This is a genomic window from Nocardia neocaledoniensis (assembly GCF_003182135.1).
In the GTDB taxonomy this organism is placed as follows: domain Bacteria; phylum Actinomycetota; class Actinomycetes; order Mycobacteriales; family Mycobacteriaceae; genus Nocardia; species Nocardia neocaledoniensis.
Genome location: NZ_QGTL01000001.1, coordinates 1 through 56,203, shown reverse-complemented (window position 1 = coordinate 56,203; position 56,203 = coordinate 1). Strand labels below are relative to the sequence as shown.

At 72.0% G+C, this 56,203-nt stretch carries 51 protein-coding genes and 1 pseudogene (1 of these 52 cut by a window edge); 23 read left to right on the top strand and 29 right to left on the bottom strand.

The features are described from left to right. The 5 genes in view from DFR69_RS00260 to DFR69_RS00240 are tightly spaced (at most 39 nt apart) and all read right to left on the bottom strand, a layout consistent with a single transcriptional unit that may run on beyond the window. A protein-coding gene (locus DFR69_RS00260) for an SAM-dependent methyltransferase (RefSeq protein WP_110035368.1) crosses the window boundary here: on the bottom strand, window positions 1-286 show its start. The gene continues 548 nt to the left of window position 1, outside the view; the window shows 286 of its 834 coding nt (coding positions 1-286); the start codon lies at window positions 284-286; the stop codon falls past the left edge of the window. Beyond that, a complete protein-coding gene (locus DFR69_RS00255; protein ID WP_110035367.1) occupies window positions 283-546 on the bottom strand; it encodes an acyl carrier protein in 264 nt (87 codons plus the stop codon). The genes DFR69_RS00260 and DFR69_RS00255 overlap by 4 nt, the downstream gene beginning before the upstream one ends. Beyond that, window positions 543-1,088, bottom strand: coding sequence for a PaaI family thioesterase (locus tag DFR69_RS00250; RefSeq protein WP_110035366.1), 546 nt, complete (start codon window positions 1,086-1,088; stop codon window positions 543-545). The genes DFR69_RS00255 and DFR69_RS00250 overlap by 4 nt, the downstream gene beginning before the upstream one ends. Beyond that, window positions 1,088-1,876 carry a ferritin-like domain-containing protein gene (locus DFR69_RS00245; RefSeq protein WP_110035365.1) on the bottom strand — a complete coding sequence of 263 codons (789 nt, stop codon included), beginning with the start codon at window positions 1,874-1,876 and terminating at the stop codon, window positions 1,088-1,090. The genes DFR69_RS00250 and DFR69_RS00245 overlap by 1 nt, the downstream gene beginning before the upstream one ends. 39 nt (window positions 1,877-1,915) lie before the next feature. Further along, the gene (locus DFR69_RS00240; RefSeq protein ID WP_110035364.1) at window positions 1,916-3,568 is read right to left on the bottom strand and encodes an AMP-binding protein; all 1,653 of its coding nucleotides are present in this window, start codon (window positions 3,566-3,568) and stop codon (window positions 1,916-1,918) included. A gap of 214 nt (window positions 3,569-3,782) precedes the next feature. Between DFR69_RS00240 and DFR69_RS00235 the strand changes: the two genes are divergently transcribed. Genes DFR69_RS00235 through DFR69_RS00220 form a run of 4 tightly spaced genes read left to right on the top strand, consistent with a single transcriptional unit; the run spans window position 3,783 to window position 8,803 of the window. Continuing rightward, window positions 3,783-5,021, top strand: coding sequence for a cytochrome P450 (locus DFR69_RS00235; RefSeq protein WP_110035363.1), 1,239 nt, complete (start codon window positions 3,783-3,785; stop codon window positions 5,019-5,021). Continuing rightward, entirely contained in the window at window positions 5,018-6,241 is a 1,224-nt protein-coding gene (locus DFR69_RS00230; protein ID WP_110035362.1) for a cytochrome P450, read from the top strand. The genes DFR69_RS00235 and DFR69_RS00230 overlap by 4 nt, the downstream gene beginning before the upstream one ends. After that, on the top strand, window positions 6,238-7,530 hold the full coding sequence (locus tag DFR69_RS00225) for an NAD(P)/FAD-dependent oxidoreductase (protein ID WP_110035361.1): 1,293 nt from the start codon (window positions 6,238-6,240) through the stop codon (window positions 7,528-7,530). The genes DFR69_RS00230 and DFR69_RS00225 overlap by 4 nt, the downstream gene beginning before the upstream one ends. 25 nt (window positions 7,531-7,555) lie before the next feature. Continuing rightward, window positions 7,556-8,803 carry a cytochrome P450 gene (locus DFR69_RS00220; protein WP_110035360.1) on the top strand — a complete coding sequence of 416 codons (1,248 nt, stop codon included), beginning with the start codon at window positions 7,556-7,558 and terminating at the stop codon, window positions 8,801-8,803. Between the two features lie 41 nt (window positions 8,804-8,844). Here the strand turns inward: DFR69_RS00220 and DFR69_RS00215 are convergent, their stop codons facing one another. Next, entirely contained in the window at window positions 8,845-9,726 is an 882-nt protein-coding gene (locus DFR69_RS00215) for a LysR family transcriptional regulator (protein ID WP_110036039.1), read from the bottom strand. A 79-nt stretch (window positions 9,727-9,805) separates the two neighbouring features. Between DFR69_RS00215 and DFR69_RS00210 the strand changes: the two genes are divergently transcribed. After that, complete coding sequence (locus DFR69_RS00210) at window positions 9,806-10,741, top strand: SMP-30/gluconolactonase/LRE family protein (protein WP_110035359.1); 936 nt, start codon at window positions 9,806-9,808, stop codon at window positions 10,739-10,741. Between the two features lie 9 nt (window positions 10,742-10,750). Here the strand turns inward: DFR69_RS00210 and DFR69_RS00205 are convergent, their stop codons facing one another. The 3 genes from DFR69_RS00205 to DFR69_RS00195 form a co-directional block, all read right to left on the bottom strand. Continuing rightward, complete coding sequence (locus DFR69_RS00205; protein WP_110035358.1) at window positions 10,751-11,188, bottom strand: PaaI family thioesterase; 438 nt, start codon at window positions 11,186-11,188, stop codon at window positions 10,751-10,753. A 110-nt stretch (window positions 11,189-11,298) separates the two neighbouring features. Then, window positions 11,299-12,285 (bottom strand): zinc-binding dehydrogenase, encoded by a 987-nt coding sequence (locus DFR69_RS00200; RefSeq protein ID WP_110035357.1) that lies wholly within the window; start codon window positions 12,283-12,285, stop codon window positions 11,299-11,301. 69 nt (window positions 12,286-12,354) lie between these two features. Beyond that, entirely contained in the window at window positions 12,355-12,744 is a 390-nt protein-coding gene (locus DFR69_RS00195) for a hypothetical protein (protein ID WP_110035356.1), read from the bottom strand. Between the two features lie 129 nt (window positions 12,745-12,873). Here DFR69_RS00195 and DFR69_RS00190 point away from each other — a divergent pair, with 129 nt between their 5' ends. Beyond that, the gene (locus tag DFR69_RS00190; RefSeq protein ID WP_110035355.1) at window positions 12,874-14,088 is read left to right on the top strand and encodes a DUF418 domain-containing protein; all 1,215 of its coding nucleotides are present in this window, start codon (window positions 12,874-12,876) and stop codon (window positions 14,086-14,088) included. Window positions 14,089-14,098: 10 nt separating this feature from the next. Here the strand turns inward: DFR69_RS00190 and DFR69_RS00185 are convergent, their stop codons facing one another. From DFR69_RS00185 to DFR69_RS00165, 5 genes are all read right to left on the bottom strand, one after another. After that, window positions 14,099-14,860 carry a hypothetical protein gene (locus tag DFR69_RS00185; RefSeq protein WP_110035354.1) on the bottom strand — a complete coding sequence of 254 codons (762 nt, stop codon included), beginning with the start codon at window positions 14,858-14,860 and terminating at the stop codon, window positions 14,099-14,101. Beyond that, the gene (locus tag DFR69_RS00180) at window positions 14,844-16,052 is read right to left on the bottom strand and encodes a hypothetical protein (RefSeq protein WP_110035353.1); all 1,209 of its coding nucleotides are present in this window, start codon (window positions 16,050-16,052) and stop codon (window positions 14,844-14,846) included. Before DFR69_RS00180 ends, DFR69_RS00185 begins: the two co-directional genes overlap by 17 nt. 84 nt (window positions 16,053-16,136) lie before the next feature. Then, complete coding sequence (locus DFR69_RS00175) at window positions 16,137-16,802, bottom strand: class I SAM-dependent methyltransferase (RefSeq protein WP_110035352.1); 666 nt, start codon at window positions 16,800-16,802, stop codon at window positions 16,137-16,139. Between the two features lie 35 nt (window positions 16,803-16,837). Then, window positions 16,838-17,818 (bottom strand): zinc-binding dehydrogenase, encoded by a 981-nt coding sequence (locus tag DFR69_RS00170; RefSeq protein ID WP_110036038.1) that lies wholly within the window; start codon window positions 17,816-17,818, stop codon window positions 16,838-16,840. A 46-nt stretch (window positions 17,819-17,864) separates the two neighbouring features. After that, window positions 17,865-18,551 (bottom strand): TetR/AcrR family transcriptional regulator, encoded by a 687-nt coding sequence (locus DFR69_RS00165; RefSeq protein WP_110035351.1) that lies wholly within the window; start codon window positions 18,549-18,551, stop codon window positions 17,865-17,867. Between the two features lie 91 nt (window positions 18,552-18,642). On the opposite strand from DFR69_RS00165, the gene DFR69_RS00160 reads away from it, so the two are divergent. Genes DFR69_RS00160 through DFR69_RS00145 form a run of 4 tightly spaced genes read left to right on the top strand, consistent with a single transcriptional unit; the run spans window position 18,643 to window position 22,267 of the window. After that, window positions 18,643-20,148 (top strand): MFS transporter, encoded by a 1,506-nt coding sequence (locus tag DFR69_RS00160; RefSeq protein ID WP_110035350.1) that lies wholly within the window; start codon window positions 18,643-18,645, stop codon window positions 20,146-20,148. A gap of 47 nt (window positions 20,149-20,195) precedes the next feature. Then, window positions 20,196-20,843, top strand: coding sequence for an urease accessory protein UreF (locus DFR69_RS00155; protein ID WP_110035349.1), 648 nt, complete (start codon window positions 20,196-20,198; stop codon window positions 20,841-20,843). A gap of 37 nt (window positions 20,844-20,880) precedes the next feature. Next, on the top strand, window positions 20,881-21,588 hold the full coding sequence (gene ureG / locus DFR69_RS00150) for an urease accessory protein UreG (RefSeq protein WP_110035348.1): 708 nt from the start codon (window positions 20,881-20,883) through the stop codon (window positions 21,586-21,588). After that, on the top strand, window positions 21,578-22,267 hold the full coding sequence (locus tag DFR69_RS00145; RefSeq protein WP_110035347.1) for an urease accessory protein UreD: 690 nt from the start codon (window positions 21,578-21,580) through the stop codon (window positions 22,265-22,267). The genes ureG and DFR69_RS00145 overlap by 11 nt, the downstream gene beginning before the upstream one ends. Window positions 22,268-22,326: 59 nt before the next feature. On the opposite strand, the gene DFR69_RS00140 is transcribed toward DFR69_RS00145, so the two are convergent. From DFR69_RS00140 to DFR69_RS00125, 4 genes are all read right to left on the bottom strand, one after another. Beyond that, window positions 22,327-23,136: a hypothetical protein gene (locus DFR69_RS00140; protein ID WP_244198008.1), complete on the bottom strand. Its 810-nt coding sequence runs from the start codon at window positions 23,134-23,136 to the stop codon at window positions 22,327-22,329. A 166-nt stretch (window positions 23,137-23,302) separates the two neighbouring features. After that, window positions 23,303-24,727, bottom strand: coding sequence for an NAD(P)/FAD-dependent oxidoreductase (locus DFR69_RS00135; RefSeq protein ID WP_110035345.1), 1,425 nt, complete (start codon window positions 24,725-24,727; stop codon window positions 23,303-23,305). A 132-nt stretch (window positions 24,728-24,859) separates the two neighbouring features. Then, window positions 24,860-25,576, bottom strand: a complete 717-nt coding sequence (locus tag DFR69_RS00130) for a serine hydrolase (RefSeq protein WP_110036037.1) — start codon at window positions 25,574-25,576, stop codon at window positions 24,860-24,862. A gap of 251 nt (window positions 25,577-25,827) precedes the next feature. After that, complete coding sequence (locus DFR69_RS00125; protein ID WP_110035344.1) at window positions 25,828-26,034, bottom strand: hypothetical protein; 207 nt, start codon at window positions 26,032-26,034, stop codon at window positions 25,828-25,830. Between the two features lie 190 nt (window positions 26,035-26,224). On the opposite strand from DFR69_RS00125, the gene recC reads away from it, so the two are divergent. The 3 genes from recC to DFR69_RS00110 are packed head-to-tail and all read left to right on the top strand — an operon-like array spanning window position 26,225 to window position 35,198. Continuing rightward, window positions 26,225-29,827 (top strand): exodeoxyribonuclease V subunit gamma, encoded by a 3,603-nt coding sequence (gene recC / locus DFR69_RS00120; RefSeq protein ID WP_110035343.1) that lies wholly within the window; start codon window positions 26,225-26,227, stop codon window positions 29,825-29,827. After that, window positions 29,824-33,189: a UvrD-helicase domain-containing protein gene (locus tag DFR69_RS00115; RefSeq protein ID WP_186817548.1), complete on the top strand. Its 3,366-nt coding sequence runs from the start codon at window positions 29,824-29,826 to the stop codon at window positions 33,187-33,189. The genes recC and DFR69_RS00115 overlap by 4 nt, the downstream gene beginning before the upstream one ends. Then, window positions 33,186-35,198, top strand: coding sequence for an AAA family ATPase (locus DFR69_RS00110; RefSeq protein WP_110035341.1), 2,013 nt, complete (start codon window positions 33,186-33,188; stop codon window positions 35,196-35,198). Before DFR69_RS00115 ends, DFR69_RS00110 begins: the two co-directional genes overlap by 4 nt. Window position 35,199: 1 nt before the next feature. On the opposite strand, the gene DFR69_RS34930 is transcribed toward DFR69_RS00110, so the two are convergent. The 3 genes from DFR69_RS34930 to DFR69_RS00095 all read right to left on the bottom strand — a co-directional run bounded on the left by DFR69_RS34930 (window position 35,200) and on the right by DFR69_RS00095 (window position 39,507). Continuing rightward, window positions 35,200-37,335, bottom strand: coding sequence for a DUF4153 domain-containing protein (locus tag DFR69_RS34930; protein WP_244198006.1), 2,136 nt, complete (start codon window positions 37,333-37,335; stop codon window positions 35,200-35,202). A 457-nt stretch (window positions 37,336-37,792) separates the two neighbouring features. Continuing rightward, window positions 37,793-38,812, bottom strand: a complete 1,020-nt coding sequence (locus DFR69_RS00100; protein WP_110035340.1) for a HAMP domain-containing sensor histidine kinase — start codon at window positions 38,810-38,812, stop codon at window positions 37,793-37,795. After that, window positions 38,809-39,507 carry a response regulator transcription factor gene (locus DFR69_RS00095; RefSeq protein ID WP_110035339.1) on the bottom strand — a complete coding sequence of 233 codons (699 nt, stop codon included), beginning with the start codon at window positions 39,505-39,507 and terminating at the stop codon, window positions 38,809-38,811. Before DFR69_RS00095 ends, DFR69_RS00100 begins: the two co-directional genes overlap by 4 nt. Window positions 39,508-39,769: 262 nt before the next feature. Here DFR69_RS00095 and DFR69_RS00090 point away from each other — a divergent pair, with 262 nt between their 5' ends. Both DFR69_RS00090 and DFR69_RS00085 read left to right on the top strand, forming a co-directional pair. Further along, on the top strand, window positions 39,770-40,699 hold the full coding sequence (locus DFR69_RS00090; RefSeq protein ID WP_110035338.1) for an EamA family transporter: 930 nt from the start codon (window positions 39,770-39,772) through the stop codon (window positions 40,697-40,699). Continuing rightward, window positions 40,696-40,980: a hypothetical protein gene (locus tag DFR69_RS00085; protein WP_146229170.1), complete on the top strand. Its 285-nt coding sequence runs from the start codon at window positions 40,696-40,698 to the stop codon at window positions 40,978-40,980. The genes DFR69_RS00090 and DFR69_RS00085 overlap by 4 nt, the downstream gene beginning before the upstream one ends. 4 nt (window positions 40,981-40,984) lie before the next feature. Here the strand turns inward: DFR69_RS00085 and DFR69_RS00080 are convergent, their stop codons facing one another. Then, the gene (locus DFR69_RS00080; protein WP_110035336.1) at window positions 40,985-41,665 is read right to left on the bottom strand and encodes a TetR/AcrR family transcriptional regulator; all 681 of its coding nucleotides are present in this window, start codon (window positions 41,663-41,665) and stop codon (window positions 40,985-40,987) included. Between the two features lie 135 nt (window positions 41,666-41,800). Here DFR69_RS00080 and DFR69_RS00075 point away from each other — a divergent pair, with 135 nt between their 5' ends. After that, window positions 41,801-43,375: a succinic semialdehyde dehydrogenase gene (locus tag DFR69_RS00075; RefSeq protein WP_110035335.1), complete on the top strand. Its 1,575-nt coding sequence runs from the start codon at window positions 41,801-41,803 to the stop codon at window positions 43,373-43,375. A gap of 34 nt (window positions 43,376-43,409) precedes the next feature. Next, window positions 43,410-44,237, top strand: coding sequence for an SDR family NAD(P)-dependent oxidoreductase (locus DFR69_RS00070; protein ID WP_110035334.1), 828 nt, complete (start codon window positions 43,410-43,412; stop codon window positions 44,235-44,237). Window positions 44,238-44,334: 97 nt separating this feature from the next. Here DFR69_RS00070 and DFR69_RS00065 read toward each other — a convergent pair whose 3' ends face one another. Continuing rightward, window positions 44,335-45,141: a putative protein N(5)-glutamine methyltransferase gene (locus DFR69_RS00065; protein ID WP_110035333.1), complete on the bottom strand. Its 807-nt coding sequence runs from the start codon at window positions 45,139-45,141 to the stop codon at window positions 44,335-44,337. A gap of 33 nt (window positions 45,142-45,174) precedes the next feature. Then, the gene (locus DFR69_RS00060; RefSeq protein WP_110035332.1) at window positions 45,175-46,047 is read right to left on the bottom strand and encodes a YdcF family protein; all 873 of its coding nucleotides are present in this window, start codon (window positions 46,045-46,047) and stop codon (window positions 45,175-45,177) included. Between the two features lie 169 nt (window positions 46,048-46,216). Between DFR69_RS00060 and DFR69_RS00055 the strand changes: the two genes are divergently transcribed. Continuing rightward, a complete protein-coding gene (locus DFR69_RS00055) occupies window positions 46,217-47,068 on the top strand; it encodes a bifunctional 5,10-methylenetetrahydrofolate dehydrogenase/5,10-methenyltetrahydrofolate cyclohydrolase (RefSeq protein WP_110035331.1) in 852 nt (283 codons plus the stop codon). Between the two features lie 25 nt (window positions 47,069-47,093). Here DFR69_RS00055 and DFR69_RS00050 read toward each other — a convergent pair whose 3' ends face one another. The 3 genes and pseudogenes from DFR69_RS00050 to DFR69_RS00040 form a co-directional block, all read right to left on the bottom strand. Beyond that, window positions 47,094-48,080 carry a DUF8176 domain-containing protein gene (locus DFR69_RS00050; protein ID WP_110035330.1) on the bottom strand — a complete coding sequence of 329 codons (987 nt, stop codon included), beginning with the start codon at window positions 48,078-48,080 and terminating at the stop codon, window positions 47,094-47,096. 236 nt (window positions 48,081-48,316) lie between these two features. Next, window positions 48,317-48,688, bottom strand: a pseudogene (locus tag DFR69_RS00045) (L,D-transpeptidase); the annotation flags it as partial. Between the two features lie 302 nt (window positions 48,689-48,990). Beyond that, window positions 48,991-49,650 carry a cyclodeaminase/cyclohydrolase family protein gene (locus tag DFR69_RS00040; protein ID WP_110035328.1) on the bottom strand — a complete coding sequence of 220 codons (660 nt, stop codon included), beginning with the start codon at window positions 49,648-49,650 and terminating at the stop codon, window positions 48,991-48,993. A 150-nt stretch (window positions 49,651-49,800) separates the two neighbouring features. On the opposite strand from DFR69_RS00040, the gene DFR69_RS00035 reads away from it, so the two are divergent. Further along, entirely contained in the window at window positions 49,801-50,838 is a 1,038-nt protein-coding gene (locus tag DFR69_RS00035; RefSeq protein WP_110036035.1) for an LLM class F420-dependent oxidoreductase, read from the top strand. Between the two features lie 64 nt (window positions 50,839-50,902). Here the strand turns inward: DFR69_RS00035 and DFR69_RS00030 are convergent, their stop codons facing one another. Continuing rightward, window positions 50,903-51,238 (bottom strand): STAS domain-containing protein, encoded by a 336-nt coding sequence (locus DFR69_RS00030; RefSeq protein ID WP_110036034.1) that lies wholly within the window; start codon window positions 51,236-51,238, stop codon window positions 50,903-50,905. Between the two features lie 188 nt (window positions 51,239-51,426). Here DFR69_RS00030 and DFR69_RS00025 point away from each other — a divergent pair, with 188 nt between their 5' ends. Next, window positions 51,427-51,951: a pyridoxamine 5'-phosphate oxidase family protein gene (locus tag DFR69_RS00025; protein ID WP_110035327.1), complete on the top strand. Its 525-nt coding sequence runs from the start codon at window positions 51,427-51,429 to the stop codon at window positions 51,949-51,951. Here the strand turns inward: DFR69_RS00025 and DFR69_RS00020 are convergent. Beyond that, window positions 51,948-53,558, bottom strand: a complete 1,611-nt coding sequence (locus tag DFR69_RS00020) for an ABC-F family ATP-binding cassette domain-containing protein (RefSeq protein WP_167456117.1) — start codon at window positions 53,556-53,558, stop codon at window positions 51,948-51,950. The genes DFR69_RS00025 and DFR69_RS00020 overlap by 4 nt on opposite strands. Before the next feature lie 267 nt (window positions 53,559-53,825). Between DFR69_RS00020 and DFR69_RS00015 the strand changes: the two genes are divergently transcribed. The 3 genes from DFR69_RS00015 (at window position 53,826) to DFR69_RS00005 (ending at window position 56,056) form a co-directional block, all read left to right on the top strand. Further along, the gene (locus DFR69_RS00015) at window positions 53,826-54,305 is read left to right on the top strand and encodes a cation:proton antiporter regulatory subunit (RefSeq protein WP_167456116.1); all 480 of its coding nucleotides are present in this window, start codon (window positions 53,826-53,828) and stop codon (window positions 54,303-54,305) included. 64 nt (window positions 54,306-54,369) lie between these two features. After that, window positions 54,370-54,852: a cation:proton antiporter regulatory subunit gene (locus DFR69_RS00010; RefSeq protein ID WP_110035325.1), complete on the top strand. Its 483-nt coding sequence runs from the start codon at window positions 54,370-54,372 to the stop codon at window positions 54,850-54,852. 10 nt (window positions 54,853-54,862) lie between these two features. Next, window positions 54,863-56,056, top strand: a complete 1,194-nt coding sequence (locus DFR69_RS00005; protein ID WP_167456142.1) for a cation:proton antiporter — start codon at window positions 54,863-54,865, stop codon at window positions 56,054-56,056. Window positions 56,057-56,203 lie beyond the last annotated feature (147 nt).

Here is a 56,203-nt window from a genome sequence, read left to right as displayed (position 1 = left end):
CGTGCTGCCGCGGCGCCGGGCTGATACCCAGTGTCCGGCAACCCAGTTCGCTCGCCATGTAAAGGATCAGCGAACCCCAGCCGCAGCCCACGTCGAGCAGCTCTTCCCCGCCGCGCAGCCCGAGCCGCTCGGCGACGAAACGCAGCTTGTTGCGCTGTGCCGTCTCCAGGGTGTCGTCGGCGGATTCGTACAGTGCCGCACTGTATTTGCGCAGTGGATCGAGGAACTCGCCGAAGATGTCGGGATCGAGATCGTAGTGCTGATTGGTATCGGCGACGACCGTCATGCGGACGCTCCGCCCACCGAACGCTCCACCACGGCGGTGACCTCGGCCAGGGTGGACATGCCGAAGACGTCTTCGTCCTCGAGTTCGATGTCGAAGGTGCGCTCGATGCGGGCGATCATCCGCAGCACCCGTACCGAGTCGACCCCGGCCATGGCGCGCAGGTCGGCGTCGGGGGTCAGGTCGGCGGCGGGCAGGCCGGTCTCGGTGACCGCGATCTCGGTGACCGTGCGCAGGATGGTGTCGGCGGAAGTGGTGGTCATGGCCGGGCTCCGTTCGGGGAGAAGGTGTTCGCCGTGGACAGGGCGTGGTCGAGCAGGGCGACTTCGTCGTCGTCGAGGGTGAGCTGGTCGCGGACGGCGTGCAGATCGAAGGGCTGGTAGGTGGCCGTCGACGACGCGCACACCGCGCCGTCGGCGTCGAGGATCTCCGCGTGCGCGGAGATCGGGCCCGCCCCGCGCTCGGGCGGAAGCATGGCCACGCAGCGGTATTCGCGATCGATCAGCAGGGGCGTGAGGAACCGGGTGCGCTGGGAGACGGTGAAGGCGGGCACATGGCGCGCGAGCACGATGAGATTGCCCATCACCTCGTCGCACACCACGCCGATCAGGCCGCCGTGCACGACACCGGGATAGGACTCGAAGGCCCGGCCCAGCCGGAACGCGGCCACCAGGGCCCCGTCGGGGCGCGGGGTGAAGCTCAGGCGCAGCCCGGCGGCGTTGTGCGGGGAGCAGCCGAAGCAGTGGTAGTCGGGGATCACCGACCACGGCACCGTGACGGCCGTGGCCTGTTCGGCGGCCGTCATCAGGCGATGGCGTCGGCCAGCGCGCGACGCACCTTCGCGTTGCTGGACAGGTCGAGCCCGGTGATCGAGGCGAAGGTGCGGCGTACCTTGTCGTGCAGCACCTCGAGTTCGCCCTCGGCGGCGACCTGCTCGAGGAACAGCTCGAAGCCGGTGTCGATGGTCTCGTGGTCGCCGAGTTCGGCGATGCCGGCCTTGAAGGTGCTCACCGGATGCTTGATCTTGGCCTCGGAGCTGTAGACGTAGAGGGTCTCGAGCACCGAGGGCAGTTCCTCGGGGCGCTTCTTCAGCCGCTCGTTGGTGTAGTGGATGAACTCGCGCGCGTGCCCGGCCTCGTCGCGACTGGCGTTGAGCAGCAACTCCTTCAGCACGGGCTCGGCCACCCAGCTCGCCACCGCGCGGTACACGTGGTTGACGGTGAGCTCGGAGATGATGTTGGTGGCCAGCGTCGCCGAGGGCGTGCTGCCCGGCGCGTACGGCTCGCGCATGGCGTCGACGGCGCGGTCCTCGACGTCCTCGCCGAGCGCGCCGAGCCAGGAGCGGAACGCGTAGTGGTGCTGCACCTCCTGGTGGCCCCACACCACCGCGAAGGTGGAGAAGTCGTAGTCGTCGACGAATTCGTTGAGGAAGCCGTGCACCGCGGCGATCACATTGGACTCGCCCATCGCCGCGCTCTTGGCCAGGGTGATGTATTCGGGGCGGACCAGCGTCGGGTCGACGGCGGGCAGGTCCAGATCGCTCAGTTTCCAGTGCAGGCGTTCGTAGTGGCGGAACACGTCAAAGCTGTGCACGAGGCACTCCGTTCGATCGAGGGGGAGCCGGGCGCGGCGTCATCGCCGGCCGATCAGATCGCGGGCGGCGAGGCGTTGGAGCTTGCCGCTGCTGGTGCGGGGGATGCTGCGCGGGGCGACGAGGTGCACCTGGACCGCGCCGAGCCCGAGGTCGGCGGTGACGGCGGCTCGGATGGCGTCGGCGAGCGCGGCGGCCGCGGCGCCGGTGCGTTCGGTCTCGGCGATCAGGGCGATCACGTCCTCGCCGTCGGGATCGACGGCGGCGGTGCAGCGGCCCTTGTGGATGCCGTCGAGGTCACGGACGGCGGCCTCGACGTCCTGGGCGTAGTAGTTCACGCCGCGCACGGTGATCATGTCCTTGCAGCGACCGGTGACGAACAGTTCGGCGCCGCGCCGGTAGCCGAGGTCGCCGGTGCGCAACCACCCGTCGACGAACCGGTCGGCCACGGCCTCGGGGTCGGCGGTGAGATAGCCGTCGGTCACCGAGGCGCCCTGGATCAGGATCTCGCCGACCCGGCCGTCGGGCAGGTCGGCGCCGGTGTCGGTGTGCACGATCCGGAGCGCGATCCCGTCGACGGGCCGCCCGACCGAGGCCACCGCCCGCGCCCCTGCGGTGTCACGCGGCACCTCGTCGGCCACGGCGGCGTCCGAGAGCAGGGCGCGGTCGACCCACTCGAACACCGGCTCACGCAGCAGCGGCGGGAATGCGACGGCGAGGGTGGCCTCGGCCATGCCGTACACGCCGAACATCGTCGACGGCGCGAAGCCCGCGGGGGCGAATCGCTCGCGGAACGCGGTGACCACCGATTCGGCGATCGGTTCGGCGCCGTTGAACGCGATCCGCCAGTGACTCAGGTCGTACTCGCCGACCCGCTCCGGCGGGATGGCGCCCAGCAGCGCCTCGTAGCCGAAGTTGGGCATCGCGGTGATGGTGGTCTTCGTCGCGGCGAACTCTCCCAGCCAGCGCGCCGGATCCTTCACGAACGCGAGCGGCGACCACACGTGCGACGGGATGCCGCGCAGCACCGCCGACAGGGTGCCGAACAGTCCCATGTCGTGGAACAGCGGCAACCAGAATCCGCCCTGATCCTCGAGTCCGAGATCGATGCCGGTGCGGATGGCGGCCAGTCCGCTCACCACATTCGCGTGGGTGAGGCGCACGCCCTTGGGCAGCGCGGTGCTGCCGGAGGTGAATTGCACGATGGCCAGATCGTCGGGGCCGGTCGTCGGCAGGATGTCGACATCGGCGGTGATGTCGTCGACGAGTGCGCCGGTGTCGACGAATTCCACGCCGATGTCGCCGATCAGCGGGATCATCGAGGCGAAGCGGGGCGAGACGAGGATCGTCCGCATGCCCGCCGCCGCGGTGATCGCCGCCAGCTTGGCCGGGTAGGCGGCCGTCGCCCTGGCGCCGGCGGGCAGCGGCAGGGGAGTGGCGGCGCCGCCCGCCGCGGCGATGCCGAACAGCGAGGTCAGGAACTCCGGCGCGTTGGGGCTGAGCACGCCGACGGGTTCGCCGTGGCCGATCCCGCGGCGCACCAGCGCGGTCGCCGTCGTCCGGGCGCGGGCCAGTATCTCGGCGTTGTCCAGCTGCTCCGATACCGACCAGAATGTCGCGGGCACGTGCGGCCGTTCGGCGGCGACCGCGGCCAGCAGCGTGGTGAGCGTGTCGCTCGAACGCGAGGAATTCATGCCGGAAACGACAACAGCGGCATATGACATCGCGCTGAACGAACAACGAAATACGCGCGCCGATAATCACCGTCGATCGGCCAATTGCACTGCCTGATAAAGATATTCGGCTATCGCCCGATCGGAGCAGGCGATACTGTGCGAATTCGCGGCCTCGGCGCGACGACGATGAGCGGCGAAATCCCCGCACCGAAATCGCCCCTAGGAGCTGCCGGTGACTACCGATCATGTCGCGGTCGAGGACCCGACCCCGGTGCAGATCGCGGTGCTGGAGAGCGTCGCGCCGCACTGCCGCCACGACCCGTATCCCAGCTACGAAACCCTGCGCGCGGCCGGCCCGTTCGTGCCGGGCCCGCGCGAGACCCACCTGGTGCCGCGGCACGCGCAGGCCCAGGCCATCCTGAGTGATCCGCGCTGGAGCCACGCCGAGGAACCGGAGCTGCTGCACGGCGACAGCGATGTGGAGCTGCCCGGCTCGTTCCTGTGGATGGAGCCGCCGGACCACACCCGCCTGCGCGGTCTGGTGGGCAAGGCGTTCACCGCCCGCACCGTCGCCGGGCTGCACGAACGCGCCGACCGGCTCGTCGGCGGGCTGCTCACCGCCATGCTGGCCGACGGCGAGACGAACGTACTCGAGGCACTGGCCTACCCGGTGCCGCTGACGCTGATCTGCGAACTGCTCGGCGTCCCCGCCGAAGCCCACGCCCACGTGCGCGAGATCTCCGCGCACATCGCGCGTGGCCTCGACCCCGACACCCTGCTGAGCCCGGCCGAACTGGCGGCGCGCTCCACGGCCGTGCACGCGTTCGACGAGTTCTTCGGCGATCTGGTCGCCCAGCGGCGTGCCGACCCGCGCGACGACCTGATCACCGCGCTGGTGCACGCCGAGGAGGCCGGTGTCCGGCTGACCCGCACCGAACTGATCGGCACCCTGCTGATCCTCGTCGTGGCCGGGCACGAGACCACGGTCAACCTCATCGGCAACGGACTGCTGGCGCTGATCCGGCATCCCGACCAGTTCCAGCGGCTGCGCGAGGACCCCGCGCTGTGCGGTCCCGCCGTCGACGAGGTGCTGCGCTACGACCCGCCCGTGCACCTGACCACCCGCACCGCCCGCCATGAGATCGAGCTGGCCGGAAAGACGTTTGTCCCCGGCGACGCGGTGATCGTGCTGATCGGCTCGGCCGCCCGCGACCCGGAGGCCTTCCCCGAGGCCGACCGCTTCGACATCGGCCGCTATCTGCCGGGCCGGCGCCCCGAACGGCACCTGTCGTTCGGCCTCGGCCTGCACTACTGCCTGGGCGCGCCGCTGGCCCGCCTCGAGATGCAGGCGGTGCTGCGCGCCGTCGCCACCCGGGTCGAGCGGATGCAGCTGCTCGCCGAGCCGCCGTATCGCCCGAACGTGGTCGTGCGCGGCATGTCCGAACTGCGAATCAGCCTGGAGGGCCGATGAGTACCGCTGTCCCCGCCGACCTCACCTTCGACGCCTTCGCGCCCGAGCACCGCGCCGACCCGTATCCCGCCTACGCCCGGGTACGCACCGCCACCCCGCTGTTCCCGTACTCGCTCGACGATGTGCCGGTGCGGCTGGTGACCCGCTACGAGGAGTGCGCCGCGGTGCTCACCGGCGCCGACTGGGGTCACGGCTACGCGGCGGGCATCAGCCCCTTCCGCGACACCAGCGCGGCCATCCCCGGCTCGTTCGTCCGCATGGACCCGCCCGAGCACGGTCGCTACCGCAAGCTGGTGGCGAAAGCGTTCACCCCCAGGATGATCGGCGAGATGGCGCCGGTGGCGGGCACGGTGGTCGACGGCCTGGTCGACGCGGCGCTCGAGCGCGGCGAACTCGACGTGCTCGAGGATCTCGCGGTCCCGCTGGCCGTGGCCATGGTCGCGGTGCGGCTGCTCGGCGCCGACGCCGCCGACGGCCCGAGCTTCCGTGCCTGGCAGCTGGCCATCGCGCGCGGCAGCGACCCCGACTCGCTGCTCGGGCCCGACGACATCAGCGCCCGCACCGACGCGGCCATCGCCTGCATGGGCCACTTCGCCCGGCTCATCGCCGAGAAGAAGCAGCGGCCCGGCACCGACCTGCTCAGTGAACTCGTCGCGGCCAGTGTGGACGGTGACTTCCTCACCGAGCCCGAGGTGATCGGGATGTCGCTGCTGCTGCTCGTGGCGGGCATGGAGACCTCGATCAACCTGATCGGCAACGGGATGCTCGCCCTGCTGCGCCATCCCGGCCAGCTCGCGCTGTTGCGCGCGCGGCCGGAGCTGATCGGGCCCGCCATCGACGAGATGCTGCGCTACGACGCGCCCACCCAGTTCACGATCCGGGTGGCGCTGGCCGACACCCGGGTCGGCGAGCACAGCTTCCGCCGCGGCGACGGCGTCGTCGTGCTCACCGGCTCGGCCAATCGCGACGAGCGGGTCTATCACGACCCCGACACCTTCGACATCACCCGCTTCACCGGAAACCGTCCGCCGCGTAAGCATCTCGGCTTCAGTTTGGGCATCCACTACTGCGTCGGCGCGCCGCTGGCCCGCATCGAGGCAGAGGCCGCGATCCGCACCCTGCTCGACCGGGCGCCCGAGCTGGCCCTGGCCGAGCAGCCGGTCGAGTACCGGCCCAGCCTGATCCACCGTGGCATCCGGCATCTCCCGGTGACCCTGTGACCGCGCCGCGCCGGCACGCGCTCGTCCTCGGCGCCGGGGTCGCCGGGCTGCTGGCGGCGCGGGTGCTCGCCGAGCGGTTCGACCGGGTCACCCTGGTGGAACGCGACGAGCTGGACGCGAAAGAGACCGTGCGCCGCGGTGTTCCGCAGGCCTGGCACCTGCACGGACTGCTCGACCGGGGCCGCCGGATCATGGAGGAGCTGTATCCGGGCTTCACCGAGGAGGCGGTCTCCGACGGCGCGACCGTGGCCGAGGTGCTCGTCGGCACCCGCTGGTACGTCGGCGGGTCCCGGCTGGCGGCGGGCGCGACCGGACTCACCTCGCTGATCGCGACCCGCTCACTGCTCGAAACCGTCCTCCGTAGACGCACTCTGCGGACGCGGGGCATCGAACTGCTGACCAGGACGACCGCGCAGGGCCTGGTCGGTGACGCCGAGCGGGTCCGCGCCGTCCGGGTCACCGGGCCGGCGGGCGAGCAGACCCTGGCCGCCGATCTGATCGTCGATGCCAGCGGCCGCGGGTCACGAATCACCCAGTGGCTCGACGAGATCGGCGCGGAGGTGCCCGAGGAGGAACGCCTCGACGTGGATCTGGGCTACGCGTCGCGGTTCTTCCGGCACCGGCCCGGCCAGCTGGGTGGGCAGGCGTCGGTGATCGTGTCGACCGGCGCCGACGGGCGCGGCGGCGGCGCGGTGCGGGTGGAGGGCGACCGCTGGCACGTCACCCTCGCCGGGATGCTCGGCGACCATCCACCGACCGACGATCAGGGCTTCCGCGACTACGCCGCGTCGCTGTCGGCGCCCGACATCCACACCATCGTCGTCGGCTCCGACGCCCTGGGCGAGCCGGTCCCGTACCGCTTCCGCACCGCCGTGCGCAGGCGCTTCGATCGCCAGAGCGCCCCACCCGCGGGGCTCGTGGTGCTCGGCGACGCCCAGTGCGCGTTCAATCCGCTCTACGCCCAGGGCATGACCGTGGCCGCCCTGCAAGCCGCCGCCCTGCGCGACAGTCTCGACGCCGACGACCTCCCCGCGCGCTTCTACGCGACCGCGGCCGACGCGGTGGCGGTGGCCTGGCAACTGGCCGCGGGCTCGGATCTGCGCCATCCCGGCGTCGAGGGCAGGCGCACCCTGCGCACCCGGCTCACCGATGTCTTCGTGACCAGGGTGCAGCGCGTGGCCCACCACGATCCGCGCGTAGCCAGGACCTTCCTGCGGGTCGCCCACCTGGTCGACCCGCCCACCGCGCTCACCGCGCCGGGCACGCTGCGCCGCATCCTCCTGTCCTGACCACCCTTCGCGAGGAGACCCACCCATGACCTCCACGATCGACACCGACGCCGTCCAGACCGCCCTGGTCCAGCTGTTCGGGCCCGACGGGCGCGCCGACCCCTACACGCCCGCCCGCGTGCTGCGCGAGGCGGGCCCCATCCACCAGACCCCGCTCGGCCACCACGTGCTCACCCGTTACGAGGACTGCGCGGCGGTGCTGTCCACCACCGCGTGGAGCCACGCCGAGGAAGCGGCGATGATGCACCCGACGGTCTCGCCGGAGAACGCCCCCGAGGAACTGCCCACCTCGTTCCTGTGGATGGAGCCGCCGGATCACACCCGCCTGCGCAACCTCGTCACCAAGGGCTTCACCCCGCGCATGGTGACCCGGCTGCGCCCGCGGATCGAGCAACTGTGCGAGCAGCTCGTCGACGACGCCGTGGCCGCGGGCGAGTTCGACCTCGTCGAGCTGATCGCCTACCCGCTGCCGCTGATCATCGCCTGCGAGCTGATCGGCGTGCCGAAGGAGGCCTACGACCAGGTGCACCGCTGGTCGCAGGACCTTGCCCGCGGCTTCGACCACGACTACACGCTGCCCGAGGAATGCCTGCGGGCGCGCAGCGCGGCCTCGCGCGGATTCATGGGCTACTTCCGTGAGCTGCTCAACGAACGCCGCGTCAACCCGCGCGACGATCTGCTCAGCGCGCTGTCGCAGGTCGAGGACCGCGGCGACGTGCTCACCGAGCAGGAGCTGCTCGCCACCTGCATCACCACCTTCGTGGCCGGGCACGAGACCACCGCCAATCTCATCGGCACCGGCATGTTGCGCCTGCTGCGCAACCCCGACCAGGTCCGGGTGCTGCGCGAGCGTCCCGAGATGCTCGCGCACACCCCCGACGAACTGTTGCGCCTCGACCCGTCGGTGCAGATCACCACGCGGGCCGCGACCCGGCCGATCACCGTGGCCGGGCACCGGTTCGAGCAGGGCGAAGGCGTGGTGGTGCTGATCAATTCGAGCAATCACGATCCGGCCGCCTTCCCCGACCCGGAGCGGGTGGACGTGACCCGCTACTCCGATCCGAAGAACCCGGCCAAGAAGCACCTGGGCTTCAGCCTCGGCATCCACTACTGCCTCGGCGCCCCGCTGGCGCTGCTGGAGATGGAGATCCTGCTCGACGTGCTGTTGCGCAAGGTCGGCTCGCTGGAGCTGCGGAGTGAGAATCCGCCGTTCAAGCCGAATGTCGTCATCCGCGGTCTGGAGTCGCTGCCGGTGGCGGTCACGCCGGCCTGAGTGGTGCGCTGTGCCCGGCCCCGTCGACGTCGGCGGGGCCGTCAGTGCTTCTCGGTCGGGATGTCGAGGGCGGCGAGCAGTGCCGTGGCGGCGGGACTGCGACCCGTCCGGCTCCAGACGGCGTACTCCACCCGGGTGGGCGCGTCGGTGATCTCGATCGCGCGCACGCCGACGAGTTGTGGCGCATGGGCTTTCGGCAGCATGGCCACACAGAGGTCCGCGGCGACCAGGCGCGCGATGTAGTCCGCGGTCGTGACCTCGAAGGCGACATCGCGGGTCAGTCCAGCCGCGGTGAAGGCGAGATCGGATTGGACGCGGCCCGCCGTGCCCGCCGGGAGATCGACGAAGACCTCATCGGCCAGCGTGCGCAGGTCGACCTCGCCGGCGGCGGCGAGCCGATGCCCCGGTGCGACCACCGCGACGAGCCGGTCGCGCGCGAGTTCGTGGACGGCGACCCCGCGTGGGCGCACGGTGGTCGGCATGCCGAGGAACGCCACGTCCAGGGCGCCCTGCTCGACCTGCTCGGCCAGGTCCTCGCTCGCCCCGACCCGCAGACTGATCCGCACCGCCGGGTGACGGGCACGGAACGCGCCGAGCGCCACGGGCAGATCCACCGCGGCGACGGTCGGGATCAGGCCGACCGCGAGCCTGCCGCGCACCTCGCCGATCGCGGCCGCGACCTCCGCGCCCGCGCGTTCGGCGGCCTCGAGGCATTGCCGGGCGGCAGGGAGGAACGCCGCGCCGGCCGGGGTCAGCCGCACCCGACGGCTGGTCCGCTCGAACAGCGGGGCGCCCAGTTCGCGTTCCAGCTTGGCGATCTGGTGGCTCAGCGCGGACTGCACCACCAGGCAACGCTCGGCGGCCCTGGTGAAGCTGTTCGTCTCGGCCACGGCCAGGACATAACGCAGCTGCTGCAACTCCATCCAATCATCGTGAATCACGATCGCTTCGGTGACAAACATGTGTTGGATTCATTGATCGCGAAGGTCTTCGATAAAGGACATGAACATCGCGCTACGCCTCCTCGGATCGGTCGCCGTCGCCGCGGCCGTCCTGCTCCCCGTCGACCACGCGGTCGCGCAGGGACCGTTGTTTCCCACCACGATCGGGCTGCCCGACGGGTTCCAGGCCGAGGGGATCGCCATCGGGACGCTGCCGGTGGCCTATTTCGGTTCCATGGCCGACGGGTCGATCTATCGCGCCGACCTCGTCACCGGGCAGGGGCAGTTGCTCAGCCGAGGGCCGGGGACACCCGCGCTCGGCTTGCAGCTCGACGATCGCGGCAGGCTCTTCGTGGCGGGCGGCACCGGCGGTGACTTCCGGGTGCTCGACGCCGGGACCGGCGCGGTGCTGGCCACCTACCGATTCGCCACCGGCCCAGACACTTTCGTCAACGACATCGTGCTGACCGCCGACGGCGCCTGGGTCACCGACTCGACCGCCCCGGTCCTCTATCACCTCCCCATCGGCCCGGACGGCGCCTTGCCGCCCGCCGAGTCGGTGCGCCGGATCCCGCTGAGCGGTGACATCGCCTATGTCCCTCAGGCCTTCAACGCCAACGGGATCGTCCGGACTCCGGACGGGAGCGCGCTGCTGATCGCGCAATCGGTGACCGGTGAGCTGTTCCGCGTCGACCCGGCGACCGGCGTCACCACGCGCGTCGACCTGCACGGCGAATCGCTGCCGGACGTGGACGGGCTGCTGTTGCAGGGCACTACGCTGTTCGCCGTCCAGAACCGCCGCAACGCCGTCGCAGTCCTCGCCCTCGACAGCGCTGGAACGCAGGGGCACGTCGAGCGCCGCATCACCGACCCGCGCTTCGACGTCCCCGCCACCGTCGCCGCGTTCGGTGACCGCCTCTACCTGCCGAACGCGCGCTTCGACACCCCGCCCACCCCGTCGACGCCGTACGCCGCGGTGGCCGTCGACCGGCGCTGAGGCAGGCGGTCAGCCCGCCGTGTTCACATTGCGGAGAGTGACCAGCGCGGTGGCACACAGGGTTTCGGTCCCGTCCTCGACGGAGAACAGCTCGGCCGCCGCGACGGTCAGTGTGGCGCCCGGCTTGACCACCCGGCCCTTGGCGAGGATCTCGGCGCCCTTGGCCGGGGCGAGGATCTTCACGGTGTAGTCGATGGTCATGTTGACCCAGCCGACCGGGAGCAGGGTGCCCGCGGCCGAGCCCGCCGCGAAGTCCGCCAGCGAGCCGAGCACGCCGCCCTGCAGATAGCCGTTGTGCTGGGTGAGTTCGGGGCGGTGCGGCTGGACGAGTTCCACTTCGCCGGGCGCGATCCGGCCGAAGCGGAAACCGAGGTGGGCGGCGGCAGGCATCGACAGCACGGCGGCGGGCACCACCTGGGCGTAGTCGGGGTTCGGCGGTGTCGTCATGCCGGACGGCTCCTTCGCTGGGGGTGCGCGGACGGTACCAAGACGGCGCGGCCCACGGCGGCGAACGCCGTGGGCCGCGATCGCGCGATCGGGTCGGTCGATCGCCGGGGTCAGCGGGCGCCCGCGCGCAGGACCACCTTGCCGTTGCGGCCCGGCGTCTCGGAGACGACGGCGGCCTCGCCGGCCCGGTCCAGCGGGAACTCGGCCTGCACGTCGAGGCGCACGGTGCCGTCGGCGGCCCAGCCGACGAGTTCGGTGATCAGCCGCACGTAGTCGTCGCGATCGATCTCGGCGCTGCGCTGCTGTCCCCAGAAGCCTTTCACCACAGCCTGTTTGAAGATGACCGCGCCGGTGTCGATGCTCAGCGGCTGGCCCGACAGCGCGCCGAAGGACACCAGCTCGCCGCGCGGCGCCAGCAGCGACATCAACGCGTCGGCGGCCCGGCCGCTGACCTGGTCGACACCGCGCACGATCGGCTCGCCGCCGGTGACCTCGGCCGCCCGCGCCGCCCAGCCGTCGACCTCGGTGTCGAGCACCGGACCGTAACCGAGCTGTTCGAGCGCGCGCACCGACTCGGGGCCACGCACCAGGCTCAGCACCCGCACCCCGCGCTGCCGGGCGAACAGGTTCACCTGGCGGCCGACCGCGCCGTTCGCGGCGTTCACCGCGATCCACTGGCCCGGTTGCACCCGCAGGTCGTCCAAGAGCATGAGCGAGCTCAACGGCATGGCCAGCAGCTGGCAGGCGGTCTCGTCGGGCACGCTCGGCGGTATCGGGACGACCTGGTCGGCGCGGGCCAGGAAGAAGTCGGCCCAGGCCGCCCGCGCGCCCGCGACCGCGACGCGCTGACCGACCTCGGGCCCGGTGACGCCCGCGCCGACCGCGTCGACGACACCCACCGCCTCGGTGCCGGGAGTGGCGGGCAGCGGCGGCCGGTACCCGTAGACGCCGCGGATGATGGCCAGGTCGTGATTGTGGATCGGGGAGAGGATGGTCGCGATCCGCACCTCACCCGGTCCCGGCTCCGGCGCGGGCACCTCCCGCGTGCCGAGCACATCCTTCGGTTCGCCGAACTCGTCGATGACGACTGCCTGCATCTGGGCCTCCGTGGTGGTCGCGTGTCCCCGCCCGAGTCGGCTCCCATTGTGGCACCGCGGCGGCCTCGATCAGGGCAGCGGCGTTTCGTGCACGCTGCGCCAGCGCAGGTCGCGGTCGAGCACGGCGGTGACCCGGCGCGACTCGGCCGTGGCGCCGACGCGATGGGTCTCGAGGAACCGGAGCACGATCATCGCCTCGTCGACGACGCTCTCCACCTCGGTGATGTCGATGACGAGGCCGGGACGGGCGTTGCGCGCGCCGCGCAGACCGGTCAGCAGTTCCTCGCGCGCGAGCACCGTGCCCGCGGTGGTGACCATGGTGAACGCCGGATGCTGCGCGGCGGCGAAACGGTCGAAGACCTCGTCGGGCGCCTCCGAACCCAGCCAGTGCGCGAGATCGACGTGCAGGGATTCGACGGCGGCGACCAGTTCGGGGCGCGGCGGGACAGGAGTGTGCACGTCCGGATTCTAGGCGCTCGGGCCGATGTCAATACGCCGCGAGACGGATGTGGGAGGGACCACGGAGGGGCGGGGAAATCGCTCTCGCGGTGGACGAGCCGAGCCGGTCGGCGCGCCTACCCTCGGTGCATGACCGCCGGAACACGCTCTTCCGCACCCCCTTCGGGTCGCCGCCTCGCCGAGGTCGACATCCTGCGCGGGTTCGCGCTGTTCGGCATCCTGATCACCAACGCGATCGTCGCGACCACGCTCTGGTCGGTGGTCGGCACCCGGGACAAGCCGGTCTCGGTGTTCGACGGGACCGTCGACCAGGTGGTGCGGGCGAGCGTCGACGCGCTGTTCACCGGCCGCTTCTATCTGCTGTTCGCGTTCCTGTTCGGGTACTCGTTCACGCTGCAGATCGCCGCGGCCGAGCGCGCGGGGGTGGCGCCGACCCGGCGGTTGCTGCGGCGGTGCGGCGCCCTGTTCCTGATCGGGCTCCTGCACGTCTACTTCCTGTGGATCGGTGACATCCTCACCCTGTACGCGGTGCTGTGCCTGCTGCTGATCGCGCTGCGGAAAAAGAAGGCGCGCACCGCGATCGTCACCGCGATCGTGCTGTACACCCTGTGGTCGGTGTGGGCGTTCCTGCCCGGCAGCGAGGTCGGCATCCTCGGGCTCGGCGAGTTCTTCGACCTGCCGAAGCTGTCGGCCGACTACACCGGCGGCTTCGCCGACACCTTCGCCGCTCAGACCGCCATCGCCCCGATCTGGCTGTTCCTGATCTGGTTCAGTCAGGGCCTGCCGAGCCTGGCGATGTTCCTGCTCGGGATGACGGCGGGCAACCGCAAGCTCTTCGAGGATCCGGAGACCCTGCGCCGCTGGTCTTCTCGCGCGATGCTGATCGGATTCGGTCTCGGCGTGCCGATCTCGGCCATGACCTTCGGCCAGCTCATGCACTGGTGGGACCCACCGCTGCTGCACGGCGCGCAGTACCTGGTCGCCCCCGCCATGACCTTCGCCTACCTCGCCGCGATCCTGCGCCTGGTTCACCTGCCGCGCACGGGCCGGTACCTCGGCCTGCTCGCTCCCGCGGGCCGGATGGCCGCCACCAACTACATCGGCCAGTCGGTCGTGCTGATGATCGTCTATACCGGCTACGGTTTCGCCCTCGCCGACGATCTCCCGCCCCTGGCCGTCATCGGCGTCGCCCTGCTCACCTTCGCCGCCCAGCTCGCCCTCAGCGCCTGGTGGCTGCGCGGCCACGCCTACGGCCCGGTCGAGTGGGTCCTGCGCGCCGCCACCTATCGCACGATCCCCGCCTGGCGGCGGCCCGCGGAACCTGTTGCCGTCCAGGGTGGATAGCGGGTCCGCGCTATCGGGGTGGGAGGAGATCGCCGTCGCTGACGGTGTAGGTCAACGGGGGATAGGTGAAGTCCGTTTCCTGGTTCTCGCGTCGGCGTAGCCGGTAGAACTCCTGCCGCTGATCCTCGTCGGCCGCGGTGAGACGTTCGCCTCCGGGCAGGTACGCGTGCCCGTCGTGAAATCGCACGTGGGTCTTGGACGTTCGGAAGGTCACACCGAGCCACTCGTTCGCCGCTGCCGGGGCGTCGAGGACGATCTTGTGCCGGAGACGCCGGTTGGCGGCGACGGAGAAGACGACGGCGCTGTGATGGGCGAGAGGGATCTCGACCTTCTCGCCGGAGCCCTTCTGCGTGACGACCAGCTTCCTCGGCGGGACGGCGACGGGCTCGCGATAGCACGAGAAGACGGCGATGAAGGAGTCGTCGGCCAGGTCGAGGGCTTGATCGCAGTGGCTGCCCATGGTGGCGTAGTCGTTGGTGTAGATCTCGAGGAGCGCGTTGTCGAAGGCCACCGGGACCTCGGCCAGCGCCTGGATCCGCTCGGCCAGGTGGTCGTGCACGGGTTGGAAACGCTGCGCCGGATCGCGGTACCGGGTGGTGGTGCGAACGAGCGGAACACCGCCCGCCGCATCGACTTTGGTGAGCGTGGTACCGCTGCGGCCTCGTCCCAGCGCTTCCAGCGCCGCCGAGGCAGCGAGCTCGGCGAAGAGGTCGCGCTCGGTCGGTACGGGGTAGGAGACGATCGCGTCCCGGAGGTCAGGGGCGGGGCGCACGGTAGTCTCCCGCGTTCATGCTGAAGCGGAACCGGTCGCCGTAGTCGATGACGGAGGTGGTCCTGTTCTCCTCGGCGTACAGCCGGCGCAACTCGTCCATGCCCGCCTCGGTGGGCGGCTCCAGCGGCACCAGCGTGCCGTCGTGCGCGAGGAAGGTCCGGCCGTTGCGGTGCACGGCCTCGGTTTTCGAGCAGCGCACCACGTAGCCGAGGCGCGTCGGCAGCACGGCGGCGTCCAGCGTCGAGGGCTGGATCTCGTGGGTGTACAGGCGATTGGTCGTCAGCGGCATGAAGAAGACCGAACCGGGGTAGAGCGTCAGGCGGAACTGTGCAGGGCGCCCTGGCCGCTCGTCGGCCGGATTCTTCAGGCGGAAGCGGAGACCGGTGAGTCCACTGGTCCGGCGCAGCCCGTAGTCGAAAGGGTCCTCCGGCAGTGGACGCAGCGCGTCCAGCCCGTCGTAGAAGGTGCAGAACGCCATGATGCCGTTGGCCGGCATGTCCTTGGTCTTGTCGGCGTGCGCCGAGATCTTCGCCTTGGACTGCTTGCTGTCGGCCGTGGCCGGGGTGTTGTGATAGATCTGGGCGAGCACGTGATCGAGCCGCGCGTGGTCGCGGAAGACGGTGTCGGCCTCGCGGTTCAGCGCGTCGACGATGCTCGTATCGGTCGGGCGGAACCCCTCGGTGGGCCCCGACAGGTTCGTCGAACACCGCAGCAGACGGAACCGCAGCGCGTCGCCGTCGCGTGTGACGGGGCTCAGGTAGATCCCGCGGCGATGGGCCGTCCCCGGTTTCGTGGACTCGGTCAGCGACTGGAACGTGTGCTCCGCGCGGATCCGCCCGAAGTGATCGGCCCCGAGATCGAAGAAGCGGCGGTAGTACACGCCGACATCGTGCACGCGGACCGGGACCCGGCCGCTGTCGACGACGGGCCACGACTCGTCCTCGCGCGGACCGTTCGACAGTTCCCGCACGACGAACACCCGGGCGGCCGTGCGCACGTGCCGCGCGCTGATCGCGGACACGTCACCGCACAGGTACACGGTCTTCCGCGTGAGATCGACGGTGCCGGCGACGAGTTCCTCCGGCGAGATCGTGGCGCCGAAGAAGGTGCCGGGTAAGTCGTTGTCCGGCAAGGTTCCCGGCGCGACCACGATGTTGCCCGAGTCCTCGATCGCCGCCACTGCCATGTCCATCACGGGTCCCCGCCCATCCGCCGAACTCCGCGCCACCGCGACACCGGCGCGCCGAGAGCATGCTACGTCAGGCCGGGCACCGAACTAGGAGGCCGCCGCCCGGCGGAATTCGGCGCGCCAGCGGTGGCGGCCGGGGAGGTCGGGGCGGGGGAGGCGTTCGACGCGGACCGGAGTGAGGTCGGGGGTGGCGATGGCGTCGATGTCTTCCGGGGTGAGGGGCCACGGTGGGCCGGGCAGGGGTGCGCCGGCGATGTCGGCGATGACGAGCAGGGTCGCGCCGGGTGCCAGAAAGGTGCGCAGGGCGGCGGTGGCGGGCTCGCGGACAGCGGGCGGCAGGGATTGCACGGTGATGGATTCGATCACCAGGTCGAAGGCCGCCGTCCAGTCGGCGGGCGGGTTCAGCAGGTCGGCGACCTGGTAGGTGACCGGCGACGCGGGGTGGCGGGCGCGGGCGCCGCGGATCGCGGTGGGCGAGATGTCGAAGGCGGTGGTTCGCGATCCCCGCGCGGCGACGAATTCGGCGTCGGTGCCGAAGCCGCAGCCGATGACCAGCGCGCGCGTGCCCTGCGGCGTCGGATGGCCGGCGAACCAGTCCACCAGCAGGGGATTCGGGTCGGGGCGGTCCCACGGGACGGGCGCGGAACCCGCCGCGGCCTCGGCGTAGAGCGGTTCGAACCATCCGGTCGGATCGTTCGCGGCCAGGGCTTCGGCGGCGAGCCGACGATCTGCGGGTTCCCGCGCGTCCGTCATGCGACCAGTCTTCCCCATGGCCCGCGCGACCCGGGTCAGGGGACCAGGACGACTTTCCCTGTGGTGGCGCGGGATTCGAGGGCCTCGTGGGCCCGGGCCGCCTCGGCGAGGCGGAACTCGGTGAGGGCGGGCGTGAAGACGCCTTCGGCGGCGAGGTCGAGGGCGCGGCGGGAGAGGGGCAGGAGATCACCGCCCGCGCGTTCGATCATCGGGGGTCCGAGGACGGAGCGGGAGGCGATGCGCCGGGGCGCGAGAGTCGCCGGGTCCAGGACGGTTTCGGCGCCGCTGGACCAGCCGAAGATCAGGTGGGTGCCGCCCGGGCCGAGCAGGTCGACCGCGGCCGCGCCGTTCGCGCCGCCGACACCGTCGAACACATCGGTCGCGGTGCGTCCGCCGAGGCGGACGCGGACCTGGTCGGGCCAGTCGGTGGCGGTGTAGTCCACGGCGATGTCGGCGCCGTTGGCCTCGACCCGGCGCACCTTCGCGGGCCCGCCGGCGAGCCCGACCACGGTGGCGCCCATCGCCTTGGCGTACTGCACGAGCAGGGTGCCGATGCCGCCGGCCGCGGCGGTCACCACCGCGACACTGTCGGCGTCGAGATCGGTGAACAGCAGGATGCCGAGGGTGGTGCGGCCGGTGCCGATCATGGCGACGGCCGCGCCGGGGGAGACGCCGTCGGGGATGGTCAGCAGGCGATCGGCGTCGGCCACCGCCAGCTCGGCGTATCCGCCGGGCGCGGCGCCGAGATGGGTGACGACCGCTCGACCGAGCAGACCTGGAGCGACACCATCGCCCACCCGGTCGACGGTCCCGGCGACCTCGCGCCCCGGCACCGTCGGCAAGGCGGGCACCGGAAACGGCCCCGGCTCCCCACGGCGCAGCGCGGTGTCGACCAGGTGCACACCGCTGGCCGCGACGGCGATGCGCACCTGACCGGCGGCGGGTTCGGGATCGGGGACGGTCTCGTAGCGCAGGTTCGTGGCCGGACCGAATTCGTGCAGTCTGATCGCGTGCATGCCCACATCGTTCAACCTGAATGACGGTTGAGGTCAAGCGGTGTGGTCAGCCCGCCATCGGCCGCTGTTTGCGGTCGGCGCGGGCGGCGAATCCGTCGCACAGCGCGTCCAGGCCGAGGAACAGCAGGTCCTCCGAGGTCAGTTCGCTCACCCCGGCGCCGTTGAGCTCGGCCAGCGCGGGTGGCACCGGGAACGACGGGGTGCCCTCGAGCAGGTCGCGCAGTCCGTTCGTGTCGTCGGTGGCGGTGCGCTTCTCGGTGAGCAGCGCGCCGCCGACGACGGGCAGGCTCGCGCCGGAGATGTAGTTCCACACCGTGAAGGCCATCGTGGTGGCCTCGCGCACCGACACGTCCAGCTCGCGCAGACCCGCCACCAGCCACGCGAGGCTGTTGAGGCCCTGCGGGCCGAAGCTGTAGCGGGGCACCGCGAAGGTGAGCAGCACCCACGGATGCTGCTGGTAGAGCTCCCAATCGATCTGTGCCGCGATGCGCACGCGGTCGCGCCAGGTCCAGCCCCGGCCCGCCGGATCGGGATAGGGATGCCGGGCCGCGATCTCGTCGGTCATCGCGGCGATCAGCTCGTCCTTGTTGGTCACGTGCCGATACAGCGACATGGTGCCGACCTCGAGCCGCTCGGCGATGCGCCGCATCGAGACCGCGTCGAGCCCGTCGGCGTCGGCGAGGGTGATCGCTACGTCGACGATCGCGGTACGTGTGAGCTTCGCGTCAGTCATCCCATGATTCACTTTCCATGACCCCCGGACATGCGTACACTGTACCCGTTCCCCGCGTACGGCGTACGCAAACCCCTGGAAGGATGTCGGAATGACGAAGCTGGAACCGGCGGTGCCCACCGCAGCCGCCGGTGGACGCCGCGCGTGGCTCGGCCTCGGCGTGCTGCTGCTCCCGGTGCTGCTGGTGTCGATGGACATCTCGGTGCTGTTCCTCGCCATGCCGACGCTCACGGCCGACCTGGATCCCAGTGCCTCCCAACAGCTCTGGATCCTCGACATCTACGGCTTCATGCTGGCGGGCCTGCTCATCACGATGGGCAATCTCGGCGACCGGATCGGCCGCCGCAACATCCTGCTCCTCGGCGCCTCCCTGTTCGGCCTCGCCTCCGTGCTCGCCGCGTTCGCGCCCAGCGCCGAGATCCTCATCGCCGCGCGCGTGCTGATGGGCATCGGCGGCGCGACGCTGCTGCCGTCGAGCCTGGCGCTCATCTCGAGCCTGTTCCCCGACGCCCGCAGGCGCGCCACCGCGATCGGTGTGTGGACCGCGTTCTTCGCCGGCGGCTCGGCGGTCGGCCCGATCATCGGCGGGCTGCTGCTGCACCACTTCTGGTGGGGCTCGGTGTTCCTGATCAACATCCCCGTGCTGGCGATCCTGCTGATCTTCGGTCCGATCCTGCTGCCCGAGCACCGGTCCACCGCGCTCGGCCCGCTCGATCTGCCCAGCGTCGCGCTGTCCATCGCGGGCATCCTGCCGGTGGTCTACGGCATCAAGCACCTGGCGGCGGAGGGCTTCGACCTCGCCTCGGTGGTGATCGCCGCGGTCGGCGTCGTCGTGCTGGTGGTGTTCGTGCGCAGGCAGCGCAGCCTGGCCGAACCGCTGCTCGACCTGAGCCTGTTCACCCGGCCGCTGTTCCGGGTCGCGATCGGCGCGAGCCTGGTCGGGATGATGTCGCTGGCCGCGATGAGCTACCTGACCAGCATCTACCTGCAGTCGGTCACCGGGCGTGATCCGCTGCAGGCGGCCCTGCTCGGCATCCCGATGGCGGTCGCGGTGTTCGTGTTCTCGATGAGCGGCGCGAAGGTCGGGCAGGCGCTCGGGGTGCGGGCGACCTTCACCCTCGCGCTGGTGATGTCGGCCGTGGGCAACCTGATGCTGCTCGGCGTCGGGGTCGACGGTGGCCTGCCCTGGTACATCCTCGGCTCGATGATCGCGGGCATCGGCTACGGCATCTCGTTCACACTGGTGTCGGACGTCGCGGTGTCGGCGGTGCCCGCCGAGCGGGCCGGATCCGCGGTGGGCATCTCCGAGACCAGCTTCGAACTGGGCAACTCGCTCGGCCTGGCACTGCTGGGATCGGTGGCCGCGCTGGTCTTCCGCTCCGGCGGCGACTTCGGTGACACCCTCGGCGAGACGATCCTGCACGCGAACGGCGACAGCGGCCTGGTGGCCGCGGCGCGCGAGTCGTTCGTCAGCGGCATGCACGTGGCCACGACCGGTGGCGCGCTGCTGCTCCTCGCGATGGCCGCGCTGGCCTGGCGGTCGGCCCGTGGCGCCCGCGCGATGACGACCGAGACCCGGGGTGAGCTGCACCACTGAGCGCCCTCACGGGGCGGATCGCGCGTCCGGTTGCATAGGATCGGCGGATGCGAAACGAGGGTGCGAGCCTGGCGACCCTGCTCGCGCTCGCCGACTCGCGCCTGCCGATCGGCGGGCACGTGCACTCCGGGGGCGTCGAGGAAGCCGTGGCATCGGGTCTGGTGCGTGACACCGGCAGTGTCGAGCTGTATCTGCGGCGTCGCGTCGCGACGTCGGGGCTGGTGGCCGCTTCGCTGGCGGCGGCGGTGTGCGCGGGCACGCTGACGCCCGAACGCGCCGAGCTCGAAGCCGACGCGCGCACCCCCGCGCCCGCCGCGCGTGTCGCCTCGCGGGCCCAGGGCCGCGGCCTGCTGCGGCTGGCGAAACAGCTGTGGCCGCGGCACGAATGGACGTGTGCCGGTGCGCGGCCCCATCTCTCGACCGTCTTCGGCATGGTCGGCATCGCCTGCGCCGCCGAGCCGGAGCAACTCGCCGGAGTGGTCGTCTACACCACGCTGACCGGCGCCGCCACGGCCGCGCAACGACTCCTCGCCCTCGATCCCGCGGCCATCGCCGACGCCACGATCCGCCTCGCGCCGCTGTGCGACGCGCTCGCCGCCGAGGCCGCGGCGGGGCTCGCCGCGCTGTCGGACCCGCTGCAGGACGCCATGGCCGAACGGCATCTGCTGCGCGACATGCCGTTGTTCGCCTCCTGAGCACCCCGAATCCCCGTCCCCACGAGAAGGAGTTCCCATGCCGCCCCATCTGATCGATGGCGAACCGCACGAGCACAGCCACGACCGTCCCAAGCGGCACCGCGCGCCGGGCGAGGCGCTGCGCATCGGCATCGGCGGCCCGGTCGGCTCCGGCAAGACCGCGCTCGTCGCCGCGCTGTGCAGGCAGCTGCGCGACGAACTGTCCCTCGCGGTGCTGACCAACGACATCTACACCACCGAGGACGCCGACTTCCTGCGCCGCCACGCCGTGCTGCCCGACGAGCGGATCACCGCCGTGCAGACCGGTGGTTGCCCGCACACCGCCATCCGCGACGACATCACCGCCAACCTCGACGCCATCGACGATCTGGTCGCGGCCAATCCGCCGCTGGACCTGATCCTGGTGGAGTCCGGCGGCGACAACCTCACGGCCACGTTCTCCTCCGGCCTGATCGACGTGCAGATCTTCGTCGTCGACGTCGCCGGCGGCGACAAGGTGCCGCGCAAGGGCGGACCCGGCGTCACGTTCTCGGACCTGCTCGTGGTGAACAAGACCGACCTGGCCCCGATGGTCGGCGCCGATCTGGGCGTGATGGAGCGCGACGCGGCCAAGGTGCGCGAGGGCCGCCCCACCGCCCTGGTGTCGCTGACAGACGACCCGGCCGCCACCCCCGTGCTGGCCTGGGTGCGTGAGCAGCTGCGCGTCATCGCCGAGCAGGACGCGGCCGCCGGCGTTGCGCACTGAACTGAGCATCGTCGCCGCCCCGGGCAGGCTGCCGCGCATCGACGCGGTCGGCGGCCTGGCCGGGCGGCACACCGGCACCGACACGGTGCACCTGATCGGCACCGCCGCGACACCGCTCGGTGGTGACGAACTCGACATCCGCGTCACGGTCCTGCCCGGCGCGCGGCTGACCGTGCGTTCGGTGGCGGCGACGATCGCGCTGCCGAGCACCCGCACCCCGCTGTCGGTGGCGCACTGGCACTTCGAGCTGGGATCGGGCGCCATCCTGGACTTCGACCCGGAACCGACCATCGTGGCCGGGGGCGCCCGGCACCACACGGTGACCACGGTGCGGCTGGCGCCGGACGCGCGGCTGCGGCTGCGGGAACGGGTGCAGGTCGGTCGCAGCGGGGAGGACGACGGCGGCTGGCGCGGTGACCTGATCGCCGATGTCGAGGACGTGCCCCTGCTGCGGCACCGGCTCGAACTCGGCACCGGGTCGCACACCGACGACGTTCTGCGCGCGCCACGCGCACTCGACAGCGAACTGGTCTACCCCGACGATCGGCCCGCCTGGACCGGTGGCGTCGACGCGGTGCGGCTGCCGCTGGCCGCGGGCGGATCGCTCGCGACCCGCACCGGCACCCGATTGAGTGCCGCGGAGACCCGCGGCGCGACTCCGGCGCTCGCAGTCGGCTGATCGGCGGAAACAACAGTGGGAGCCGGTGATCCGGCTCCCACTGTCGCAGCACGGCAGGATCAGGCGCTGACGAGCTCCGCCTGATCGGCGACCGACTCCGGCGCGGCCGCCCGCGGCGGAGTGAGGAAACCACTGGCCGCGCCCACGGCGGCACCGACACCGGCGCCGACGACGGTCGCCGGCACCGACACCGCCATGTAACCGGCCATGCCGCCCAGGATCGGACCGGCGACCAGGCCGACCGGTAGGAACGGCACACCGGCCACGAGCCCGGCGATCGCGCCGCCCGTGCTCGCCGCCATCGCGAACGGGATCGCCACCGTCGACCCGACCGCCGCGCCGCGCGCCGCGCTGCCCAGCGTGGAAGCCGCGATGTGGTCGGAGCGGCTGCGCTCGAGCCCGACCGAGTCGAGGAAGGTCGCCAGGTTCGCCTCGGTGGTGGCCGCGGCGTCGTTGATCTGGATCGACGTGTCCACCGGAACGAAATCGGGCACCGGGACCTGCTGGTCACCGAAGCGGAACTGCCCCGGCGGCGGCAGGATCGGCGGCACCGGCGCGACCGCGGTCGGTGCGTGCAACGTGCCCACCGGAGACAGGTAGTCCGTTTCCGGGCCGGTGCGCGACCACTGCAGCGAACTGCGCGTGTTCTCCGGCATCTGCTTGCCCACGTACGGGGTGGCGTTGGGCGCCACCGCGTCGAACTCCGGCCCGGCCGGTTGATCGTGCTGGGTCACCGCCGCCTGCGCGGGATCGGCATTCGCGGTGCCCGTGCCGATCAGGGCCATGACCAGGGGTACCGCTCCTGCCGCGACGACCGAACCCACCTTCTGTCGCTGCGGGCTCGGCGCCCTGTGTTTCCCCGTCGCCATAGATCACCTTTCATCCAGGGGATTGGTCACACATATGACCTCCGACATTCGGACCGGTGCCGGAGACGGATGGGTCCGAAACGGGAACTGGCCGGAAAGGGATGGCGGTGCGGAAACGCCGACGGCCGGGTGGTTCGGAAACCACCCGGCCGTCGTGCGCGCTGTGTCAGCCGACTTCGCGCTGCCGCGGCGCGCCCGCCTTGGCGTTGCCGGGCGGCGCGCCGAGGGCGGCGTGCAGTTCGTCGGCGTCCTGCTGGTCGGACTGCACTTCCTCGATCGCCAGCCGGGCGAAGACCCACTGTTCGGTGGCGGCCATCTGCCCGCGGTTGCGGCCGAGGAACGAGACGAACCAGCCGATCACCGTGACGATCCGGCTGCGGTAGCCGACGAGGTAGTAGAGGTGCAGCGCGAGCCAGGCCAGCCACGCGATGAACCCGCTGAACTCGAACTTGCCGATCTGGCAGACCGCGTCGAAGCGCGAGATCGTGGCCATCGAGCCCTTGTTGAAGTACTTGAACGGCGCCCGCTGCTCGGGGGTCTGGCCCTTGAGCCCGGCCTTGATCGCCTTGGCCGCGTAGGTGGAACCCTGGATCGCGCCCTGCGCCTGCCCCGGCACGCCGGGCACCGACATGAGGTCGCCGACCACGAACACGTTCGGATGACCCTTGACGGTGAGGTCGGGCTCGACGACGACGCGCCCGGCCCGGTCGACCTCGGTGCCGTTGGAGCGCTCGGCGATCATCTTGCCCAGCGGGCTGGCCTGCACACCGGCCGACCACACCTTGCACGAGGACTCGATCCGGCGCGTGCTGCCGTCGGCGTCCTTGACGACCACGCCGTGCGCGTCGACATCGGTCACCATGGCGTTGAGCTGGATCTCCACGCCCATCTTCTCGAGCCGCTTGGCGGCCTTGGCGCCCAGCTTCGGGCCCATCGGGCCGAGCACGGCGCCCGCGCCCTCGAGCAGGATGACGCGCGCGTCGCGCGGGTCGATCGTGCGGAAGGTGCCGTCGAGGGTGCGGTCGGCCAGCTCGGCGATCTGTCCCGCCAGCTCGACGCCCGTCGGGCCCGCGCCGACGACGATGAAGGTGAGCAGCCGGTCGCGCTCCTCCTGCGTGCTCGCCAGCTCGGCCTGCTCGAAGGCGCCGAGGATGCGGGCGCGCAGTTCCAGCGCGTCGTCGATCGTCTTCATGCCGGGCGCGAAGGTCGCGAAGTGGTCGTTGCCGAAGTACGACTGCTGCGCGCCGGTGGCCACGATGAGGCTGTCGAACGGGGTCACGGTGTCGCGGTTGAGTAGTCGCGAGGTGACCGTCTTGTTCGCCAGGTCGATGTCGTGGACGTCACCGAGCAGCACCTGGGCGTTCTTCTGCTTGCGCAGCACCAGCCGGGTGGCGGGCGCGATCTCGCCGGTCGAGAGGATGCCCGTCGCCACCTGGTACAGCAGCGGCTGGAACAGGTGGGTGGAGGTCTTGGAGATCAGCGTGATGTCCACGTCGGCCTTGCGCAGATGCCTGGTGCCGAACAAGCCGCCGAACCCGGAACCGATCACCACCACACGGTGTCGCTGGTTCCCGACAGACTGAGTGCTCATCGTCCTGCTCCTCGACAGACTGGGGTGGCCCCGCAACGGTGGTGACAGGGATTACCGTAGTCGGCTCCGGAGGCGACGTCGCCACGAGATCCCGGATCCGAACGACAAGATCGACAATACGGGACGGGCGGGTCAGCGACCGGCAAGCAGAATTCTGGCGACCTCGGTGTCGGTCTCGGCGCCCTCGGTGTAGCCGCCGTCGGCGCCGAGCGCGTTCATGATGGCCAGGGTGTAGCGCTCGCCGTCACCCGCGACGCCGACCGAGTTCACCACCCAGCCGTCGGCCTCGGCCGACCAGCCGTTTTTCAGGCCGGGCCGCATGGCCGAACCCGCGCCCCACACGCCCCAGTGCTGGTTGGAGTCGACCGAGCGCATGCGGTCGAGCAGGTAGGCCAGGTCGTCGGGGTGCATGGTGTCGAGGATGGTGTTCATCAGCCGGTCCAGGTCGGCGGCGGTGCACTTCTGGAAGGACCAGTCGGGGAACATCGCCGAGGTCGTCGGCTGCGGGATCAGGCTGACCATGCCGTAGGCGCGGAAGGCGTTGTTGTAGGCCATCCGGTCGAAGCCGATGTACTTGTTCCACAGCACGTCGGTGGCCTGGTCGTTGGAGGTGGCCAGCATGGACTCGATGTTGGTGCGGTCCTCGGGGGACAGGCCGATGGCGCCGACCCTGGCGCGGTTGAGCAGATCGGCCGCGATGGCCAGCTTGATCGTCGACGCGGTCCACACCTGGTTCTCGGCGTGCTCGTTGGCGTAGGTCCCGCCGGTCTGCCGGTCGCGCAGGACATAGCCGACGACGCCGGGCCGCCCGGCGAGGTAGGAGTTCACCCGCGCGATCCGCGCGTTCATGTCGCCGTCGAAGCCGGACACCTGGGTGAGCGCCGGGGGCGCGGCCTCGGCGGAGGCCGACAGCACGGGGACGCCCGGGGTGAGGACGCCCGCCGCGGCGAGGAGACAGGCGGTCGCTGCGACCCGGGTGACGACACGGGAGGAAGAGGAACGGTCACGCACGAGGGACCACCCTGGCACACCTGAGGCCGCAGCGCACTACTCCCGCCGAAATTCGGTGGTAGCGCCGTTGCGCCACAGGGGTTTTGCGGTCAGTGATGCGCGGCGTGCGGTGTCGCGATCGGACAGCCGTTGAGGCGATGGCAGTGCTCGAACGCCTCCCCGTGCTGATCCAGCGGCCAGGTGTGCAGCACCTGGTCGGCGCCGTAGCGCCCGCGGTTGATCAGTTCCCAGCGGTCACCTGCGCGACGGACGACGAAACCGCCACCGGGAACCAGAGGTATCACCTGCGCGATCATCTAACCGGACCAGCCTTTCGCCTGCGGCCGAACTGTCCCACCCGAACGGCAACCATCTCACGGGCGATTTCCGGGGCCCGGCCGACGCGGCCGGTAACACGTTGCAGTGTGGCCTATTTCACTCGCCCTGTGCGGTGGTGGCGGCGGGGCCGCACGATTGCGGGTCGATCGCTGGGCGTATAAACGACGGATGCCGTTGCACCTCCATCGCGCCGAACGCGCCGACGCGCTGGCCGACGGACTGGGGAGTTTGCTCGGCAGCGCACCGGCCGACCCGTTCGCCACCGAGGTGGTCGCCGTCCCGGCAAAGGGGATCGAGCGGTGGTTGGCGCAGCGCCTGTCGGGCGTGCTCGGTGTGGGCGGCGCGCCGGCGGGAACGGACGATCTTCGCGACGCCGTCCCGGCCGCGGGCTCGGCAGGCCCTGATGCGGAGGCGCGGGCCGACGGTGTGCCGGGCGCGGGTCGCGCTGGCCGGCGCCGCGGCGACGGTATCGCCGCCAACATCGTGTTCCCGGCGCCGGCGGCCCTGGTCGCCGAGGCGCTGTCCGCGGCGAGTGGGGTGGCTCCCGAGGACGACCCGTGGTCGGGGCAGCGGCTGGTCTGGACGCTGCTCGGCGTGATCGACGAGGTCGCCGGCGAGCCGTGGGCGGCGGTGCTGGCCCGGCATCTCGGGCTGCCCGGCGCGGGGCATCGCGTCGGCCGCCGCTACGCCACCGCGGCCCACCTGGCCGCCCTGTTCGATTCGTACGCCGCCCAGCGGCCGCAGCTCCTGCTGGATTGGACCGCGGGCGCCGACACCGACGGCGCGGGCGGCCAGGTCCCCGGCGACCTCGCCTGGCAGCCCCGGCTCTGGCGGGCGCTGCGCGCGGCGGTCGGTTCGCCGAGTCCGGCGGAACGGCTGGCGGCGGCCTGCGCGCGCCTACGCGCCGAGCCGGGCTCCGTCGACCTCCCGGACCGGCTGTCCGTCTTCGGCCTCACCCGCCTGCCCGCCGACCAGCTCGCCGTCCTCACCGCCCTGGCCGAACATCGCGACGTCCACCTGTGGCTGGCGCACCCGAGCCCGGCCATGTGGACAGCGCTGTCGGCAGCGGGAAGCGGACCGGCCTCCGACGCTCGCACCCGGACGCCCGCGCCGGAGCGGACGGACCCGCCGTCGGGGTCGGGGGCGCACGACGGATCGGGCACCGACCTTCGCGACCTGGGAGCGGCGTTGTCGCACGACGATCGCGCCGCGAGACCGGCGCTGTTCTCGCGTGCCGGTGCGGTTCGCCCGAGGTCGGCCGACACCACCGCCGACCTCGTGCGTCATCCGCTGCTGGCCGGGCTGGCGCGGGACGTCCGGGAACTGCAGCAGCGGCTGGATCCCGTGCTGGACAGCGAGACCCACCTGCCGGGCGCTCCGGCGCCGGCCTCCCTGCTCGGCGCCGTGCAGGCGGCGATTCGGGACGATCGGGCGCCTGAGGCGGGGGCGCTGCCCGACGGGACGGTCGAGGTGCACGCCTGTCACGGGCCCGCCCGCCAGGTCGAGGTGCTGCGCGATCTGCTGCTGAGCGCGTTCGCCGCCGATCCCGAGCTGCAGCCGCGCGACGTGCTGATCATGTGCCCCGATGTCGAGGCCTACGCTCCGCTGGTCCGCGCCGCGTTCGGACAGCGCGTGCCCGGGGCGGTGGATGTGCCCGTGGCGGGCGAACATCCGGCCCACCAGCTGCGGGTCCGGCTCGCCGACCGGGGACGCGCGGTGACCAACCCGATGCTCGCGGTCGTCATCGACCTGCTGGAACTGGCTGACGGTCGCGTCACCGTGACGCAGGTGCTCGACCTCGCGGCGAGCGAGACCGTCCGCAGGCGCTGCGGCTTCGACGACGACGACATCGAGCGGCTGCGCGAATGGGCGGCCGAGTCCGGCGCGCGCTGGGGGATCGGCCTGCGCCAGCGCGAGGCGTTCGGCCTCGCCGACTTCGCCCAGAACACCCTCAACGCCGCGGTCGACCGCATCCTGCTCGGCGTCACCGCCGACGAATCCGGGGACGACTGGCTGGATCTGGCGCTGCCCCTCGACGACGTCGACTCCAACGACGTCGACCTGGCCGGTCGGTTCGCCGAGTTCGTCGACCGGCTGGCCGTGTGCCTGCGCGATCTGCGCGGCCCCCGTCCCGCCGCGGAGTGGACGGCGGTGCTGCTGCGCGCGGTCGAGCTGCTCACCGACGTGCCCGACGCGCACTCCTGGATCAGGACCGAGGCGCGGCGCGAGATCGTCGCCGCCACCGAACACGCGGGCGCGACGCCGTTGCGTCTCGCCGACGTCGCGGTCCTGCTCACCAGCCGCCTGGCGGGCGGGCCCGGCCGCGCGAACTTCCGCACCGGCGAACTGACCGTGTGCACCCTGGTGCCCATGCGGTCGGTGCCGCACAAGGTGGTCGTGCTGCTCGGTCTCGACGACGACGTCTTCCCCCGGCCGGGCTCGGTCGACGGCGACGACCTGCTGGCCCGCGACCCGCTGCTCGGCGAGCGTGACGCCCGCAGCGAGGACCGCCAGCTGCTGCTCGACGCGATCATGGCGGCGGGGGAGAAGCTGCTCGTCGTGCACTCCGGCGCCGACCCCGTGACCGGCGCCGCCCGCCCGCCCGCGGTGCCGGTGGCCGAGCTGCTCGACGTGCTCACCGTGCACGTCGGCCGCGCGGCGATGGACGCGGTGCGCGTGCGACATCCGTTGCAGGCCTTCGACCGTCGCAACTTCGACCCCGCGCGGCCGCGCAGTTTCGACACCGTCGCCCTGGCCGGCGCCAGAGCCGCCGCGCGGCCGTCCGCGCCCCGGCCCCCGCTGCTCACCGAGCCGCTGCCCCCGGCGCCGCTCGGCGATGTCGCGCTGGCGGAACTGATCGCCTTCGCCGAACACCCCGTGCGGGCCTTCCTCTGGCAGCGGCTCGGACTGCGGGTGCCCGAGGAATCCGAGGACATCGCCGACCAGCTACCCATCGAACTGGACGGGCTGGCCAAGTGGGATCTCGGCGAGCGGATGCTGTCGGCGCGGCTCACCGGCGCCGACCCGGCCGGGCTGCGCGCGGCCGAATGGCGACGAGGCACGTTGCCGCCCTTCGGATTCGGGGCCGCCGTGCTCGACGAGGTGGAGGGCACGGTCGACACCATCGTGCGCACCGCGCTGCCCGACTACGAGGCGCCCGCCCGCGCCGTCGACATCGCCATCGACCTGGGCGGCGGCCGCACCCTGTCCGGCACCGTCCCCGAGGTGCGCGGGGAGACGCTCGTGCGCACGACCTACTCCCGGCTGGCGCCGAAACACCGGCTGGCGGCCTGGGTGTCGCTGTTGGCGCTCGCGGCCACCGAGGACCGCTCGTGGCGGGCGATCAGCACGGGGCGCGGGCAGTTCCGCAGCAGGCCGGTGGCGCGCTCGGTGATCGTGGCGCCGGAAGCGCCCGCCGCGCGGGAGATCCTGCGCGATCTGGTGCGCTCGCGCGACGAGGGGCTGTGCGCGCCGTTACCGGTCGCGCCCGCGGCCACCGCCGCCTACGCCGAGCGGCGCTTCCGGGGCGACGGCGTCGCCGACGCGCTGCTGGCCGCCGAGCACGCCTTCGACGGCGGTCCCAACGGCCCCGACAAGTTCGGCGACCACACCGATCGCTACCTGCGCTACGTATGGGGCCGCGCCCCGCGCTTCGGCAGTCTCGCCGCGGAGCAGGCCAGGCCGGGCGAGCCGGAGAGCACCCGCTTCGGCGCGGTCGCGCGCCGCTGGTGGGGGCCCCTGCTGGCCGCCGAGAGTCAGGGGCAGCCGTGACCGGGACCGTGACGGCGCCCGCCGCCTTCGACGCCGCGGGGCCGCTGCCCGAGGGCACGACCGTGCTCGAGGCGAGCGCGGGCACCGGCAAGACCCACGCCATCGTCGGCCTCGCCGTGCGCTACGTGGCCGAAGCGGGCATCGCCGTCACCGAACTGCTGCTGGTGACCTTCAGCCGCGCCGCCACCCAGGAACTGCGGGAACGCACCAGGGACCGGTTCGTCACCGTCGCGACCGCGCTGGCCGACCAGGCCCTCGCGCGCGCCCATCCCGACGAGCTGGTGCGCGCGCTGGCCGACACCGATCCCGCGACGCTGCGGCTGCGCCGGCACCGATTGCTCACGGCACTGGCCGATTTCGACGCGGGCACCATCGCCACCACGCACTCGTTCTGCCAGCGGATGCTCGACGAACTCGGGCTCGCGGGCGAACACGATCCGGGCGCCCGGCTGGTGGAGTCGGTCGACGAGCTCGTCGCCACCGTCGCCGACGACCTGTACCTGGCCCGCTACGCCCGCGACCGCGCCCCGTTCACCCTGCGCGAGGCGCACACCCTCGCCCTGGCCGCCGTGCACGACCGGCACGCCGAGCTGGCCCCGCGCACCGACGGCGCCGCGGGCGAGCGGGTGGCCTTCGCGACCGCGGTCCGCGCGGAGACCGAACGCCGCAAACGCCGTGCGGGACTGCGCGATTTCGACGATCTGCTGGTGCTGCTGCACGACGTGCTCGCCGACCCGGAGCACGGGCCGCGGGCGTGCGCGCGGATCCGGCAGCGCTACCGCGTCGCCCTGGTCGACGAGTTCCAGGACACCGATCCGCTGCAGTGGGACATCCTGCGCCTGGCCTTCCACGAACACGCCACCCTGGTGCTGGTCGGCGACCCGAAGCAGGCCATCTACGCCTTCCGCGGCGCCGAGGTCCTCAGCTACCTCGACGCGGTCGCGCACGCCCAGCGGCGCAGCGAGCTGACGCGGAACTGGCGCAGTGACGCGGGTCTGCTGCGCGCGCTCGATCATCTGTGCGGCGGCGCGGAACTGGGGCATCCCGAGATCAGCGTGTACCCGGTGACCCCGACCCGGCCGGACACCCGCCTGCACGGCGACCCGGCCGTGATCACGCCGCTGCGGGTGCGGGTCCTGCCGCGCACGGGGGCCGGGCCGCGGAACCGATCGGGATTCCCCTCGGTGGGCAGGCAGCGGGCCAAGGTGGCCGACGACCTCGCGGCCGACATCGTCACCCTGCTCGAATCCGGGGCCACCATCGACGCCAAACCCGAACGCGGCGCGGATCATTCGCTCGCCGAGGCGGGCGACGGCCGGGTCCGCAGGCCGATCGGGCCCGGCGACATCGCCGTGCTGGTGCGTACCCGCACCCAGATCGACGTCGTGCGCGCCGCCCTCGACCGGGTGGGCGTGGCCTCGGTGCTGGCAGGCGGCACCAGCGTGTTCGCCACGGCCGCCGCCACCGACTGGCTGTGGGTGCTGCGGGCGCTCGAACAGCCGCATCGTGGTGACCGGGTGCGGCTGGCCGCGTGCACCCCGATCCTCGGCGTGACCGTCGCCGAGATCGACGCGGGCGGTGCCGATCTCGTCGGCAGGGTGTCCACCCAGCTGCGCGAGGCGGCGCGGCTGTTCGGGCGCGCCGGGTTCGCGGCGGTGTTCGACAAGCTCGCCACCGAGACCGATCTCGCGCCCCGGCTGCTCGCGGTGGAGAACGGCGAACGCGAACTCACCGACCTGCGCCACCTCGCCCAGCTGCTCGACGAGGTCGCCCTCGCCGAGGGGCTGGGGCTCACCGCGCTGACCCGCTGGCTGGCCGACCGCGTCCGCGACCCCGAGGCGGGCAGTGTGAGCGGCCGCAGCAGACGCCTGGACCGCGACGCGGCGGCCGTGCAGATCGCGACCGTGCACGCCAGCAAGGGGCTCGAATTCCCGATCGTCTACGTGCCTTTCGCGTGGGACAGCGCCAAGAACCCCTATCCGGCCACGCTGCTGTTCCACGACGACAACGGCACCCGCGTGCTCGACATCGGCGGCAAGGAGGCGCCCGGCTACGGCGAGCGCCAATTGCGTTGCGAGGCCGAGGAATCGGGCGAGGAGTTGCGGCTGCTGTATGTCGCGCTGACGCGAGCCATGTGCCAGGTCGTCACCTGGTGGGCGCCCGCGGTCACCACCGGCGCGGCCCCGCTGCACCGGATGATGCTGGGCCGTCGGCCGGGCTCGGCGCAGGTCCCGCGCCGCGCGGAGATTCCGGCGGACACCGCGGCGGTACAACGGATCACCGAATGGGCCGCACCCGCCGCCGAGGTGATCTCGGTGACCGCCGTCGACCGTCCCGACGACGTGGCGCCCCGGCGGGTGCGCGCCGAACTCCCCACCGGTGAGCTGGCCGCGGCCGACTTCACGCGGACGCTCGACCAGCAGTGGCGGCGCACCTCTTACTCCGCGCTCACCGCGGGTGCCCACGACAGCGCGGGCGTGACCGAGGAGGAACCCGAGGACGGGCCCGGCCCCGACGACGAGGCCGCCGAGCCGCCACTGGACGCCCCGGCCGGCGGCTCGGCCGCGCCCTCGCTCATGAACGCCCTGCCCTACGGCGCCGAATTCGGCACCCTCGTGCACGGCGTGCTCGAAACCGTCGACACCTCGGCGCCCGACCTCGCCGCCGAGGTGCACGCCCGCTGCCTGGCCGCCGTCGAACACACCATGACCGAACTCGAGGTCGACGTGCTGTCGGCCGCCCTGCTCGAAGTCCTGCGCACGCCTGCCGATTTCGGGTCCCTGGCCACCATCCCCACGCGGGATCGGCTGTGCGAGCTGGAATTCGAGCTGCCGCTGGGTGGCGGCGACACCCCGACCGCGCGGCCGGCGACCATGCACGCGGTCGCCGCGCTGCTGCGCGAGCATCTGCCCGCCGACGACCCGCTGGCCGGCTACGCCGATCATCTTGCGGCCCTGCCCGACACGGTCCTGCGCGGCTACCTCACCGGCAGCATCGACGCCGTGCTCCGGGTCCCCGAGGCGACGGGTGGCCACCGCTACCTGATCGTGGACTACAAGACGAACCGCCTCGGCACCGGCGATCTCACCGTCGAGCACTACCGCCGCGAGCACATGGTCACCGAGATGATCCGCTCGCACTACCCCCTCCAGGCCCTGCTGTACGCCGTCGCGCTGCACCGCTATCTGCGCTGGCGGGTGCCCGGCTACGATCCGGCGCGGCACCTCGGCGGCGCGCGCTATCTGTTCGTGCGCGGCATGATCGGGCCGGCGACCCCGCCTGGACACGGCGTCTTCGACTGGTATCCGCCCGCCGAACTCGTTGTCGCGCTGTCGGATCTGCTCGCGGGAGGCGCGCGATGACCTCGATCCAGGTGGCGCAGCGCGGCACGGGGCTGCTGCGCGTGTTCAACGAAGCGGGCGTGCTCTCGGCCGCCGACGTGCACGTCGCGGTGCGGCTGGGGCGGATGGGCCGCGAGGACAGCGAGGACGTGCTGTTCGCGGCGGCGCTCGCCGTGCGCGCGGTGCGCTCCGGGTCGGTGTGTCTCGAGCTGGCGCGGATGCGCGAGATCGGCATCGACGCCGACGAAAGCCGCGGCGCGGCACCGGGTATCGACCCCGCGACGCTGCCGTGGCCCGACGTCGATCGCGTGCTCGCGGCCCTGCGGCGCAGTCCGCTGATCTGTGGCGGGCCCGCCGGGCCGCTGTGCCCGCTGCGCCTGGTCGAAGCCGACGCCGACGGTGGCGCGCTGCTCTACCTGGACCGGTACTACCAGCAGGAACAGACGCTGCGGCGCGTGCTCACCGAACGCAGCGCCGATCACCCGGTGATCGATACCGCGCTCGTGCGCGCGGAGCTGGATCGCCTCTTCACCGATCCGCACGGCGACGGTCCCGACCGGCAGCGGCTCGCGGCCGCGCTCGCCGCCACGCACTGGACCACCGTCGTCGCCGGCGGCCCCGGCACCGGCAAGACGCACACCATCGCGCGCATCCTCGCCCTGCTCACCGCCCACCGCCGGGCCACCCCGAAACTGCCCGCCCTGCGTATCGCCCTGGCCGCGCCGACCGGCAAGGCCGCCGCGCGGTTGCAGGAGGCCGTGCGCGAACAGGCCGCCGAACTGGGCCTGCCCGAGCTGACCGCGGCCACCCTGCACCGGCTGCTGGGCTGGCAGCGCGGCCGCACCACCAGATTCCGGCACCACGAACACAATCGGCTGCCCTACGACGTGGTGGTCGTCGACGAGACCTCGATGGTGTCGCTGACGATGATGAGCCACCTGTTCTCGGCGCTGCGGCCCGACACCCGGCTGGTCCTCGTCGGCGACCCGGATCAGCTCGCCTCCGTCGACGCCGGCGCGGTCCTGGCCGATCTGGTCGCCGGACCCGTCACCGCGTCCCCGAATCCGGCCCTGCGGAAGTTGCTCGACGCGGATCCGGCGCTGGGGGCGCGGGTGGACGGCGTGACGCCCGAGGTCGGGGGCGCGACGGCGGCTTCGCGCGGCGAGCCGGACGAGCTCGCGCCTGTGCACGCCGTGTCCGACGCGTCCACGGAGGGGGCTGGGGCACAGGATGTTTCGTCGGCGCTGTCGCCGGTGGAGCGGCGCAGGCTCGGCGGCGGGATCGTGCGGTTGACCCGGGGCAGGCGCTTCGGCGGACGGATCGCCGACGTCGCCGTCGCCGTCCGCGCGGGCGACGCCGACGCCGCCCTGGCGATTCTGCGCGCCGGGGGCGAAGATGTCTCGCTGTGCGGACCCGAGGACGTGGCGGCGGTCCGCGCCGATGTCACGGTGGCGGCGCGCGCGGTGACGGCCGCCGCCGAGGCCGGCGACGCCGTCGGCGCGCTCACCGCGCTGGAGTCGCACCGCCTGCTCTGCGCGCACCGCCAGGGGCCGTTCGGCGTGGAACGCTGGGACCGGATGGCGGGGGAGTGGGCCGCCGCCGCGGGCGCGGGACCGGAAGGGCCGCAATCGGTCTGGTATCCCGGACAGCCGCTGCTGGTGACCGCCAACGATCACGAGGCGCGCATCTACAACGGCGACACCGGCGTCATCGTGCGCCGCCCCGACGGGTCGTTGCGCGCGGCGCTGCAACGCGGCAGCGAGCCGTATCTGGTGCACCCCACCCAGTTCCCGGCCGTGGTCACCGTGTTCGCGATGACCATCCACCGCAGTCAGGGCAGCCAGTACGACACCGTCTCGGTGGTGCTGCCCGAACCCGAATCCACCTTGCTGACAAGGGAACTGCTCTACACCGCGATCACCCGCGCCCGCTCGCACGTGCGCGTCATCGGCACCGAGGAGTCGATCCGGGCCGCCATCGGCCGCCGGGTGCTGCGGGCCAGCGGACTGTCCCGCGGCACCCCGGCGTAGGTCAGCGGGCCGATTCCCGCGACCAGTTCCACGACCACCAGGAGTCCTCGTCCAGGTCGGCCAGGATCGGGTCCTCGATCTGGGTGCGCAGCGACTCGGGCAGGCGTGTCAGGGCGGGGACGATGTCCGGGGACAGGGTGCTCAGATAGCCGGTGTCGAGCCGCTTGCCCTGCTCCCACCGATCGATGTTGCGTTCGGCGACAAGGTGTTCCGGATTCAGCACCGCCAGCGCGATCAAGGTGCCCAGTGCCGTCCCCACCGCGGCACGCGACACCCAGGTCCAGCGCAGCAGCGCGACGGCCACCAGCACCAGCAGGTACACCAGGCCCACCCACAGCTCGCACACGCCCACCAGCACGCGCAGCACGGTGAACCCGTACGCCTGCTGATAGGTCCACATGCGGGCCAGCGCCGACCCGACGATCACCAGCGACAGCACGCTCACCGCGGTGAGCAGCACCCGCAGCCAGCGCCGGTCGGCCGCGGAGTCCTGTTCCGACCAGTGCAGGACCGCCAGGATCACCGCCAGCGTCAGGATGCTCACCGCCGACAGCTGCCAGAACCCGCTGCGCGCGTACTCGGCGTAGGTCAGCCCGGCGGTCCGCTGCACGTAGTCGTCGCCGCCGAACAGCGCCACGAACTGGGCGCCGACGAACACGCCGAACAGCACCGTCAGCGCGCTCACCGGCAGCACCCACTCGCTGCGCGACCACTGCCGCGCGGGCCTGCTGCCCTCCTCGGCGGCCGCGGGCGGCCCGGCCAGCAGGTACAGCGCCGCCAGGGCGCCGATCCCGACCACGCCGAACAGCAGGATCCAGTGCCAGGCCGACGCGCCGTCGACCGCGGGCACCAGGCCGCTCAGCAGGTCCGCGAAGGTCGCGTCCGCCCCGCCGAGCAACGGCACGAACACCACGAGCAACGCCACCGTCGCCGCGACCGACACTCCGTACCGCCGCACGCTCGACGCACCCTTCGGCCGCGCCTCCCGCAACCCCGACCACGCCCACGGCAGCGCGTCCAGCGTCGCCAACGGCACCGCGACCATGTCGTGCACGACACCCCATCGCGTCCTGCGCCCCAGCACCGCCAGCGACCCCGCGACACACGCGGCCACCACGCACAGCGCGAACAACCACCCGGCCGCCCGCACGGTCCCGACCCCGAGCAGCACCAGCGCCGCCGCGGCCCACCACACCCGCGCCGACCCCGGCAGCCGCGTGCTGCGGTGCCCCACCGGGTGCTGCGGATCGTCGCTGCGGGTCGGCGGAGTGTTCCCCGAAGCCAGGCTCGGCACCCCTCCCGCGCCGCGGCGTTCTCCTGTGTCTTGCGGATCGGCGCTGCTTGGAGGTGGGGTGTGCGTCGCCGCCGGGCTCGGCCGCGCCGCCGCGCCGCCGCGGTCGGCGGGGGCTCGCGGATCGCATTCTGGGAGTGGAGTATTCGTGGATGTCGGGGCCGGCGCAGCCGCGATCGTTCGTCCGTTCGGGTCCTCCGTCGAGGACCCACCGGTCCGGGCAGGCATGTCCGTCGAGGATGCCGTGCTGGGCGGCGTGGACCCACGAGCTGCCGGGGCATCGTCGGCCGCGCCGGTTCCGGTGGCCCCGGTGCTCGACGCTCCCTGTCGCACGGCGGCGACGCCCGCCTCGGCGGGAAGTGATGGCGCCGCAGCGGGATCGGCCTGCGCCCGATCGGGCGACACAGCGTCGGCCCGGTGCCCTGTCGTCGCGTCGGCGGCAGGCGCGGGCGTTGTGACGGAGCTTCCGCTCGTGGTGGACGGCTGGGCGCTCGGGGCGATGCCGGCCTGCGTGCTGGGAACGAGCCCCTCTCGCGGCCCGGGTGCCGCGTCGGCGGCGGGTGCCGCGGTACGTGCGCTGGGCTCGCCGTCGGCCCCCGGAGCCGAACCGCCGGTGAGCGGGCCGGGGACAGCCGGGGCGGCCGTCGTCGGCTCACCGTCCGCCGGCGCGGTCGCCGTCGGCACGGCGGGACGAGTGCGGGCGTGGTGATCCACCGCGTAGAGGGTGCCGGCGACGACGGTGCCCGCGAGCAGCCAGCCGAAGCCGGGGCGATCGATCGGAATCACTGTCGCGCTGACGATTCCGGCCAGTGCGGCGGCGGGGAGTGCGCGGGGTGGGTGGGCCACCCGTTGCCAGCGCGGGACCACGCGAAGAATGGCGGGAGGCGAGATCGGTCTCGGCGGCGGGGGAGTGGGCGGCTGCCAACCCGCTGACCACGGCGATACGGAAGTATTTCCTTGTGTCGCAGCAGATTCAGCGGTGCCCGTCGTCTTCGGGTCCGAGGTGACGGTGTCCCGCTGCGCGGTGGTGCCTGTGCCGGGAGCCGGAGTTCGGGTGCTGCCGGGAGGCGTTTCGGCGGTGGAGCCGCTGGGGGACAGCGGAATTCCGGCAGTGCTGCCGGATGCCGGAGTGGCGATCTTCGATGCCGGGGTTCCGGTGGCTGCACCGGTGTCCGGCGTCGGAGTGTCTTCGGGTATCGGCGGTTGGGGCGCCGGGGTGGTCTGGTCGGTCATGTTCCCCTCCGGAAGGTGTGCGGGATCGTCCCGGGACCCTGGGGGTCCGGGAGGTGATGGGTGGGATGGGTCAGGTTGTGGGGAGGACGAGGCGGATGCGGGAGCCGGGGTCGGCGACGGCGATGGTGCCGCCGTGCAGGTCGATGACCCAGCGGGCGATGGCCAGGCCCAGTCCGGTGCCGCCGCCGTCGGTGCGGCCGCCGCGGGTGAAGCGGTCGAACACGGTGGCGCGGTCGGCCTCCGGGATGCCGGGCCCGTCGTCGGCGATCTCGAGCACGGTGCCGTCCGGTGCGGCCGCGGCGTACACGCGGACCTCGCCGCCGGCCGGGCCGTGCCTGGCGGCATTGTCGAGCAGGTTGAACAGCACCTGGTGCAGGCGGGCGCGGTCGGCGTCGACGGTCGCGTCGGGCGGTTCGATCACGGTGGTGAAGCGGACGCCGCGGCCGAGCGCCGCCGTCATCACCTCGGCCTCGGCGATCACCTCCGCCAACAGCGGTGCGAGCGGGACCTTTTCGCGGTCGAGGGTGAACGCGCCCGCCTCGATGCTGGACAGGTCGAGCAGCTCCGAGACCAGCAGACCGAGGCGTTCGGTCTGGGCCAGCGCGGTCCGCAGCGTCGCCGGGTCCGGTTCGCTCACACCGTCGACGATGTTCTCCAGCACCGCGTGCAGCGCCGTCACCGGCGTGCGTAGTTCGTGCGAGACATTGGCGATCAGGTCGCGGCGCTGGCGGTCGGCCGCGGCCAGGTCGGCCGCCATCTGATTGAACGCCTGGGCCAGCTCGCCCACCTCGTCGCGGGAACTCGCGCGCACCCGGAAGCTGTAGTCGCCGTGCGCCATTCGCCGCGCGGCCGCGGTCATCTCGCGTAGCGGCCTGGTGATGCCGTGGGCGAGGAACTGCGAGGTCACCAGGGCGATCGCCATCGCGGTGAGCGTGGTGAACGTCGGCAACCAGCCGATCCGGAACCAGAAGTACGCGAAGGCCACCGCGCCCGAACACACCATGAGCACGGCCAGTTTCAGCTTGATCGACCGCAGCGGATCCAGCGGGCGCGGCATCAGCTCGGCGACCCGGTCGAGGAAGGCGCTCATCGCGCGTCCAGGGCGTAGCCGACACCGTGCACGGTGCGGATCAGGTCGGCGCCGAGCTTGCGGCGCAACGCCTTGATGTGGCTGTCGACCGCGCGGGTGCCCGCCGCGTCGGACCAGTCCCAGATGTCCTCCAGCAGCCGCTCGCGTGCCAGCACCGCGCGCGGCCGGTGCGCGAGCCGGGCCAGCAGCTCGAATTCGAGCGGGGTCAGCCTGGCCTCGGTGGGGCCACGCCAGACCCGCCGTTCGTCCAGATCGATCCGCAGATCGCCGACCACGATGGTGTGGTCGCCGCGCTCGGCCGCCCGGTCGACGCGCCGCAGCAGCGCGTGCACCCTGGCCGCGAGGACCCGCATCGAGAACGGCTTGGTGAGATAGTCGTCGGCGCCGACCCCGAGCCCGATCAGCTGGTCGGTCTCGTCGGTGCGCGCGGTGAGCATGAGCACCGGCACCGGCCGCTCGGCCTGGATGCGCCGGCACACCTCCAGCCCGTCGAACCCGGGCAGCATCACATCGAGGACCACGACGTCCGGTTCACCGGCGGTGGCCGCGGCGACCGCGCCGGGACCGTCGTGTGCCACGTCGACCGCGAATCCCTCGGCCCGCAGCCGCGCCGCCACCGACTCCGCGATCGTCACGTCGTCGTCCACGACGAGGACGCGCCGCCCCGGCTGCCCGGTCCCGCCACTGCAATCCATGGTCAGACCCTAGCGAGTGGGTGTGGAGCGTTCCGGGGCCAATTGTGGAGATTCTGTGTGCGCCGATACCATGACGGCGTGCCTCAGCGCTTCCGCTCCACGCCGCCGCCCGCCTCCTGAGCGAGGTGCCCCGAGAACACGTGCCGCCGACCCGGTAGGCACGGCCGATTCCCTCGGGTGACGATGGCGCGCGCCCGTACGGCCGCTGTACGCACCTCGTTTCCGCGACCCCCACCCCCGCTGTCGCAGGAGCGATCCCCTCATGTCTGTCTCTTCCGCTGTGTCCGCGCGCGCCCGCGCCGGACTGTTCCCCCTCGTCGCCGCCGGAATCCTCTGGGGTACCGGCGGTCTGCTCGGTGCGCTGGTCCAGGACCGCACCGGGCTGTCCCCGATCGCGGTCGCGGCCTACCGGCTCGGCGTCGGCGGCGCGATCCTGATCGCCGTCTCGCTGGCCGTGCGGCGCGCTGTCCCCCGTGGTCGGGCCGCCCGGCGCCGGATCGGTGCGATCGGTGCGCTGGCCGCCGTGTTCCAGGCGTCCTACTTCGTCGCCGTCAGCGCCTCGACCGTCGTTCTGGCGACCCTGGTCACGATCGGTGCCGCGCCGGTGCTGGTGGCCGGGTTCGACCACGTGACCGGCCGCGCCCGGCTGGACGCGCGGCGCGTCGCCACCCTCGCGCTCGCGATCACCGGGCTGACGGTCCTCGTCGGCGTGCCCACCGCCGACACCGCCGGCGTCCTGGCGGGCGCGGCGCTGGCTCTCCTCGCGGCCACGGCGTTCGCCGCGGTCACCCTGGTCACCGCCGAGCCGGTGCCCGGCCTGGACACGATCACCGCCACCGGCTACGGATTCCTCGGCGGCGCCGCACTTCTCGCGCTGCCCGCCGCCACGACCGGCCTCACCTTCGCCCCGGTCCCGGCGGACCTGCTCGCCGTGGCACTGCTCGGCCTGGCGCCCACCGCCCTCGCCTACGCGTTGTTCTTCCACGGCCTGGTCACCGCCGGCGCCGCGACCGCCGCCGTCCTGAGCCTGCTCGAACCACTGACCGCCACCGTGTTGGCCGTCGCCCTGCTCGGGGAACGCCTGACCCTCCTGTCCTGGACCGGTGCCGCCCTGCTCGCCGTCGCGCTGGTCCGCACCGTGACCGCGCGGACGCCCGCCGCGGCGACCCGACGCGGTACTTTCCCGACATGACAGCCGAACCTGCCCCGCGCCCGGGGTACAGCGAAGCCGTGTGGGGGTGTGCCGCCGCGCTGGTGGCGGTTCCCGCGGGCGCGCTGGGCGGCGGGGTCGCGTTCCTGCTGTGCTGGGCCGGTGGTGTCGCCGGGTGTGCGTTGTCGGTGACGCGCGCCCGGCGCGCCGGCATGCCGATCGCCCGGCAGGCCGTGGTCGCGGCGGTGATCAGCGTGATCCTCACGGCGCTGCTCGTCGTGGGGGTGGTCGCGCTGTTGCGCGGGGAGATGCCGCCCGGCTGACCCGTCAGGCGTCCGGGAACAGGCCCGGCAGCTCCATCGCGTAGGCGAGGTCGTCCTTGGTGCCCAGGGTGACCAGCAGGATGCGGATCATCGTCACCCGCGCCTCGGTGACCAGGTCGGGCGCCGGGTCGTGGTCGGGGTCGGCGCCCGCGGTCAGGCGGTAGACGACGTACTCGCACACGTGCAGCGCGGCGTCGAGATCCAGCGGCGCGGGCACCGGACGGCCGAGTTCGCCGAAGGTCTTGCGCACCAGATCACGGATGTCGTCGAGGGCGCGCTCGCGATAGGCCGACACGGGGGAGCCGGGGTCGTGCAGCTCGGCGAAGAGCGGGCGCAGCATCGCGCCGTGACCGCGCGCCCAGTCGACGTAGGCGTCGATGAGCCGGATACCGAGCTGGACGGGCTCGTCGGTGCCGGTGAGCGCGTCCCTGATACCGCCGACCAGGCCGTCGTTGGAGGCGGTGAGCACCACGTGCAGCGGCTCGGAGGCATTGCCGAAATACCGGTAGAACGTCGGCCGCGCCAGCCCGGCCTGCTCGATGATCTGGGCGACACTCAAACCGCGCGACCCGTTGCGGGCGAACACGGCGGCGGTCGCCTCCACGATCCTGGCGCGGACCTCCTCGGCCTGCTCCTGGGTCTGGGGCGGACGCCCACGGCGCGCCACAGCCGGATCCCCGGACATCACACCTCCCTCACACCGACAGAAAGCTTGACACGGTACGGGCCGCAACCATTAATCTAACACTAGTGTTCAGCAAATAGCCGAACCCGGCGCGATCGTCGCGCGTGAGCCATCTGTTGAGGAGAAGGGCCGACAATGACGACAGCCCCCGAGCTGACCGCCGAACCGACCGCGCTGCCCGCCGCGCTGGTCAAGCCCCTGTTCGACCGGGCGGTGGCGGGCGGCGCCGCGTCGGTGCCGGTCTTCGCCCCGGCCACCGGCCACAAGATCGGTGACCTGCCGCAGTCCTCCGTCGACGACATCGACCGCGCCTTCGCCGTCGCCAGGCACGCCCAGCGCGACTGGGCCAAGGTGCCGGTCAAGCAGCGCGTGGAGATCCTGCGCCGCTTCCACGACATCGTGCTGGCCGAGCAGGACACGATCCTCGACATCGTGCAGACCGAGACCGGCAAGTGCCGCTCGCACGCCTTCGACGAGGTCGGCGACGTCGCGCTGAACTCGCGCTACTACGCCGCCGTCGCGCCCAAGCTGCTGGCCGACCGCAAGCCGCGCGGCGTGCTGCCCGTGCTCACCTCGGTGGAGGTGCACAACCGGCCCAAGGGCGTCGTCGCGGTGATCTCGCCGTGGAACTACCCGCTGGCCCTGTCGGCCTCCGACGCGCTGCCCGCCCTGATCGCGGGCAACGCCGTCATCGCGCGCCCGGACAACCAGACCGCGCTCTCGGCGCTGTGGGCCATCGACGCCGCCGAACGCGCCGGCCTGCCGCGCGGCCTGTGGCAGGCGGTGCTCGGCCGCGGCCGCGAGATCGGCGGCGACGTGATCGCCCGCGCCGACTACGTCGACTACACCGGCTCCAGCGCCACCGGCCGCACCATCGCCCAGCAGGCCGGTGAGCGCCTGATCGGATACTCCCTGGAACTCGGCGGCAAGAACCCGCTGCTGGTGCTCGGCGACGCCGACGTGTCCAAGGCCGCCAAGCTCGCGGTCCGCGCCTGCTTCTCCTCGGCCGGGCAGCTGTGCGAGTCGATGGAACGCATCTACGTCGACGCGAGCGCCTACGACCAGTTCGTGGCCGAGTTCGTCGGCAACGTCAAGAACATGAGCCTGGGCGGCGAGCTCGACTACAGCAGGGACATGGGGTCGCTGACCTTCCAGCGTCAGCTCGACACCGTCAGCGCGCACGTCGACGACGCCGTGGCCAAGGGCGCCAAGGTGCTCGCCGGTGGTCGCGCCCGCCCCGACCTCGGCCAATACTTCTACGAGCCCACCGTGCTCGTCGGCGTCGAGCCCGGCATGACGGTCTACCGCGAGGAGACCTTCGGCCCGGTCGTGTCGATCTACAAGGTCGATTCCGACGACGAGGCCGTGGACGCCGCCAACGACACCGCCTACGGCCTCAACGCCAGCGTGTGGAGCAAGGACGTGGAACGCGGCAAGTCCGTGGCCGCCCGGATCAACGCGGGCTCGGTGAACGTCAACGAGGGCTTCATCGCCGCGTGGGGCAGCATCGACGCGCCCTCCGGTGGCCTCGGCATCTCGGGCCAGGGCCGCAGGCACGGTCCCGAGGGTCTGCTCAAGTACGTGGACACCCAGACGGTCGCGGTCCAGCGGGTCCTCCCGATCGCGCCGCTGCCCGGCATGTCCGAGCAGATGTGGGCCAAGACGATGACGCTGGTCTTCGGCGTCATGAAGACGCTGCGCCAGAAGTAGCGATCAGGATCGACGGAGCAGGGGTAGGCAGGACATGAAACTGGAGACGGTCGCGGGCAAGCGGGTGCTGGTCACCGGCGCCGCCATGGGCCTCGGCAAGCTGTTCGCCGAGCGGGCGGTGCGTGAGGGCGCCGACGCGGTGGTGCTGTGGGACGTCAACGAGCTCGCGCTGCGCGAGACCGCCGCCCAGCTCACCGCCCAGGGCGGCAAGGTGTATCAGCACGTCGTCGACGTGTCCTCGCAGGACTCGATCCGCGCGGCCGCCGACACGGTGCGCGACGAGATCGGCGGGATCGACATCCTGGTGAACAACGCCGGGATCGTGCGCGGCAACACCTACTTCTGGGAAACCGAGAACCGCGCCGACATCGACAAGACCATGGCGATCAACTCGCTGGCCCCGATGTACATCGCGCTCGAGTTCCTGCCCGGCATGGTCGCCGGGGCCGGTCAGGCGCGCATCCTCAACATCGCGTCCTCGGCCGGTCTGGTCGCCAACCCGCGCATGGCCGTCTACGCGGCCTCGAAGTGGGCGGCGCTGGGCTGGTCGGACTCGGTGCGGCTCGAGCTCGAGCAGGCCGGCCACGAGCACGTGAAGGTGACCACGGTCTGTCCGACCTACATCAACACCGGCATGTTCGACGGCGCCAAGGGCATCCTGTTCACGCCGATGCTGGAGCAGAACGATGTCGTCGACACCTCGTGGCGGGAGATGAAGAACGGTGGCGCCCTGGTGGTGCTGCCGTGGACCTCGCGGATGAACCGCGCGCTCACCGGCCTGCTGCCGATCAAGGTGCGCGACTTCTACCTCAACGCCGTGGGCGTCTACCACTCGATGGATCAGTTCACCGGACGCAAGTAAGCGCGGCACGACACTGCCCCCGCCGATGTCACGTCGGTGGGGGCAGTGCCGTCTCGGCAGCTCGCGCGTACTTGCATCGACTGCCGAAATGCTGTGGTCAGCGCGGATCGCCCGAGCGGGTGCCCAGCACGACGGTGGCGTAGTACTCCTCGGACCGCTCCACCCGGGGCGCGAGGCCGTGCTCGGCCAGGATCGCGCACGCGGTCTGGACCTGGCCGGTCGAGGTTTCGACGAGGACCGTGCCGCCGGGCGCCAGCCAGTGCGCCGCGCCCTCGGCGACGCGCCGGAAGACCGCGAGCCCGTCCGGCCCGCCGTCCAGCGCGACCAGCGGTTCGTGTTCGCGCGCCTCGGGCGGCATGTCCGCGACCCGTTCGCTCGGCACGTACGGGGTGTTCGCGAGCAGTACATCGATGCGGCCGCGCAGATCGCGCGGCAGGGCGTCGAACAGGTCACCGGCGAACACCGGCGCGCTCAGCGGGGTGAGGTTCTCCCGCGCGCACGCCACGGCGACCGGATCGATGTCGGCCGCGACGAGCTCGACCACCGCGCCGCGCGCGGTGAGTTCGGTGGCCGCGCTCAGTCCCAGCGCCCCGCAGCCGCAACACAGATCGACCACGCACATTGCACCGGGCCTGCCCCCTGCCACCGCCAGTTCGACGAGGAACGCGGTCCGTTGCCGGGGAACGAAGACGCCGGGGCGTACGCCGATCCGCCTGCCGCGGAATTCCACCCAGCCGAGCAGATACTCCAGCGGAGTGCCCGCCACTCGTCGCGTCACCAGCTCGTCGAGCCGCGACGCGTCACCGGCGGCAGCCTCGAGCAGCAGCGCGGCCTCGTCCTCGGCGAAGACGCAGCCGGCGGTGCGGAGCGCGACGACCACGTCGGCGGGGGCGGGAACAGTCATGCAGCGATTGTCCCCGGCCCGGCAACCGAATTGTCAGCGGGCGGTGTCGAGCTCGAACGTGCGGGTCGCGTCGAGGTAGATCCCGCGCTGGGCGGCGCGCGCCGGCGGGGGCAGCTGGGAGACCAGCTGTTCGAGCGAGGTCATGGCGCCGACGACGTTGGTCCCGGCCACGATGAAGTCGGCCACCGCGCGGCGGATGTGGTTCGGCGAGGTGACCACCACGGCGCTGTGCGCGCCGAGATCGCGCAGCATCCGCGTGCTGAACAGGGCGTTCTGCACCGTCGAGCCGGCCCGGTCCTCCACGTGGATCCGGTCGGCGGGCAGCCCACGCCCGACCAGCCAGCGGCGCATCGCCTCGGCCTCGGAGATCCCGTTCTGCGGATTGCCGCCGGTGACGATCACCGGCGAGAACGGGGCGGCGATCGCCTGCAACCAGGCCGCGGTCAACCGATTCTCCAGCTCGGGGCGCAGCGCCCCGTCGGGCAGCAGGCCGTAGCCGAGGACCACGATGCCGGTCTGCGGACCGACCAGGGCGGGGAGGGGATTGGGCAGGGTGGCGGCCGCCGCGGTGACCGCGCGCAGCACGTTGGAGGTGCCCGCCGCCATCCCGGCGTCGACCGCGCCGAGCCGGGCCATCGCCTCACCGACCGCGCCCGGGTCGCCCGCGTAGTGCGACCAGATGGCCTGCAGGGCCAGCGCCTCGGTGTCGTTCGGGTCGGCGGCGATGAGGGCGCGCAGGTCGGCCCGGCCCGCGGCATCGTCGCCGTCGGTGAAATGCCGCTGCGCGGAGTTGTAGAGCGCGGTCACGTCCGCTTCGGCGGTCGCGGGGCCGATGCCCGCGGTCGTGACCGCGGCGGCCGCGAGTACCGCGGCGGCCGCCTGTTTCCATTGCTTCGAGATCTTCACGACAGTCGACACCCTTCCCGCGAACGGTCGGTACGTGCTGGCAGCGCTGATGACAGAGCAGCCAACACCCTACGACCGCGCCCGGCGCGGGCCCCGGACCCCGACGACGTTCCGCGCGTCGCCGCCCGGTGGACCGGGCACCCGGTAGCGACGGATAAGCTGACCCACCGTGGATACCGCTTCGCTGACCGGCAAGGAACTCGCCGCCGCCATCAACGCCGACACGAAGGACCGCGCCGCCGCGCTCGGCGCCGCGGGCTCGGCACCCACGCTGGCGCTGATCGTCGCCAACGACGACCCGGCCAGCGCCTGGTACGTCAACTCGCTGCGCAAGGCCGCCGAGCGCCTCGGAATCGCCTGCGAGCGCATCGATCTCGGTGCCGACGCGAGCGCGGAGACCATCCGCGCCGAACTCACCGCGCGCAGCGCCGACCCGGCGACCGACGCGATCATGCTGCAGACCCCGCTGCCCGCCGGCGTGGTTCTCGACGACGTGAGCGCGGCGATCGCCGCGCACAAGGACGTCGACGGGGTCAGCCCGCTGTCGCTGGGCCTGCTCGCGTCGGGGCTGGACGGCTTCGTGCCCGCCACCTCCGAGGCCGTGGTCGAACTGCTGAAGCACCACGGCATCGCGTTGCAGGGCCGCCTGGTGACCGTGGTCGGGCGGTCCAACATCGTCGGCAAGCCGCTCGCGCAGCTGCTACTGGCCGAGAATGCGACCGTCACCGTCGCGCATTCGCGCACCGCCGATCTCGCCGCGGTCACCACCCCCGCCGACATCGTGGTCGCGGCCGCGGGCCGGATCGGGCTCATCACCGGCAAGCACGTCGGTGACGGCGCCGTGGTGATCGACGTCGGCACCAACGAGTCCGCCGACGGCGGCATCGTAGGTGATGTGGACGCGGCCTCGGTCGACGGCAAGGCCGCCGCGCTGAGCCCCGTCCCCGGCGGCGTCGGCCCGGTGACCACCGCGCTGCTGATGCGCCACGTGGTCGTCGCGGCCGAGAAGGCCCGCGCCTGAGCGGATTTCGCGCCCTCGGTCGGGTCTAGCGCACCGGCCCGATCGAGGTGATCAGGTGCTTGCCGCCCACCTTGGCGGTGCCGACGAGCTGCGGGTTGTAGATGATCGGCACCTCGTCGGGGCGGAACTCGGTGATCACCACGAAGTACTGTCCGGCGTGGGCCGCCGGAGTGATCGCCAGGCAGTGGGTGGTGCCCACCGGAATGGTGTCGATCCCGGCCTGGATGTCGGCGCCGGAGGGCAGCGCGGCATCGCCGGACACGAGCGTGCGCGCCTGATCACCGGAGCGCGCCACGTAATACGCGTGCTGGAACGCCAGAATCGCGGCGACGCCGTTCTCGGTGCCGCCGGGGCCGTTGCCCTGGATCTTGCTGCCGACCTGCTCGGCGGGGCAGTTTCCGGCGGCCGGCGTGGCGTCGGCCTGACTCGACTCGATCGGCGTGCTCGCCGCGGCGGATTCCGGTGCGGGACCCCGCAACTGGAAGTATCCGCCGCCGATCAGCAGCGCGCCCGCCATCGACGCGGCGAGCGGCGCGGCCCAGCGGGGCGGGCGCCGCCGCTGGTTGCGGTTGATCATCCTGGCGAAGACCTCGTCGTCGCCGGAGTAGTCGGGCGCGGGGCGCGGCGGGACCGGATCGGGCCCCGCGGCCGCGAGGGCCGGAGCGGGCGGGGCCGTTACGGGTTCCGGCGCGAGCGCGAGAGTGTGCGGTGCGAGAGCGAGGGGTTCCGATGTCGGCGCGAGCATGTCGCGGGTGACGATCGGCAGCCGGTCGGTGTCGGGACCGTTGTCGGCGTTGCGGCTCCGCGACGGAGCCTCCGGAAGCGCGTGCCGCGCACCGGGATCGAACGGCCCGCCGACGATGGGCAGCCGGTCGGTGGCGTAGGCGTCCTGCGGGGGCAGGTTCAGGGTGTGCGCGGCGGGCAGCGAGATCACCGGAATGCCCGCGGGCGTGCGCGGTCCACCGCCGAGGCGATGCCGCGGACCCGTGGTGGGCGCGGCGGTTTCGCTCACCCGCCGGGGTGGCGCGCCCAGCTCACGACTGCCACGCCGCGGCGTGGCAGCAGTGAACGGACCACCGACCGATCCCGGGTCGTGCTGTCGAGCCCCGGTCGATCTGTGTGCCTCCGGTCGATCCATCGCCCCACCTTCATCAGGGGAGTTGCCGTCAGGTTCGTCCCCGCAACGATTTCGTTACGGGGCACGATACTGCGCGCACGACAGGATCGCCGAATGCCACGAGGAATTGGTCACCAGTGGATGTAGACCTCGTCGCCGATGCCGACGTTCTCGAAGTACCAGGCCGCGTCGTCGGGTGCGAGATTGATGCAGCCGTGGCTGACGTTCGCGTTGCCCTGCGAGTCCACCGACCACGGCGCCGAGTGCACGTACACCCCGCCCCAGGTGAGACGCACGGCCCACTCGCCGTCGATGATGTAGCCCTCGGGATCGTCGAGCGGGATGCCGATGGTGCGCGAGTCGAACACGACGGCGCGCTGCTTCTCCAGCACGCTGAAGGTGCCGGTGGGGGTCTCGAAGCCGGGCTTGCCCATCGACGCGGGCATCACCCGCACGACCTGACCGTTCTGGTACACGGTGAAGGTGTGCGCCGACAGATTCGCCTCGGCGTACGTCCCGCCGCCGTACTGGGTGCGCTGGCCTTCGATCAGGTCCGCGGACGCGGCACCCGACCATGCTCCGGCCAGGATCACCGCCAAGATCGCGACGAACAGAAAACGAACTGCTCTCCTCATAAACGCCACCCCTTCACTCACTCGTAGGCGGAGTCCAAGTCTAGGCCGCCATGATCAACTCGACCTCTCGAAGTGATAACGGCCGGAGGGTGTATCGGAGTGTCGCCTTGCGTTCGCGCAGGTGGAGCCCCTGGTGAAATTTCTCGGTTCGAGACCGCGCGGAGCCGACCTCAGCCGCGTACGGCGTGCAGGACGTCGGCGTGCAGGGCATCGGCCCTGGCGGCGATGGTGTCGACGCGCAGCAGCGCGGCGGCGAAGGCGTCGCCGAGCTCGGCGGGCAGCGAGCCGACGTTGATCTCGATGTTGAGCTGGGAGCTCATGGCGGCCGCGCGCGCGGCGTCGGCGGCCGCGCCGATGTCGGTGACCACGTTCGGGTTGCCGATGGGCAGCAGTTCGGCGGCCAGCGACAAGATCTCGTCGGCCTCGTCGACCACGGCGGCGGGCACCCTGGCCGCCTCCACCAGCGCGGCGTTGATCGCCTCGGTGCGCGCGGCGCGCTCGGCGTCGGTGTCCTTGGGCAGCTTGTAGGCCGCGCCGACGGCGGTGAACGCGGCGGCGTCGGCGTCGGCCAGCGCCAGCGCGCGCGCCCCGGCGGCGTCGGCGGCCTCGATGATCCGATCGATCACCGGGCGGTGCTCGGCGTCCTTGGCCCTGGTCGTGTAGCGCGCGACCATCGCGATGAGCGCCGCGGCCTGGGCGGCGTGCAGCGCGGCCACGGCGCCGCCGCCGGGTGCGGGAACCTTCGCGCCCAGCTCCGACAGATAGTGCTCCAGGGTCGCCGAGCCGAAGGAGGGAGCGATCTGCTGCGGCGAGGCGGTGGGCTGCGACACGACGTGGTGGCCTTTCGATGCGGCGAGAAACTGGCGGGAATCGTCGTCAACGCTACCGCGTGCCGCCCCGCGCACCCCGCTCGACCAGCACCGGCACCGACGGACCGACCGGTCGGGGTGGTCGCGGGCGGCGGGGCTATGTTGGGTGCCATGCGGATCGGATTGAGCATCAACTACTCGGGCGGTTTCAAGGAGGTCGCGGCCGAGGTCGCCGACCTGGAACGCGCCGGACTCGACATCGTCTTCGTGCCGGAGGCGTACTCGTTCGACGCGGTGAGCGCCCTGGGCTTCCTGGCCGCCCGCACCGAACGCGTGCAGCTGGCCTCGGGCATCCTGCAGCTCTACACCCGGACCCCCAGCCTCACCGCGATGACCGCGGCCGGTCTGGACTTCGTCTCCGACGGCCGCTTCATCCTCGGCCTCGGCGCCTCGGGCCCGCAGGTCATCGAGGGCTTCCACGGCGTGCCCTACGACGCCCCGATCGGGCGCACCCGCGAACTGGTGGAGATCTGCCGCAAGGTCTGGCGCCGCGAGAAGCTGAACTACCAGGGCAAGTACTACCAGATCCCGCTGCCGGCCGACCGTGGCACCGGCCTCGGCAAAGAGCTCAAGCTGATCAATCACCCGGTGCGCGAACGCATTCCGGTGCTGCTGGCCGCGCTGGGGCCCAAGAACGTGGAGCTGGCCGCCGAGATCGCCGAGGGCTGGCAGCCGATCTTCTTCCTGCCGGAGAAGGCGAAGGACGTGTGGGGCGACGCGCTGGCCGCCGGCAAGGCCAAGCGCGATCCCGCGCTGGGCGAGCTCGACATCTTCGCCGGTCCCGCGCTGGCGATCGGTGAGAACGTGACCCCGCTGCTGGAGTTCGTCAAGCCGCACCTGGCGCTCTACATCGGCGGCATGGGCGCCAAGGGCAAGAACTTCTACCACACGCTGGCCACCAAGTACGGCTACGGCGATGCCGCGAACCGGATCCAGGAGCTGTACCTGGCCGGCGACAAGCAGGCCGCCGCCGCGGCCGTGCCCGACGAGCTGGTGCGCGACGTGTCGCTGATCGGCCCCGAGAGCTTCGTCAAGGACCGCATCGCGGCGATGGCCGAGGCGGGCGTCACCACGCTGAACGTGACACCGCTGGCGGAGAACGCGGCGGGCCGGGTCAAGCTGATCGAGCAGCTGCGCGGCCTCTGCTGACATCACCCACGACGCGACACGCCGCCGCCCGGGAGATTCCCGGGCGGCGGCGTGTTGTCGTGGGTCAGGACGTGAACGACGCCAGGGCGGCCGACAGCGTGGTGTGCATCGCGAACACCTGGTCCAGGCTCGTCATCTTCAGCTGACGACTGGTGGCGGGGCCGTCGGCGACGACCGCGATCTTGGTGGTGTCGCCGGCGCGCTGATGCGCGGCGACCAGCGTCGCCATGCCCGCCGAGGCCAGGAACCCGACCGCGGTCAGGTCGATCACCAGCGTCGCCGGCTTGTCGGCCAGGATGGCCTCGATCGCGGCGTCGAGCGCGGGCGCGGTCGCCAGATCGACCTCGCCGGTCACCGTCAGCACCGTGACGCCGTCGTGTACCGCCGTCGTGGTGGTCATCGTGTCCGTGAGTGGATACGCGTCTCCGGATGAGTTGGTCACGACTCAACAACACACAACTTCGCCCGAATACGCAAGCCAACGGCCTCGCCCACCCGTGCGCACCTATACTCGGGAGGCACTGTGAGTCCTCCGTTGACCCTCGGGCCCGGCGCCGCTGCCTGGCTGTTCGATGTAGAGGAGTGCCGATGCTGCCCGACCCGATCGAGGCCACCGACCTGAACATCTACAACGACGACACCCTCCCGTGGAGCCGGGTGCGCACCGCCGTCGAGACCGGTCTCACCGCCCTCGAGACCACCCAGTTCCTCGGCACCGTCGGCCCCGACGGGCGGCCGCACTCCGCCGGGATCGGCGCCTGCTTGGTCGGCGAGAACTTCTATTTCACCAGCGGTCCGAGCAGTCACAAGTCCCGCTACCTGGCGGGAAATCCGGCGTGCACGCTGTCGTTCCGCTTCGTCGACGACGTCGATGTCGTCTTCGAAGGGGTGGCCACGCGCACCACCGACCACGGCGAACTCGACCGGGTCACCGAGAGCTACCGGGCGAGTGGCTGGCCCGCCGAACGCGACGGGGACGCCGTCACCGCGCCGTTCAGCGCGCAGAGCGCCGGACCGGCGCCCTGGTGGCTGTACCGGTTCGTGCCGCACTTCGCGGTCGGCGTCGCGCTGACCGACCCGCACGGCGCGACCCGCTGGAAGTTCGCGCACTAGAGCTCCAATCGCGGCCAGCCGGCGAGGTCACGCAGCAGCTGCCGGTCATGGGTGGCCACTACGACCGCGGCGCCGGTGCCGGTGAGCGCCTCGGTGAGCTCGTCGACCAGCGCGACCGAGAGATGGTTGGTCGGCTCGTCGCACAGCAGCAGGTCCGGCCGGTCGGCCAGCCGCAGCGCCAGATGCAGCCTGCGCTGCTGGCCCTGGGAGAGCCTGCCCACCGCCGTGTGCCTGGCCCGGCGCTCCAGCAGCCCGGTCGCGGCGAGGGAGACCGGTGCGGCGCCGTGCGGGTCCAGCTGCCGGGCGTGCCGGTCGTAGAGCTGCTGTGCGGTCTGTTCCGGCTCCCACGCGGGCACTTCCTGGCCGATCAGCGCGATCCGGGCGGCGGGACGCCGGTCGACCGAGCCCGTGGTGGGGGGCAGCGCGCCGCCGAGGACACCGAGCAGTGTCGACTTGCCCGCGCCGTTGCCGCCGGTCACCAGGAGCCGGTCGCCCGCGTCGATCGTCACCGTGACCGGCACGTCGAGCCGGCCGGCCACGGTCAGGCCGTCTCCGCGCAGCAGCGGCGATCCCGCCCTGGCCGTCAGCTCCGGAAAGCACAGCCGCAGTGGTGGTTCGGGCACCGTGACCCGGTGCGCGGCCAGCGCGGACTCGCGCCGGTGCAGGGTCTGCACCACGCCGGGCGCCCTGGACTGCCGCTGATGCTTGCCGTGTCCCTTGGCGGGTCGCCAGCCGGTGTCCAGCCGATCGCGGGCCTCGGCCACCGACTGCCGCAGCCGATCCTGTTCGGCCACCTGGTCGGCGTGCTGCTGTTCCCACTGCGCCCGCGCGCGGCGGCGACCGTCCTGCCAGCCGGTGTAGCCGCCGGCGAACAGCCGCGGCCTGCCGTCGACGCTCGGGTCCATATCCAGGAATTCGGCACCGATGTCGCGCAGCAGCGCCCGGTCGTGGCTGACCACGGCGACGCCGCCCGCGTGCCCGCGCAGCCGCTCGGTGAGGAATTCGAGCCCCGCGCGGTCGAGGTGGTTGGTCGGTTCGTCGAGCAGCAGGATGTCGGGTCGCGCGCCGAGCAGACAGGCCAGGCGCACCCGGTGGCGCTGACCGACCGAGAGCGTGTCCAGCGCTCGGTCCCGGTCCCGGCACGCGCCGAGCGCGTCGAGGGCGACGTCGACGCGCCGTTCGGCGTCCCACGCGTCGAGCCTTGTCACGGTGTCGAGGGCGGCGGTGTAGGCGTCGTCGGCCCCGGGCGCGCCCGCGGTGAGGGCCACGGTCGCGTCATCGAGTGCGCGCAGGGCGCCCAGGGCGGGACCGATCGTCTCGGCGACCAGCGTGCCGACGGTCTCGCCGGCGCGAAAAGGGATGGCCTGCTGGGCGATTCCGAGCGTGCCCGCCCGGGTGACGGTGCCCGCGTCGGGCCGGATCAGCCCGGCCAGGACGTGCAGCAGCGTGGTCTTGCCGCGACCGTTCTCGCCGACGACGGCCAGGCGCGATCGGGCCGAGACGGTGACCGAGACATCGGTCAGCACCGGACGGTCACCGAGCCGGTGATGGACAGCGCTCGCTCGGAGATGGGCGTGCGCGCCCGCGGGAAGCGGGGAAACAGACATGAGTGAGGCTCCGCGATACGAGAGGGAGCCGGGACAGCACGACGACCGCCCGGCATGACAGCTCGGACGGCGGCCTGGCGGAAGAACGAATTCCGGTCGCCGCCGTCAGCGGCGCGACCAGGGCTTCGTCATCGCGGTGTGTCCACACATGCCCTCGACGGTAGCCAGGGCCGCATCGGCTCGGCAAGGGAAATATGACCGACGCCTCCCCGGACGGGCGAACAGGGTGGGGCTGGCGTTATTCCGAAGTCGTCGTACTGTGAGGGCGTGAACATCGATGTGACGCCACTCCCGGGGATCGGCGTGTGCAAGGACTTCCCGCTGGCGCAGGCCCGGCGCCGGATCGGCGTGGTCGAACACCGCGACGGCTCGGTGGATCTGGTGGTCTCGCGGGCCGGGGACTACGACACGACCACGTCGATTCCCTTGTCGGGCACCGAGATCGGCGTGCTCGCCGGACTGCTCGGCGCCCCGCAGGTGGTGCAGAAGACGCCCGAGGTGCACGGCGTCGGCGAGCTCACGACCAGGCAGTTCGCGATTGATCGCGGCAGCCCGTTCGACGGGCGTCCACTGCGCGACACCGCGATGCGCACCAGGACCAAGGCCTCGGTGGTCGCGGTCGTTCGCGCGGGCGATGTGACACCGTCGCCGGGAACGGATTTCACCTTCATCGCCGGTGATCTCGTGGTCGTCGTCGGCACCGACGAGGGCTTGGAAGCCGCCGGGCGGTTGCTCGACCAGGGCTGACCAGACCCTGCGAATGGTAAAGGGCAGGTAAGGTATCGCCTAGCTGACGTTAGGTGATCCAACAATGAATGTAGATGTGACCTCCCTGCCCGGAATCGGTGTCAGGAAAGAGTTTTCGCTGACCAAGGTGGACCGCCGCATCGGCGTGGTCGATCACAAGGACGGCGGCACCGATCTGATCTTCACCAAGGTCGGCGATCCGGACACCACCGTGCAGATCCCGCTGTCGAGCGTGGAGGCCCGCACGCTGGCCGGGTTGCTCGGCACACCGCAACTCGTCGCCCAGTTGCGCGAGGAACACCGCGATCTCGACGGGGTGAGCACCCGTTCGATGCCGGTGCCCGCGAATTCGGCCTACGCGGGCAGGCGCCTCGGCGAGACCGAGATGCGCACCAGGACCCGCGCCTCGATCGTCGCGGTCCTGCGCGCGGGCCAGGTGCACGCCTCCCCGGGCCCGGAGTTCGAGTTCCTCGGCGGGGACATGGTGGTCGTGGTCGGCACGCAGGCGGGGCTCGATGCCGCGGCCGTGATCCTCTCCGACGGCTGAGCGCGTGCATATCAGTGATTCCGCGCTGGCCTTGATCCAGCTGGGGGCGGTTTTCTTCGGGTTGGGGGTGCTCGGCCGCGTCGCGGCCCGGGTCGGTCTGTCACCGATCCCGCTGTATCTGCTCGGCGGACTGGTGTTCGGCACGGGCGGGCTGGTCGAGCTGCACGAGGTGGACGAGTTCATCCACCTCGCGAGCGAGATCGGCGTCGTCCTGCTGCTGCTGTTGCTCGGGCTCGAGTACACGGCGGGGGAACTGGTCACCGGCATGCGCAAATCGTGGACGGCGGGCCTGCTCGACCTGGTGCTCAACGCGACACCGGGCGTGATCGTGGCGCTCATGCTCGGCCTCGGCCCCACCGGGGCGATCGCGATGGCGGGCGTCACCTACATCTCGTCCTCGGGCATCGTCGCGAAGGTGCTCAACGACCTGGGCAGGCTGGGCAACCGGGAAACGCCGGTGGTGCTGTCGATCCTGGTGTTCGAGGACCTGGCGATGGCGGTGTACCTGCCGGTGCTCACCGCGGTCCTGGCCGGCGTCGGCTTCGTCGCGGGGATGACGACGGTCGGCATCGCGCTCGTCGCGGTGACCCTGGTGCTGGTGGTCGCGCTGCGCTACGGCAAGTACGTCTCGGCGATCGTGGCGAGTGAGGATCGGGAGATCTTCCTGCTCAAGCTGCTCGGCTCGGCGCTGCTGGTGGCGGGCGTGGCGTCGGCGGTGCAGGTGTCGGCAGCGGTCGGGGCGTTCCTGCTCGGAATCGCGATCTCCGATTCCACCGCGCACGAGGCGACCAAGATCCTCGAGCCGCTGCGCGATCTGTTCGCCGCCATGTTCTTCGTGCTGTTCGGCCTGAGCACCGATCCGCGGACGATCCCGCCGGTGCTGGGCTGGGCGGTGCTGCTGGCCGTGGTCACCACCGCGACCAAGATCGCCACCGGCTGGTGGGCGGCCAAACGCGCGGGCGCGTCCCAGCTCGGCCGGGCCAGAGCGGGTACCGCGCTGGTCGCGCGTGGTGAGTTCTCCATCGTCATCGCCGGTCTGGCCGTGGCCGCGGGCGCGGTGCCCGACGGCTTCGCCGCGCTGGCCACCACCTACGTGCTGCTGATGGCGATCATCGGGCCGATCGCGGCGCGGATCGTGGAACCGGTCATGCGGGGGATCAGTGGCCGCAAGTCGCGGGTGCGCGAGGTTCCGGTCGCGGAGTAGACCGCCGAAAGGCCCCGCCGGTGAGACCGGCGGGGCCTTTCGTGTGCGCGGATCACTCGGCGGGCAGGGTCACCCCGGTCGCCTGGGCGATGTCGGCCAGCATCCGCTGTGCCGCCTGCACGCCGATGCCCGACATCCAGGTCTCGT

Coding starts and splice junctions, on each gene's coding strand:
- DFR69_RS00255 (WP_110035367.1), bottom strand. CDS start 546: ATGACCACCACTTCCGCCGACACCATCCTGCGCACGGTCACCGAGATC.
- DFR69_RS00250 (WP_110035366.1), bottom strand. CDS start 1,088: ATGACGGCCGCCGAACAGGCCACGGCCGTCACGGTGCCGTGGTCGGTG.
- DFR69_RS00240 (WP_110035364.1), bottom strand. CDS start 3,568: ATGAATTCCTCGCGTTCGAGCGACACGCTCACCACGCTGCTGGCCGCG.
- DFR69_RS00230 (WP_110035362.1), top strand. CDS start 5,018: ATGAGTACCGCTGTCCCCGCCGACCTCACCTTCGACGCCTTCGCGCCC.
- DFR69_RS00220 (WP_110035360.1), top strand. CDS start 7,556: ATGACCTCCACGATCGACACCGACGCCGTCCAGACCGCCCTGGTCCAG.
- DFR69_RS00215 (WP_110036039.1), bottom strand. CDS start 9,726: ATGGAGTTGCAGCAGCTGCGTTATGTCCTGGCCGTGGCCGAGACGAAC.
- DFR69_RS00210 (WP_110035359.1), top strand. CDS start 9,806: ATGAACATCGCGCTACGCCTCCTCGGATCGGTCGCCGTCGCCGCGGCC.
- DFR69_RS00205 (WP_110035358.1), bottom strand. CDS start 11,188: ATGACGACACCGCCGAACCCCGACTACGCCCAGGTGGTGCCCGCCGCC.
- DFR69_RS00200 (WP_110035357.1), bottom strand. CDS start 12,285: ATGCAGGCAGTCGTCATCGACGAGTTCGGCGAACCGAAGGATGTGCTC.
- DFR69_RS00190 (WP_110035355.1), top strand. CDS start 12,874: ATGACCGCCGGAACACGCTCTTCCGCACCCCCTTCGGGTCGCCGCCTC.
- DFR69_RS00180 (WP_110035353.1), bottom strand. CDS start 16,052: ATGGACATGGCAGTGGCGGCGATCGAGGACTCGGGCAACATCGTGGTC.
- DFR69_RS00175 (WP_110035352.1), bottom strand. CDS start 16,802: ATGACGGACGCGCGGGAACCCGCAGATCGTCGGCTCGCCGCCGAAGCC.
- DFR69_RS00170 (WP_110036038.1), bottom strand. CDS start 17,818: ATGCACGCGATCAGACTGCACGAATTCGGTCCGGCCACGAACCTGCGC.
- DFR69_RS00165 (WP_110035351.1), bottom strand. CDS start 18,551: ATGACTGACGCGAAGCTCACACGTACCGCGATCGTCGACGTAGCGATC.
- DFR69_RS00160 (WP_110035350.1), top strand. CDS start 18,643: ATGACGAAGCTGGAACCGGCGGTGCCCACCGCAGCCGCCGGTGGACGC.
- DFR69_RS00155 (WP_110035349.1), top strand. CDS start 20,196: ATGCGAAACGAGGGTGCGAGCCTGGCGACCCTGCTCGCGCTCGCCGAC.
- ureG (WP_110035348.1), top strand. CDS start 20,881: ATGCCGCCCCATCTGATCGATGGCGAACCGCACGAGCACAGCCACGAC.
- DFR69_RS00140 (WP_244198008.1), bottom strand. CDS start 23,136: ATGGCGACGGGGAAACACAGGGCGCCGAGCCCGCAGCGACAGAAGGTG.
- DFR69_RS00135 (WP_110035345.1), bottom strand. CDS start 24,727: ATGAGCACTCAGTCTGTCGGGAACCAGCGACACCGTGTGGTGGTGATC.
- DFR69_RS00130 (WP_110036037.1), bottom strand. CDS start 25,576: ATGAACGCGCGGATCGCGCGGGTGAACTCCTACCTCGCCGGGCGGCCC.
- DFR69_RS00125 (WP_110035344.1), bottom strand. CDS start 26,034: ATGATCGCGCAGGTGATACCTCTGGTTCCCGGTGGCGGTTTCGTCGTC.
- recC (WP_110035343.1), top strand. CDS start 26,225: ATGCCGTTGCACCTCCATCGCGCCGAACGCGCCGACGCGCTGGCCGAC.
- DFR69_RS00110 (WP_110035341.1), top strand. CDS start 33,186: ATGACCTCGATCCAGGTGGCGCAGCGCGGCACGGGGCTGCTGCGCGTG.
- DFR69_RS00100 (WP_110035340.1), bottom strand. CDS start 38,812: ATGAGCGCCTTCCTCGACCGGGTCGCCGAGCTGATGCCGCGCCCGCTG.
- DFR69_RS00095 (WP_110035339.1), bottom strand. CDS start 39,507: ATGGATTGCAGTGGCGGGACCGGGCAGCCGGGGCGGCGCGTCCTCGTC.
- DFR69_RS00090 (WP_110035338.1), top strand. CDS start 39,770: ATGTCTGTCTCTTCCGCTGTGTCCGCGCGCGCCCGCGCCGGACTGTTC.
- DFR69_RS00085 (WP_146229170.1), top strand. CDS start 40,696: ATGACAGCCGAACCTGCCCCGCGCCCGGGGTACAGCGAAGCCGTGTGG.
- DFR69_RS00080 (WP_110035336.1), bottom strand. CDS start 41,665: ATGTCCGGGGATCCGGCTGTGGCGCGCCGTGGGCGTCCGCCCCAGACC.
- DFR69_RS00075 (WP_110035335.1), top strand. CDS start 41,801: ATGACGACAGCCCCCGAGCTGACCGCCGAACCGACCGCGCTGCCCGCC.
- DFR69_RS00070 (WP_110035334.1), top strand. CDS start 43,410: ATGAAACTGGAGACGGTCGCGGGCAAGCGGGTGCTGGTCACCGGCGCC.
- DFR69_RS00065 (WP_110035333.1), bottom strand. CDS start 45,141: ATGACTGTTCCCGCCCCCGCCGACGTGGTCGTCGCGCTCCGCACCGCC.
- DFR69_RS00035 (WP_110036035.1), top strand. CDS start 49,801: ATGCGGATCGGATTGAGCATCAACTACTCGGGCGGTTTCAAGGAGGTC.
- DFR69_RS00030 (WP_110036034.1), bottom strand. CDS start 51,238: ATGACCACCACGACGGCGGTACACGACGGCGTCACGGTGCTGACGGTG.
- DFR69_RS00025 (WP_110035327.1), top strand. CDS start 51,427: ATGCTGCCCGACCCGATCGAGGCCACCGACCTGAACATCTACAACGAC.
- DFR69_RS00020 (WP_167456117.1), bottom strand. CDS start 53,558: ATGTCTGTTTCCCCGCTTCCCGCGGGCGCGCACGCCCATCTCCGAGCG.
- DFR69_RS00010 (WP_110035325.1), top strand. CDS start 54,370: ATGAATGTAGATGTGACCTCCCTGCCCGGAATCGGTGTCAGGAAAGAG.